General features: G+C 41.1%; 50 protein-coding genes (2 of these 50 running past the window's edge). 24 read left to right on the top strand and 26 right to left on the bottom strand.

The window, feature by feature from the left end; genetic code table 11:
• Nucleotides 1-439: the 3' end of a PAS domain S-box protein gene (locus D0S24_RS11965; protein ID WP_258922835.1), read on the top strand. 581 nt of this gene lie to the left of the window's left edge; 439 of the gene's 1,020 nt are visible here — the last part of the coding sequence; its start codon lies beyond the left edge, outside the window; its stop codon occupies nt 437-439.
• A 168-nt stretch (nt 440-607) separates the two neighbouring features.
• Here D0S24_RS11965 and D0S24_RS21105 read toward each other — a convergent pair whose 3' ends face one another.
• Nucleotides 608-757: a hypothetical protein gene (locus tag D0S24_RS21105; RefSeq protein WP_181938079.1), complete on the bottom strand. Its 150-nt coding sequence runs from the start codon at nt 755-757 to the stop codon at nt 608-610.
• A gap of 392 nt (nt 758-1,149) precedes the next feature.
• Here D0S24_RS21105 and D0S24_RS11960 point away from each other — a divergent pair, with 392 nt between their 5' ends.
• The 5 genes from D0S24_RS11960 (at nt 1,150) to D0S24_RS11940 (ending at nt 6,746) form a co-directional block, all read left to right on the top strand.
• Nucleotides 1,150-2,313, top strand: coding sequence for a dipeptidase (locus tag D0S24_RS11960; protein WP_117020092.1), 1,164 nt, complete (start codon nt 1,150-1,152; stop codon nt 2,311-2,313).
• Nucleotides 2,314-2,474: 161 nt separating this feature from the next.
• A complete protein-coding gene (gene fabV, locus D0S24_RS11955; RefSeq protein WP_117020091.1) occupies nt 2,475-3,662 on the top strand; it encodes an enoyl-ACP reductase FabV in 1,188 nt (395 codons plus the stop codon).
• A 149-nt stretch (nt 3,663-3,811) separates the two neighbouring features.
• Nucleotides 3,812-4,672, top strand: a complete 861-nt coding sequence (locus D0S24_RS11950) for an esterase family protein (RefSeq protein WP_251795783.1) — start codon at nt 3,812-3,814, stop codon at nt 4,670-4,672.
• 38 nt (nt 4,673-4,710) lie between these two features.
• Nucleotides 4,711-5,682, top strand: coding sequence for an aldo/keto reductase (locus D0S24_RS11945; protein ID WP_117020090.1), 972 nt, complete (start codon nt 4,711-4,713; stop codon nt 5,680-5,682).
• Between the two features lie 227 nt (nt 5,683-5,909).
• Nucleotides 5,910-6,746, top strand: a complete 837-nt coding sequence (locus D0S24_RS11940) for a sugar phosphate isomerase/epimerase (protein WP_117020089.1) — start codon at nt 5,910-5,912, stop codon at nt 6,744-6,746.
• 38 nt (nt 6,747-6,784) lie between these two features.
• On the opposite strand, the gene D0S24_RS11935 is transcribed toward D0S24_RS11940, so the two are convergent.
• The 4 genes from D0S24_RS11935 to D0S24_RS11920 all read right to left on the bottom strand — a co-directional run bounded on the left by D0S24_RS11935 (nt 6,785) and on the right by D0S24_RS11920 (nt 10,607).
• Complete coding sequence (locus tag D0S24_RS11935) at nt 6,785-7,210, bottom strand: VOC family protein (RefSeq protein WP_117020088.1); 426 nt, start codon at nt 7,208-7,210, stop codon at nt 6,785-6,787.
• Between the two features lie 102 nt (nt 7,211-7,312).
• The gene (locus D0S24_RS11930; RefSeq protein WP_251795782.1) at nt 7,313-8,167 is read right to left on the bottom strand and encodes an alpha/beta fold hydrolase; all 855 of its coding nucleotides are present in this window, start codon (nt 8,165-8,167) and stop codon (nt 7,313-7,315) included.
• A 308-nt stretch (nt 8,168-8,475) separates the two neighbouring features.
• Nucleotides 8,476-9,024: a hypothetical protein gene (locus D0S24_RS11925; protein ID WP_117020087.1), complete on the bottom strand. Its 549-nt coding sequence runs from the start codon at nt 9,022-9,024 to the stop codon at nt 8,476-8,478.
• A 65-nt stretch (nt 9,025-9,089) separates the two neighbouring features.
• Nucleotides 9,090-10,607, bottom strand: a complete 1,518-nt coding sequence (locus D0S24_RS11920) for a helicase HerA-like domain-containing protein (protein ID WP_117020086.1) — start codon at nt 10,605-10,607, stop codon at nt 9,090-9,092.
• Nucleotides 10,608-10,839: 232 nt separating this feature from the next.
• Between D0S24_RS11920 and D0S24_RS11915 the strand changes: the two genes are divergently transcribed.
• The 5 genes from D0S24_RS11915 to D0S24_RS11890 all read left to right on the top strand — a co-directional run bounded on the left by D0S24_RS11915 (nt 10,840) and on the right by D0S24_RS11890 (nt 22,818).
• On the top strand, nt 10,840-15,021 hold the full coding sequence (locus tag D0S24_RS11915) for a hybrid sensor histidine kinase/response regulator transcription factor (protein WP_117020085.1): 4,182 nt from the start codon (nt 10,840-10,842) through the stop codon (nt 15,019-15,021).
• A gap of 762 nt (nt 15,022-15,783) precedes the next feature.
• Nucleotides 15,784-18,996 carry a TonB-dependent receptor gene (locus tag D0S24_RS11905; RefSeq protein WP_117020083.1) on the top strand — a complete coding sequence of 1,071 codons (3,213 nt, stop codon included), beginning with the start codon at nt 15,784-15,786 and terminating at the stop codon, nt 18,994-18,996.
• A gap of 15 nt (nt 18,997-19,011) precedes the next feature.
• Nucleotides 19,012-20,736: a RagB/SusD family nutrient uptake outer membrane protein gene (locus D0S24_RS11900; protein ID WP_251795781.1), complete on the top strand. Its 1,725-nt coding sequence runs from the start codon at nt 19,012-19,014 to the stop codon at nt 20,734-20,736.
• A gap of 29 nt (nt 20,737-20,765) precedes the next feature.
• Nucleotides 20,766-21,563 carry a hypothetical protein gene (locus D0S24_RS11895; protein ID WP_117020250.1) on the top strand — a complete coding sequence of 266 codons (798 nt, stop codon included), beginning with the start codon at nt 20,766-20,768 and terminating at the stop codon, nt 21,561-21,563.
• Between the two features lie 145 nt (nt 21,564-21,708).
• Nucleotides 21,709-22,818 (top strand): family 16 glycosylhydrolase, encoded by a 1,110-nt coding sequence (locus tag D0S24_RS11890; RefSeq protein ID WP_117020081.1) that lies wholly within the window; start codon nt 21,709-21,711, stop codon nt 22,816-22,818.
• A 405-nt stretch (nt 22,819-23,223) separates the two neighbouring features.
• Here D0S24_RS11890 and D0S24_RS11885 read toward each other — a convergent pair whose 3' ends face one another.
• The 5 genes from D0S24_RS11885 to D0S24_RS11865 form a co-directional block, all read right to left on the bottom strand.
• On the bottom strand, nt 23,224-23,706 hold the full coding sequence (locus tag D0S24_RS11885) for a GNAT family N-acetyltransferase (RefSeq protein WP_117020080.1): 483 nt from the start codon (nt 23,704-23,706) through the stop codon (nt 23,224-23,226).
• A gap of 127 nt (nt 23,707-23,833) precedes the next feature.
• Nucleotides 23,834-24,508, bottom strand: a complete 675-nt coding sequence (locus D0S24_RS11880; RefSeq protein ID WP_117020079.1) for an STING domain-containing protein — start codon at nt 24,506-24,508, stop codon at nt 23,834-23,836.
• Nucleotides 24,509-24,597: 89 nt separating this feature from the next.
• Nucleotides 24,598-25,752 carry a PepSY domain-containing protein gene (locus D0S24_RS11875; RefSeq protein ID WP_117020078.1) on the bottom strand — a complete coding sequence of 385 codons (1,155 nt, stop codon included), beginning with the start codon at nt 25,750-25,752 and terminating at the stop codon, nt 24,598-24,600.
• A 36-nt stretch (nt 25,753-25,788) separates the two neighbouring features.
• Nucleotides 25,789-28,212 (bottom strand): TonB-dependent receptor, encoded by a 2,424-nt coding sequence (locus D0S24_RS11870; protein WP_117020077.1) that lies wholly within the window; start codon nt 28,210-28,212, stop codon nt 25,789-25,791.
• A gap of 160 nt (nt 28,213-28,372) precedes the next feature.
• Entirely contained in the window at nt 28,373-28,801 is a 429-nt protein-coding gene (locus D0S24_RS11865) for a DUF1801 domain-containing protein (protein ID WP_117020249.1), read from the bottom strand.
• A 367-nt stretch (nt 28,802-29,168) separates the two neighbouring features.
• Here D0S24_RS11865 and D0S24_RS11860 point away from each other — a divergent pair, with 367 nt between their 5' ends.
• A complete protein-coding gene (locus D0S24_RS11860; RefSeq protein WP_117020076.1) occupies nt 29,169-30,506 on the top strand; it encodes a Gfo/Idh/MocA family protein in 1,338 nt (445 codons plus the stop codon).
• A gap of 322 nt (nt 30,507-30,828) precedes the next feature.
• Here D0S24_RS11860 and D0S24_RS11850 read toward each other — a convergent pair whose 3' ends face one another.
• From D0S24_RS11850 to D0S24_RS11825, 4 genes are all read right to left on the bottom strand, one after another.
• Nucleotides 30,829-31,413 (bottom strand): YdeI family protein, encoded by a 585-nt coding sequence (locus D0S24_RS11850; protein WP_117020248.1) that lies wholly within the window; start codon nt 31,411-31,413, stop codon nt 30,829-30,831.
• Nucleotides 31,414-31,697: 284 nt separating this feature from the next.
• Nucleotides 31,698-32,291, bottom strand: coding sequence for a DUF502 domain-containing protein (locus tag D0S24_RS11845; RefSeq protein WP_117020074.1), 594 nt, complete (start codon nt 32,289-32,291; stop codon nt 31,698-31,700).
• A 747-nt stretch (nt 32,292-33,038) separates the two neighbouring features.
• Entirely contained in the window at nt 33,039-36,179 is a 3,141-nt protein-coding gene (locus D0S24_RS11830) for a DUF3427 domain-containing protein (protein ID WP_117020071.1), read from the bottom strand.
• A 123-nt stretch (nt 36,180-36,302) separates the two neighbouring features.
• Nucleotides 36,303-36,563 (bottom strand): NUDIX domain-containing protein, encoded by a 261-nt coding sequence (locus tag D0S24_RS11825; protein WP_251795780.1) that lies wholly within the window; start codon nt 36,561-36,563, stop codon nt 36,303-36,305.
• Nucleotides 36,564-36,979: 416 nt separating this feature from the next.
• Between D0S24_RS11825 and D0S24_RS11820 the strand changes: the two genes are divergently transcribed.
• A complete protein-coding gene (locus D0S24_RS11820; protein WP_117020070.1) occupies nt 36,980-37,612 on the top strand; it encodes a 7-carboxy-7-deazaguanine synthase QueE in 633 nt (210 codons plus the stop codon).
• 588 nt (nt 37,613-38,200) lie between these two features.
• Here the strand turns inward: D0S24_RS11820 and D0S24_RS11815 are convergent.
• The 4 genes from D0S24_RS11815 to D0S24_RS11805 all read right to left on the bottom strand — a co-directional run bounded on the left by D0S24_RS11815 (nt 38,201) and on the right by D0S24_RS11805 (nt 41,894).
• Nucleotides 38,201-39,415 carry a DNA polymerase IV gene (locus D0S24_RS11815; RefSeq protein WP_117020069.1) on the bottom strand — a complete coding sequence of 405 codons (1,215 nt, stop codon included), beginning with the start codon at nt 39,413-39,415 and terminating at the stop codon, nt 38,201-38,203.
• Nucleotides 39,416-40,187: 772 nt separating this feature from the next.
• Complete coding sequence (locus D0S24_RS21100; protein ID WP_181938078.1) at nt 40,188-40,334, bottom strand: hypothetical protein; 147 nt, start codon at nt 40,332-40,334, stop codon at nt 40,188-40,190.
• A gap of 170 nt (nt 40,335-40,504) precedes the next feature.
• Complete coding sequence (locus D0S24_RS21095) at nt 40,505-40,675, bottom strand: DUF6747 family protein (RefSeq protein WP_181938077.1); 171 nt, start codon at nt 40,673-40,675, stop codon at nt 40,505-40,507.
• Nucleotides 40,676-41,033: 358 nt separating this feature from the next.
• Nucleotides 41,034-41,894: an acyl-CoA thioesterase II gene (locus D0S24_RS11805; protein ID WP_117020067.1), complete on the bottom strand. Its 861-nt coding sequence runs from the start codon at nt 41,892-41,894 to the stop codon at nt 41,034-41,036.
• 526 nt (nt 41,895-42,420) lie between these two features.
• On the opposite strand from D0S24_RS11805, the gene D0S24_RS11800 reads away from it, so the two are divergent.
• The 9 genes from D0S24_RS11800 (at nt 42,421) to D0S24_RS11760 (ending at nt 50,895) form a co-directional block, all read left to right on the top strand.
• Nucleotides 42,421-42,927: a cytochrome c gene (locus D0S24_RS11800; protein ID WP_117020247.1), complete on the top strand. Its 507-nt coding sequence runs from the start codon at nt 42,421-42,423 to the stop codon at nt 42,925-42,927.
• 18 nt (nt 42,928-42,945) lie between these two features.
• Nucleotides 42,946-43,527 carry a fasciclin domain-containing protein gene (locus D0S24_RS11795; protein WP_117020066.1) on the top strand — a complete coding sequence of 194 codons (582 nt, stop codon included), beginning with the start codon at nt 42,946-42,948 and terminating at the stop codon, nt 43,525-43,527.
• Nucleotides 43,528-43,561: 34 nt separating this feature from the next.
• Nucleotides 43,562-45,523 carry a Sec-dependent nitrous-oxide reductase gene (gene nosZ / locus D0S24_RS11790; RefSeq protein ID WP_117020065.1) on the top strand — a complete coding sequence of 654 codons (1,962 nt, stop codon included), beginning with the start codon at nt 43,562-43,564 and terminating at the stop codon, nt 45,521-45,523.
• Nucleotides 45,524-45,820: 297 nt separating this feature from the next.
• On the top strand, nt 45,821-46,465 hold the full coding sequence (locus tag D0S24_RS11785) for a hypothetical protein (RefSeq protein ID WP_117020064.1): 645 nt from the start codon (nt 45,821-45,823) through the stop codon (nt 46,463-46,465).
• Nucleotides 46,466-46,474: 9 nt separating this feature from the next.
• Nucleotides 46,475-46,909: a nitrous oxide reductase accessory protein NosL gene (locus D0S24_RS11780; protein WP_117020063.1), complete on the top strand. Its 435-nt coding sequence runs from the start codon at nt 46,475-46,477 to the stop codon at nt 46,907-46,909.
• A 16-nt stretch (nt 46,910-46,925) separates the two neighbouring features.
• A complete protein-coding gene (locus D0S24_RS11775; protein WP_117020062.1) occupies nt 46,926-48,164 on the top strand; it encodes a nitrous oxide reductase family maturation protein NosD in 1,239 nt (412 codons plus the stop codon).
• Complete coding sequence (locus D0S24_RS11770; RefSeq protein WP_117020061.1) at nt 48,161-48,871, top strand: ABC transporter ATP-binding protein; 711 nt, start codon at nt 48,161-48,163, stop codon at nt 48,869-48,871. The genes D0S24_RS11775 and D0S24_RS11770 overlap by 4 nt, the downstream gene beginning before the upstream one ends.
• Nucleotides 48,864-49,646 carry an ABC transporter permease gene (locus D0S24_RS11765; protein WP_117020060.1) on the top strand — a complete coding sequence of 261 codons (783 nt, stop codon included), beginning with the start codon at nt 48,864-48,866 and terminating at the stop codon, nt 49,644-49,646. Before D0S24_RS11770 ends, D0S24_RS11765 begins: the two co-directional genes overlap by 8 nt.
• A 31-nt stretch (nt 49,647-49,677) precedes the next feature.
• Nucleotides 49,678-50,895 (top strand): hypothetical protein, encoded by a 1,218-nt coding sequence (locus tag D0S24_RS11760; protein ID WP_117020059.1) that lies wholly within the window; start codon nt 49,678-49,680, stop codon nt 50,893-50,895.
• On the opposite strand, the gene D0S24_RS11755 is transcribed toward D0S24_RS11760, so the two are convergent.
• The 8 genes from D0S24_RS11755 to D0S24_RS11720 all read right to left on the bottom strand — a co-directional run bounded on the left by D0S24_RS11755 (nt 50,892) and on the right by D0S24_RS11720 (nt 55,444).
• A complete protein-coding gene (locus D0S24_RS11755) occupies nt 50,892-51,290 on the bottom strand; it encodes a group III truncated hemoglobin (protein WP_117020058.1) in 399 nt (132 codons plus the stop codon). The genes D0S24_RS11760 and D0S24_RS11755 overlap by 4 nt on opposite strands.
• Nucleotides 51,291-51,660: 370 nt before the next feature.
• Nucleotides 51,661-52,002, bottom strand: a complete 342-nt coding sequence (locus D0S24_RS11750; RefSeq protein WP_117020057.1) for a 2Fe-2S iron-sulfur cluster-binding protein — start codon at nt 52,000-52,002, stop codon at nt 51,661-51,663.
• 6 nt (nt 52,003-52,008) lie between these two features.
• On the bottom strand, nt 52,009-52,293 hold the full coding sequence (locus tag D0S24_RS11745) for a hypothetical protein (RefSeq protein WP_117020056.1): 285 nt from the start codon (nt 52,291-52,293) through the stop codon (nt 52,009-52,011).
• Nucleotides 52,294-52,311: 18 nt separating this feature from the next.
• Nucleotides 52,312-52,773, bottom strand: a complete 462-nt coding sequence (locus D0S24_RS11740) for a hemerythrin domain-containing protein (RefSeq protein ID WP_117020246.1) — start codon at nt 52,771-52,773, stop codon at nt 52,312-52,314.
• A gap of 191 nt (nt 52,774-52,964) precedes the next feature.
• On the bottom strand, nt 52,965-53,690 hold the full coding sequence (gene ric, locus D0S24_RS11735) for an iron-sulfur cluster repair di-iron protein (protein WP_117020055.1): 726 nt from the start codon (nt 53,688-53,690) through the stop codon (nt 52,965-52,967).
• A 5-nt stretch (nt 53,691-53,695) separates the two neighbouring features.
• Nucleotides 53,696-53,992, bottom strand: coding sequence for a cupin domain-containing protein (locus D0S24_RS11730; protein ID WP_117020054.1), 297 nt, complete (start codon nt 53,990-53,992; stop codon nt 53,696-53,698).
• On the bottom strand, nt 53,946-54,908 hold the full coding sequence (locus D0S24_RS11725; protein WP_117020053.1) for a tryptophan 2,3-dioxygenase family protein: 963 nt from the start codon (nt 54,906-54,908) through the stop codon (nt 53,946-53,948). The genes D0S24_RS11730 and D0S24_RS11725 overlap by 47 nt, the downstream gene beginning before the upstream one ends.
• Before the next feature lie 101 nt (nt 54,909-55,009).
• Nucleotides 55,010-55,444: an Rrf2 family transcriptional regulator gene (locus tag D0S24_RS11720; protein WP_117020052.1), complete on the bottom strand. Its 435-nt coding sequence runs from the start codon at nt 55,442-55,444 to the stop codon at nt 55,010-55,012.
• A gap of 195 nt (nt 55,445-55,639) precedes the next feature.
• On the opposite strand from D0S24_RS11720, the gene D0S24_RS11715 reads away from it, so the two are divergent.
• Complete coding sequence (locus D0S24_RS11715; protein ID WP_117020051.1) at nt 55,640-56,017, top strand: hypothetical protein; 378 nt, start codon at nt 55,640-55,642, stop codon at nt 56,015-56,017.
• 82 nt (nt 56,018-56,099) lie between these two features.
• Nucleotides 56,100-57,671, top strand: the 5' portion of a protein-coding gene (locus D0S24_RS11710; RefSeq protein ID WP_251795779.1) for a TonB-dependent receptor. Its footprint extends 492 nt past the window's final position; 1,572 of the gene's 2,064 nt are visible here — the first part of the coding sequence; the start codon lies at nt 56,100-56,102; its stop codon lies beyond the right edge, outside the window.

Genomic DNA, 57,671 nt, shown 5'->3' with positions numbered 1-57,671 from the left:
GGTAGATTTTGAATGGGTCCTAAATCATGTAAAATCGTCCATCGGTTCCCTATTGATCAATGCCAATGTAACCTTTAAGGTCGATTTTTCCACCTTAAAGGGCGTAAGGCATAATGTGAACTATATGGAAAGTATTTTTCTTAACCTGATAACCAATTCCATAAAATATGGAATGCCAAATACACCACCTGTTATTTTCATAACATCAAGAATTTTAAAAGGTAGGAAACAGTTGATATATACGGACAACGGATTAGGTTTTGATATGGAAAAAGTAGGGGACAAAATCTTTGGATTAAATAAAAAATTCCACAATAACGGTGATAGTAAAGGGGTTGGGCTATATTTGGTGTACAATCATATTACAAGCCTAGGGGGTAAAATTTCTGTGGATAGTGAGGTGGATAAGGGTACTACCTTTACCATTAGCTTTGCATAATAAGCTATAAGCCATAGGCAATGGGCAAATCCGTTTTTTGGCCAACTGCTTACAACATATAGCCTATTGCATACTGCCAACATGTCATCCAGTCCTTGTCAAGGAATTCAATGCCTTTCCAAAACTCCTGCTTACCGGCAAGTGTGTAATTTTATTGCATAGTTTGGTCTAAACAACCGGTTCTTGTAACATTTGCTCGGTTTTGGCAGTGTCCGCTGGGGTAAGGACATCAATTTTTTCCTCATCTTCGTCGTTGGTGCAGCTGCCGATGCTAAGGAGGCAAAACAGAAATGTGGCCAATAGGATTATTTTTTTCATATGTAGTTATTTATTGTCCGCCCGTGCCGTTACGGATGGGTTTTTTAGCGGTCATACCTGCCCGACTACATCGTTCCCGTCCGTACCGGAACGGGCGGACAGGCGGGTGTAATTCGCATATCTTCATTTGAGTTTGCCCGCCAGAATGAATCTTTCGGGCTGGCGACCAAATTTTGGTCACGCTCATTTCATGAGTTTAGATTTTAGTAGGTGTGTCCAAATTCAATATAGTTCTATAACGTATAATTTTAATTTTTGTTTTATGGTTTATAATGCTTGTAGCGAACACCAAAAAAGTTAGGGTCTGTAATATATAAATCGATACACTTTATATTGTAACTGTTTTTAATTTATTTTGATTAATTTTTGGCTCACAAAACCAATTGGATTGGATGAAAAAATTTCTTAGGTACATATTGGCCATAGTGCTACTTCTATATTTCTTGGCAACTTTTATGGTATCTCCAATTTTGGACAGGCAACTGAACCTTGTTGAATATAGTGATCCAAGACAATTGGGGGCCGAAGCACAAGAATTGTACAATTCACTGGAGTTCATTGCAGACCTGCATTGTGATGCCCTGCTATGGGATCGCGACTTGACCCAAAAACTGGATTATGCGCATTTGGATTTTCCCCGAATGCAAAAGGCAAATATGAGCTTACAGGCATTTACCATTGTCACGAAATCTCCCAAAGGGCAGAACTTTAAGCAGAATAGCGCAGGAGCATTCGATAATATTACAATGTTGAATTTTGTTCAGGGCCAACTACCGGATAAGTGGTTTAGTCTATACAAACGGGCCGAGTACCAGGCAAGGGCTTTACAGAAGTACCAAGGGAAGTTAGACGTTAAATTTTTTTTGGTGAAATCGCGCCAAGATTTAAAAAAATTGATAGAATCAAAGCAAGCAGATCCAGAGGTTATTGGAGGTTTTTTGGGAATTGAGGGGGCTCATTGTCTGGAGGGAAATTTGGAGAATGTGCAGAATCTATATTACGAAGGGGTAAGAATGATGGCTCCTACACATTTCTTCGATAATGAACTGGGGGGATCGGCACATGGTCTTTCCGGGGCAGGGCTTACGGATTTTGGTCAGGAGGTTATTCAGGAGATGAACCGTTTGGGCATTATTATAGATTTGGCACATGTCTCCCCGAAAATGATGGATGAAATTCTCGACCAAACTACCCGACCGGTCCTGGTATCGCATACAGGTGTTAAGGGGACCAAGGATAGCCCCAGGAACCTATCTGATCACCATATCAATAGAATTGCGGCATCGGGCGGGCTCATAGGTATCGGGTTCTTTAGGGGTGCCATAAAAGGGGAGATTAAACATATTGTGGAGGCCATAAAGTATGTCCGCGATTTGGTAGGTATTGAGCATGTGGCCCTGGGTTCCGATTTTGACGGTGCGGCCACAACACCTATAGATGTAACCGGCCTTCCCTTTATAGTCCAGGAATTAATGGACCAAGGGTTTTCGGATTTGGAGATCAGAGCTATTATGGGCGGTAACGTTAAGCGGTTTTTAATGGAACAATTGCCCTAGTGTGGGAATAGTTCTATTTAAAACGGGATTGTAGGATGCAATTTTCCCTACTTCAACTTTATCTTTTGAATCTTTTATATATCTTCGATAATTGGAAAATTATAAATAATAGGCACTGTTAAAACTTCCATATTGGGAAAGTGCAGAAAATAAATTAATAAATGATTATAGAGCCAAGAACACGTGGATTTATTTGTCTTACCGCCCATCCCAAGGGGTGTGAACAAAATGTTATTGATCAAATTGAGTATGTGAAGTCTAAAGGAGCCATTGATGGGGCAAAAAAAGTACTGGTAATCGGAGCTTCCACAGGATTTGGTCTGGCTTCCAGGATTACCAGTGCCTTTGGGGCCGGAGCAGCTACTATAGGGGTATTTTTTGAAAAGCCGCCCGCGGAGGGCAGGCCGGCCTCTCCAGGTTGGTACAACAGTGCGGCCTTTGAAAAGGAAGCGCATAAGGCAGGATTGTATGCCAAAAGTATAAACGGGGACGCCTTCTCCAATGAAATAAAAAAACAGACCTTGGATCTGATCAAAGCGGACCTTGGCCAAATAGATATGGTTATTTATAGTTTGGCTTCACCGGTACGGACACATCCGGATACCGGCCTAAAATATAAATCGGTCTTAAAACCAATAGGGGCCAAATTTCAAAACAAAACCGTGGATTTTCATACCGGGGTAGTATCCGAAGTATCCATAGAACCGGCCCAAGGGGACGATATAGAAAATACGGTGGCCGTTATGGGCGGTGAAGATTGGAAAATGTGGATCGATGATCTGAAAGGTGAAGGCTTGCTTTCCGAAGGATTTACTACTGTAGCCTACTCCTATATTGGCCCTTCACTTACGGAGGCGGTATATAGAAAAGGAACTATTGGCCGTGCCAAGGATGATCTGGAGGCTACTGCATTTACCATATCGGACAGTTTAAAACCTTTGAACGGAAAGGCCTATGTTTCCGTAAACAAGGCCTTGGTAACCCAGGCAAGTTCTGCCATTCCGGTAATACCGTTATACATATCACTATTGTACAAGATAATGAAGGAGGAAGGAATACACGAAGGCTGTATAGAACAAATTCAACGCCTGTTCCAAGATCGATTGTATGCCGGAAAAATACCTCTGGATGACAAAGGAAGAATACGGATAGATGATTGGGAAATGCGCGAAGATGTACAGGCCCGGGTAGCAGCACTTTGGAAGAAGGCCACTACCGAAACCTTGCCGGAAATAGGCGACCTTAAGGGCTATGGGAAAGATTTCTTCAATTTGTTCGGGTTTATGGTAGAGGGGGTGGACTACAATGAGGACGTTGACGAAATAGTGGATATTCCAGGGCTTCAGTAATTATTTGTATTCCCAATCCAATCATAAATGTATGCCATGTTTGGTAGAAATTAGATACATATGAAATGAGCCATAACAAATCTTGATACCAACAGATATGTTCAATGGCGAATTCCATCTGACCTTTAAAAAACAATAAATTTGAACAGATGAAAAACTATCTATTGTTGTTATGTACGCTGGTATGCTTGGCAAGTGCCAATGCCCAATCTGGAAAAGTATTTGACGCCCTTACCATGAAGAGTGAAATCCTCAAGAGCGAAAGGAAGTTTGCCGTATACCTGCCTCCGGATTACGAAACTTCCAATAGGAGCTACCCAGTGCTGTATTTACTACATGGAGCTGGGGACGACCAAACGGGATGGGTACAATTTGGGGAGGTGCTACGTATTACCGATAACGCCATTAAGGAGGGCAAGGCCACTCCTATGGTTATTGTTATGCCGGATGCAAATACGGGAACCAGAGGCTATTTTAATTCCATAAAAGGGGATTGGAGGTATGAGGATTTCTTTTTTGAGGAATTAATGCCCTATGTAGAGAAGAAGTATCGCATTAAGGGAGAGAAGCGTTTTAGGGCCATAGCCGGTCTTTCCATGGGTGGCGGTGGATCGTTCATGTATGCCTTGCGCCATCCAGAATTGTTTTCTTCGGCCTGTCCGTTAAGTGCCTATATTGGGCCCTTAAGTTTGGACGATTTTAAACAAAGACTTAAAAATGGCAATGAGAGCTACGAAGATAACCTTGTCAGTGCCTATTATGAAAGGCACAATGCCCTGTCCCTTATACAGGCGTCCTCATTGGAGGATCTGAAGTCGGTTAGATGGTTTATAGACTGTGGGGACGATGATTTTCTTTACGAAGGAAATAGTTTGGTCCATATTGCTATGAAAAAGAAGGAGGTGCCCCATGAATACAGGGTAAGGGAAGGGCGTCATAGTTGGACCTACTGGCGGGAATCCCTGCCCGTGGTATTGGAATTTGTGTCCGATGCCTTCCATCAGTATTGAATAATAAATAGATTCGGGAATTCTTTGGAGATAGAAGTATGGTTATAAGAAAATTTGGTAGGACCCAGTGGGATGTTGGTGAAATAGGATATGGAATGTGGGGCATGGGCGGATGGACGGAGTCCGACGACCTATTGTCCGCCAAGTCATTGGATCTGGCCGTGGAAAACGGAGTTAATTTTTTTGATACGGCTTGGGCATATGGCCATGGGCACAGTGAGAAATTGCTAGGCGATCTGTTGCGAAGGTTTCCCCATAAAAAGCTTTATACCGCCAGTAAGATTCCGGCAAAAAATTTTAAATGGCCGGCAAAGGCGGAATATAGTCTGGAGGAATCCTATCCAAGGTCCCATATCGTGGATTATACCGAAAAAACCCTTAAAAATTTAGGTGCGGAGCAATTGGATTTAATGCAGTTCCATACCTGGGACGATGGTTGGTCCGACCGTGAAGAATGGCAAAGAGCGGTGGAGGATTTAAAAAAATCGGGAAAGGTAGCGGCCATGGGCATCAGCGTAAATAGATGGGAGCCCGAAAATGGTATCAAGGCCCTCAAAACAGGAATACTGGATGCGGTACAGGTAATTTACAATATTTTTGATCAGGCTCCGGAAGATGTTCTCTTTCCCTTATGTGAGGAGTTGGATATTGCTGTTATTGCTAGGGTACCTTTTGATGAAGGTACCTTGACCGGTAATATAACCAAAGAGACCAAGTTTCCGGAAGGGGATTGGAGGGGGACCTATTTTGTTCCCGAAAATTTAATGGCAAGTGCGGAAAGGGCAGATCTGTTGAGACCGGTTGTCCCGCAAGGGATGACCATGGCGGAAATGGCTTTGCGATTTATAACGATGAACAAAACGGTAAATACCATAATTCCCGGAATGCGCAAGGAAAGGAACGTTTTAATGAATACGGCCTTAAGTGATGGTAAAGGTTTGCCCATTGGGTTGTATCAAGAATTAAAAGGCCATAGATGGGACAGGAAACCAACCACATGGTCCCAATAACATAAATAATCAGTAGTGTCCGATTAAAGACAAAAGACCACTTCGTTGCAAGACTTAAGACAAATGACCCTATCACAATCAGCTGATTTAAAGCGTCCCTTTTTATTAAGATGTATCGAATCAAAAAGCAAGGTACAAAAGACGTCAATGACTCTAAATAATTGTTTTTAATGGACTTATGATGATTCATAAATATTTTATCGGACAACAATAATAAATAATAGATAATGACAACTAGAAAAGAATTTTTAATGCAGTCAGGAATGTTGGCGGCAGGAGTAGTTTTAATGCCCTCCTTTGCATTACCGTATAAGGACCCAAAAAAGAATTTAGGGGTTCAATTGTATACTTTTCGTAAGGAAATGTTGGAAGATGCTGTTGGTACCTTAAAACGGATAGCGGCATTGGGAATTAAACAAATTGAATCGGCCAGGAGTGTCAAAGGGCTTTATTACGGCTTGGCACCTAAGGAAATGAAAAGCGTTTGTGAAGATCTTGGGATGACCCTTAGGAGCGGCCATGTAGCCTTGGACGAACATTGGAACGAGACTATGGACCAAGCGGCCGAGGCCGGTCAGGAATATCTGATCTGTTCCTCCCTGCCCACCGCAGGACAAACTGCGGATAATTATAAGAAAGTGGCCGAGGCCTTTAATAAGGCAGGGGAGGAATGTAGCCGTCGAAATATTAAATTCGGATACCACAATCACGAATATGAATTTGAATCCGAAAACGGGGAGGTGCTCTATGACATCTTGTTAAAAAATACGCAAGCGGACTTGGTATATATGGAACTTGATCTGGGTTGGGTAGTGGTTGCCGGAAAGGAACCTTTGGATTATTTTAGAAAATATGAAGGAAGGTTTCCATTATGGCACTTGAAGGATATGGACATGGTGAAAAAGGAAAGTACCGAGTTTGGAAAGGGAGGATTGGATATAGCCCAAATGCTAAAAAATGGAAAGGAATCCGGACTGAAATATATATTTATCGAACAAGAGGAGTATGCCAGTACCCCTTTTGAAAGTATGTCCCATAATATGGTGTATATGAAAAACCTTTAAAAGCTAAAGTATCCCTATGCTGCATGTTTAGGGAAGCCCTATTTGGCAAATAATTGCCCTAAATCCTTAAAGGCTTTGAATTCCAGCGCATTTCCCGCGGGATCCAAAAAGAACATAGTGGCCTGCTCACCTAAGTCGCCCTTAAACCGGATATAGGGCTCAATAACAAATTTGACCCCTTTAGCCATAAGTTCGTCGGAAAAGGATCTAAAAATATCCCAGGGGAGGACCACGCCGTAATGCGGTACGGGTACATCCTTGCCATCTACAGGGTTATGGTGCAGTTCTTCGGATTTGGCCTTAGGCTTATAGTGGATTACCAATTGGTGTCCAAAAAGATTAAAGTCTACCCAATTATCACTGCTTCTTCCTTCTTCACAATTTAATATCTCTCCGTAAAACTTACGGCATTCGGCCAAATTATGGACTGGAATGGCAATATGGAAGGGAGTAATGTTATTCATATTTCAAGTGCTTTATTTTAATGAAAACGAGTTGTATAATTTCCTAAAAATAATCATATTTTAAAATAGAAATAAAAACAAAGGATAAAACTTGGACCGTCTCTAAGACAATAAAAAATCCACTATCTGTAAGTTGACCTCCTCTTGGTGCAGGGAGTGGCCAAGTCCGGTGGTTTTTAATAAGCGGCTGTTCTTCCAGTTTTGATGAAGGCGTTCGGAGGCGTTGTAGGGGGTTATCGTATCCCGTTCATCATGGATGATCAGCCCTTTTTGTTCGATGGATTTAGCAAACTTTGGGGTGGATATATCGTGGATCCTATAGTTGAAATGTTCATAAATGTGCTTGTCCAAAGCCCTTAGGACCTTCTTGTTGAACCTGACCAGTTTTTGGTAGTGCACCATTAATTCGGACAGTTCTGCAGGGGCACCTAAAGTAACTATTTTTTCAATGTATGGGTTTGGGTTTTGATATTGATTATGAAGGGTGGCAAGTCCCCCCATAGAATGCCCAATAATATGTTTGGGCCGGTAAAGGTCTATAAGTTGCCGTGCACTGTCCGCATAGGTGACCACATTTAAACTGTTTCCTTCGGAATACCCATGGCCCGGTGCATCAAAGGCAATGATGTGGAATTCCCTTTCCTGTAATTTTTCAATGAGATATCGCCACCTATAGGCGTTGCTTTCCCAACCGTGCATAAGAAGAACGGTTTCTCCGGCTCCTGGCCATTCATAGGTCTGCAGCCTAGAATTGTTAACTGTAATTTTTTTGCCCAGGAACTCTTGTAGATATTCTTGCTGTACCGGTAATATGCTGCCCTTTCTTGGGGTTGTAAACGTTTTGAAGGCTTTTTTTCCAGCCTCTTTTTCAGAGAAAAGGGCCGTTAAATTGAAAAAGGCACCGTAGGATAGGGCCAATGCACGGTAAAGGGTTTTGTTCATGGATTTTATCTTCATATTCCCCATCAACTTTTGGGATATTCCTGTATAATATTTTTGAGCTTTAAGCCGTAGGCCATAATCAATACTTAATTTTCATTTGCTTACCGCTTACCGCTTACCGCTTTGGGTTATATGCTCCACTTTGTGGACTACGTTTGTAACTTTGAACCTTAAACCTTAAACTTTTTCCCTGCCCACTGAAAACAGTCACTGCCCACTCCACTTAATTAGGTCTCGATCCCCGCCCGAACAGACCGTTCGGTACGGGCGGGCGCTCGACCTGACAACTTTCCAACTTTAAACCTTGAACCATGAACCAGTTTTCACTCCCAGCCCACCATCATATATTTGATCTTTGCCCTGTCCGGTATCTGAACGGCTTCAATAGTGGTGTTGTTGCCATACTGCAGGTTAGCGGGAAGTTCGGACTTTGCAATGGTGAAATAGGCATCGGAGTCTTTTAGGAAAATCACTACATTGTTCAGCACGGCAACAATTTTTTTAATGGTATGCTTGTCTTTGATATCCTTAAAGGTACTATTGAGTCCAACCCCCTTTTCGGTAACATATCGTGGATCGTAAATACGGATAATGTCTATTTTTGGAATACTGTCCATATTGGGGGTGAGGGCCATTAAATGTTTGCCCCCCTTTTCATAAATGTTGATCTTCTTTACAGCAGTACCAATCTGGGTCATTGCCGTGTCCCTAACTATGGAATCGCCGGCAAATACAGTTTCAAGTTCATCAATGGAATTGGATTTTAACAGTTTGCCTACTTGATCTTTGGCAATTACAAAATCTGAATTGGAATTGCATTGAATAAAGAGCAGTGCGCTAAGGCATGCGGCAAAAATGGATTGTTTTATCATTTTAAGGGTGACGGTTAGATTTAAAGTTAAATATACTATGGTTTGTTGTTCAAAAAACCCGACAACTATCGCATTACTTTTTTTAATACGCCCAGTACTCCCCTTATAAAAGTAGCACTGGTCAATACTTTTATCACAGGGTTTTGGCGTGTACTCGCCCTTCCCGTGGTAGATCGGGTAGATCTGTTGTTGGAAGATTCCTTTTCCTCTTCGGCCAGTTTTTCCGCTCGTTCAATCTTAACGTTAAGGAGTTCATAGGCACTTTCCCTGTCTATGGCCTCGTTGTATTTGTTGATCAGTTTGGAAGTGTCTATTACTTCTTTAAGCTCACGGTTGGTAAGTATGTCCATCCTGCTCATGGGTGCCCTTAACATTGTGGCCGCCAGGGGGGTTGGCCTTCCCTTTTCATCGAGGGCACTGATCAATGCCTCCCCTATTCCCAAGGAAGTTAAAACCTCCTTGGTGTCATAAAATTCTGAAATAGGATAATTTTCTGCGGTTAGCTTTATGGCCTTCCTATCTTTTGCAGTAAATGCCCGAAGCGCGTGCTGTACCTTTAACCCCAATTGGGAAAGGACTGCTTCCGGGACGTCTGTAGGGTTTTGGGTTACAAAATACACCCCAATGCCTTTGGATCGTATCAATTTTACGATACTCTCTATCTGATTTAATAAAGCTTTTGAGGCCTCGTTGAAAATGAGGTGGGCCTCGTCTATAAAAAGCACCAATTCCGGTCTGTCCGTATCCCCCTGTTCTGGAAAGGTGTCATAAATTTCCGCCAACAGGCTCAACATAAAGGTCGAAAATAATTTAGGACGGTCCTGTATATCGGTTAAACGTATAATGTTGATATAACCCCTGCCGTTTTCATCGATTCGGGTCAGGTCTTCCACATCAAAAGATTTTTCTCCAAAAAATAGTTCGGCACCCTGCTGTTCCAGTTCTATAATTTTTCTTAGTATGGTACCGGTAGAACTGGTAGAGATTCGCCCATAGGAATCTGAAAATTCCTTTTTACCCTCCTCTGTGGCGTATTGCAACACCTTTTTAAAATCCTTTAGGTCCAACAAAGGAAGCTTATGGTCGTCACAATATTTAAAGACTACCGCTACAATACCTTCCTGTGTATCGGAAAGGTCCAAAATTCGGCTTAATAGCACCGGTCCAAATTCTGAAACGGTGGCACGTAATTTTACACCGTCCTGTTCGGAGAGCGATAGTATTTCCACCGGAAAGGCCTTAGGGGTAAAAGGTAATCCACCAATTTTGGCGTGACGCTCATCAATTTTTGGGTTTACGGGACCGGGCTGGGCCAGACCACTAAGATCCCCCTTTAGGTCCATGAGCAATACTGGAATTCCTTTATCCGAAAGGTTTTCAGCAATTACCTGAAGGGTTTTGGTCTTTCCGGTACCGGTTGCCCCGGCAATGAGACCATGCCTGTTAAGTGTTTTTAATGGAATTTTTACGTGGGCATTGGTTATGGTCCCGCCATTCAACATGGCAGAGCCCATAGTAATAAAGTCTCCTTTTGTGGTATATCCTTCCCGTATATGTTCAAAGAATTTGTCCTGGATGTCCATTGGGCTAATTTTTGATAAAAATAGGCTAATTTTAGTCAAAAGAAAAGAGGTTGGTTTTTTAGTTGCACCTATGTTTTATTACCTATTGGTTCTCTCATTGTCAAAGAAGAATATGTTGCAGCTCCATGGTTTGTATTCCGTGTATTTCTTTACACTCTGATTTCTAATAGTGTAATATGTAATGAGTTTATCTTTTTATTACTATTTTACCGCTACTTTAAACATCAGCTAGATGACGTTAGATTATAGAAGGACCTGTCTTTTCTTTATGCTTCTAAGTGTTTTTATTCCGGATTTGCGGGCACAAGGGGAGGTTTCAAAATTTAATTTTGTAAATATCAAGGAGGGAATATCCAAGGTGGGGGTATATTCCATTTTGCAGGACGACTATGGTTTTATATGGATCGGGACCAACGGATCTGGCTTGTACCGCTATGACGGGATAGATTATAAATCATACAAGCATATTATTAACGACTCTACCTCTATAAGCAGTAGCCAAATTAATTGCTCGTATTTGGATAGTAGAAATAGATTATGGGTAGGTACGGAGGTAGGGCTAAACCTATATGACCGGGAAAAAGATCAGTTTAGGCGAATTCCAGTGCTGTCTGCCAACGATCCGAACGGTCCAACAATGCCCATTAGCGCTTTAGAGGAAGATAATGAGGGCAATTTGCTTATTGGCTCTTTCCGTTTGGGGTTGTTCAAAATGGGCCTGGATAATTTTGAGGTGGAAAAATTTGCTATTAAAGAATCGGATATGGCAGATCCCTTGGTAGTGAGATCGGTACAGCCAGATTCTAGCGGGCAAATTTTTGTCGGGACCAATATGGGCCTGTATACCGTTGATGGAAAAACGGGGATACTTCAACGTTTAGGTATCTGGAAGCAGGGACAATTGGAGTTTATAGAGGAGTCGATTAGGTCAATGATGATAGATGATGCGGATAATATTTGGATAGGGACATTAAATGATGGGCTGTATAAGGTGACAATGGCCAATACGGAAATAGGGCAACCATCGGTTATGGAAAGCTACTCTTTTTCAACTCATCCCTTCTTTACCTTAATGGCACTTCCGGACGGTACCATCATGTGCGGTACCGAAAACAACGGCCTATTCCATATAAATGGAAATGGGGAGGTATTAAATCATTATCTCACCAATAAAAAAGACGAAAAGAGTCTTTTGTCAAATTCTATTTGGACCTTGTATTTGGATAATGACGAAAAAATTTGGCTCGGATATTATAACAAAGGTGTAGCGGTATACGACAGGCTATACGATAAGTTCAAGGATATAGAAAGCCTCTACAATAACCCGCGTTCCTTGCAGATAAGTTCGGTGACCTCCATCGCAAATAATGCCTCGGGTAAGTTGTGGATAGCAATGGATGGCGGAGGGATAGATATTCTGGATTTGAAGAATAACGATTACACCCATATCAACAAGGCCAATAGCAGTGCATTTTCCGGATTGGGCAGTGATTACATACAGACTATTTTTTTTGATAGCAAAGACAATGTTTGGGCAGGAAGTTGGGATGGTGGAATCTATTTTTTGAAAAAAGGATCCAATGTATTTATTAATTATAATACTGGTAACACCCAAGGGGGATTAACGTCCAATACCGTAATGAGTTTCGATGAGGATAGGGACGGTACCATTTGGATCGGGACCTATCACAATGGGCTGCATTCCTATGACCCAGATACGGGGCTTTTTAAACATTATGATTCCAAGCCCTTTAATGACCTCGGAATCAGTGGCAGTAATGCTTATAACGTTTTGGTGGATTTTGAGGACAACCTATGGTTGGGAACTACCCAAGGGCTGTACAAAATAACGAAGCTGGCAGACCAAAAGTTTTCAGTGGTGTCCATGATAGATAGAATGTCCCAGGAATCTACTAACAATTTTGCATCAAACTATATTCTTTCTCTCTATGAAAGTACCGACCATAGTATATGGATCGGAACCAAGGGAGCTGGTCTCTGCAACTACCTACCCAAAACCGACACATTTATTTGGTACGATAAATTTAATGGCCTTGAAGAGGAAAATGTATGTGGAATTATTGAAGGCTTGGATGGCAACATTTGGATGTCCGGTCATACGGGTATTTCAAAATTTGATGTTAAGACCGAGGAATTTAGTAACTATACCATAGATGACGGACTCCTGGCCAACGATTTTAATATCAATTCGGTCTTTAGGGATGATCAGGGAAATATATACTTTGGAAGTTACGAGGGGATCAATTATTTTAATCCTTCGGAGATAATTACGAATAGGAATAAGACTTCATTGTATCTATCCAGCTTTAAGTTGTTCAATGAAAATGTATTGCCCACTCAAAAGGATTCACCCTTAAGGAAAGTTATTTCCGAGACGGATAGTATTGTATTGAATCATACCCAATCTGTTTTTACCATAGAATATTCGGGCATAAACTTTACCCGACCGGAAAAAAATGAATATGCCTATTATTTGGAAGGTTATGAGGAATCATGGAATTATGTCGGAAAAAAAAGGAGTGCTACCTATACCAACTTAGATCCGGGGAACTATACCTTTAAATTAAAGGCGGCCAACAATGATGGTATATGGAACGAATCCCCCTTAACATTGGACATCACCGTTTTATCGCCTTGGTGGAAAACCAACTGGGCCTTGTTATCCTATATCACTTTGTTCGTTTTTGGGATTTATATCCTGAATAGTATGACGCAGTCCAGGATAAGGGAAAAGCAACTAATACATTCCGAGCGGGAAAAAAGATTACAGGAAAAAAATCTGGATGAAAAGAAATTCCAGTTTTTTACCAATATATCCCATGAATTTAGAACTCCGCTCACCTTAATTATCAACCCGCTAAAGGATATTCTAAATGACAATAGTATAAGCTTATCCCCAAGAATAAAGGAAAAGCACAATGTAATCTATAAGAATACAGATCGGTTATATAGATTGGTGAACGAGCTGTTGGACTTTAGAAAACTGGAATTGAATAAAATTGGTGTAAGGGCCAAGGAAATCAACTTGATTAATTTAACCCGGGAAGTGGTCGGCCATTTTAAGGAAGAGGCCTTGGATAAAAACATACACCTTGGTTTGGATGCGGATTCCGAGGATATGACCCTTTGGGCGGACGAGAGTATGATGGAGAAAATAATCTTTAATTTGCTTTCCAATGCCTTTAAGGCCACCCCGGAAGGTGGGGCCATAAATATCCAACTGCTTTCCAAGGATGAATTGTACAACCTGCCACTGGTAGATACTCAAAAACCTACCGAAGGACTGGAATTGATAATTACCGATACTGGGCCCGGTCTTAAACAAGAGGAAACGGAGCGGATCTTTGAACGTTTTTATCAAGTAGAAAACCTTAATAAGGCCTATTATGGGGGTACGGGTATTGGTTTGGAAGTAGTGCAAAGTTTCGTGAAACTGCACAAAGGTAAAATTGAAGTGAAGAGCGAGGTGGGAAGCGGAACAAGCTTCAGAATAATTTTGCCCAAGGGACCAGGACATTTTGAAAGGAACGAAATATTTACGGATTTTAAGGAACCTGATACCCAAAAAGAGCGGGTCAACCTGGTAAATTCCAAAACTGAGGCCATATCCGTTATAAGTCAGGAGGAGGCACCCATCAACTATACCTTACTGATTGTTGAGGATAACGGGGAATTAAGGACTTACCTGCGCAATGAACTTAAAAACCAATACAGGATACTTTTGGCCAAAAATGGAAAGGAAGGTTTGGAGATGGCCAAGTCGGCCTTGCCGGATATTATAATAACTGATGTAATTATGCCAGAAATGGATGGGTTCGAATTTTGCCAAAAAATTAAAGGGGATATGCGGACCAGCCATATTCCATTGTTGATGCTTACGGCCAAAGCGCGTATAGACGACAGAATGCAGGGGATAGAAACCGGTGCCGATGCCTATATGGTAAAGCCTTTTGATCTAAGACTGCTCAGATTGCGGTTGTCCCAACTTATAACCAGCAGGCAACTAATATTCAATAAATATTTTAGTGTTATCAGCGATGTTCCTATGAACAGGAATACCACATCCCTGGACAAGGATTTTATTGAAAAGGTAATGAACTACATCAATAAAAATATAGGAGATCCAGATTTAAGTGTGGAAGTATTGGCCTCAAACTTAAATTTGAGCAGAAGTCAGTTTTATAGAAAAATCAAGGCGCTGACCAATCAGACGGCCAACGAATTCCTTAGGAATATAAGAATAGAAAGGGCTAAACAGATAATAGAAATGGGAAATACCAATATCAGTGATGTTTGTTATCAGGTCGGGTTCTCTTCACCATCCTATTTTACCAAGTGTTTTAAGGCCTATTTTGGAATATTGCCAACAGAGGTAGATCCTATTAAAACATAGACCGGCTACCATTTGCTTATTGCCGTTCAAAATAATTTCAATATTACTTCAATCTGAAGATTTTTCCGCCCTTGGTTCGGGTCCGCCGTTCGGACGGGCCTGCCTGTTCGTTGGAAAGGGTTTCCAATCCGCCCGGCACGGACGGGCCCGCCCGAACGGCACGGGCGGGTTTACCTCTCCTTGGGAGACCCTGCCTTTGCCGGTAGGCAGGGTCGGGACTGCTTTTTCAGTAGTTCCGGGTGAGGTAAAATAAAAATATTCTAGAAATTTCTATTCTATACTTCCCCGTTCTTCGAATCATTGGATTTGAACCGTATGCTCTCCGTATTTCGGTATTTGTATCACACTTTTTAACGGTATCCCTGTTACCCATATTTTAAATTTTCTTTAATATAATTTACAATATCCATTGTATCGGATGGTCATTGGACCGCCTTTCCTATAAAAATTGTTGCAGGCCATGCAACACATGAAGCATATAAGTTTATTGTAGGAAAAATGCAGCAAAATTGTTACTTGATGCAGAATAAATGCTACATAAGATTTAATAATTATTTAACATTTGAAGTAATGGAAAACAAGGATTCAAAATTCAAATGGAAACAGTTGATCGAGGTAATGTTGATAATGGCAATCGTTGCATTGTTGGTTTTTGTTATCCTTTATATTCTTTAATAACACACCTGTTGGCCTTTTGGTTTACAGAGGATACATAAATTTTATACTAACAAAAACTCTATTAATTAACCTAAACTATTTTGTATGATGCTAAAGTTAAAATTCTTGATTATTACTTTGGTAATGGTCTGCGCACAGAACGTCTTTTCGCAGGCCAAGACCATAACAGGTCTGGTAACGGACAATTCGGGCCTACCGTTGCCCGGGGTTAGTGTGGTGGCGAAGGGAACGGTTAATGGTACTACTACCGATTTTGACGGTAATTATTCCATTCAAAATGTGGAGCCGTCCGATCGGCTTGTCTTTGCCTATCTAGGGATGGTCACCCAAACTGTACAGGTGGGTGAAAAAACCATAATAAACATTTTGCTCGAAGAATCCTTTGAATCACTGGATGAGGTGGTCGTGGTCGGGTACGGGGTACAAAAGAAGGCCTTGACCACAGGGGCCAACCTCAATGTAAAAGGAGAGGATATTGCCGCCCTAAATACCGGTACGGCAATGGAAGCCTTGCAAGGTGTTGCTCCAGGTGTCAATATCACAAGAAATAACGGTCAGCCCGGTGCCGGGACCAAAGTAACCATTCGGGGTTTGGGGACCATCGGGAATTCCAGTCCACTTTATATTGTTGATGGGGTGGCCGTTGGGAATATAGATTATTTGAACGGTTCGGATATTGAAACCATAGATGTTCTGAAAGATGCGGCTTCTGCGGCCATTTATGGATCCAGAGCTGCCAATGGAGTGGTTTTGGTTACTACCTATAAAGGAAAAAAAGGCCGACAGGCCCAAGTGAATTACGATACGTACTACGGGTTTCAAAATATTTATAAAAATGTATCTCCCTTAAATGCCCAAGAGTATATGTTTATTATGGACGAGGGCCGGGTCAATGATGGTTTGCCGGAAAACAATTGGGAAATGCTCCTTCAGAACAATGTGTGGTTAAATGACAATTATCCAGAAAATTTGGGTACCCAATTGGGAACAGAAGTATGGCAAATGCTTCAAAATGGTTGGGAAGGTACCAATTGGATTGATGAAATGTCTACTAAAAATGCACCAATTTCAAGTCATGCCATAAATATTGCGGGTGGTGGCGAGGACAATACCTATGCCTTGGGCATCTCTTACCTGGACCAAACGGGGATCCTTGGAGGCAACCTTACCGATGCAGGGTACAAAAGGTTAACGGCCCGTATGAATACCGAATTCGTGTTGTTCAAAAACGAAGAGCACAGCATTGTAACCGTGGGCGAAAACCTAACCTACACCAATACTGAAAATAGAAGTGTGGCCACAGGAAATATTTATTGGAACGATTTGCACAATGCCTTGGTACAACATCCGTTACTGCCCGCCTATTGGGACAAATCTCCAGATCCCAACGGTTTTACGCCCACCTTGGACGGATGGGCCAGAGGACAGACCAATCCCTTGGCAGTGATGTTCTACCGTCATAATTACAGCAATCTGGGAAATAAGAACAATACCCTTGTAGGAAATGTGTATTTGGAAATAGAACCTTTTAAGGATCTTAAATTTCGATCTTCTTACGGATTTGATTCCTGGTTTGGCCATGGGCGTTCCTGGACACCCACCTATGGTTTAGGGGTGCTTTACAGCAATTCTGTGGACGCAGCTGCCCAAAGTCAGTATATGGGTGCCAATACCACATGGACGAATACCTTATCATACGACCATTCCTTTGGAGAACATAAATTGAATGTACTGATCGGTAATGAGGTATATAATAATGTACTGAACAATGAAGTGGGGGGTAGTATGGCCAATACCCGCTTCGGATTGCCCCAATATGCCTTCTTGAACAATGTGGACAAGACCGATATAAATGCCATAAGTACCTATGGTGCCAATTGGGCAGCAGGTGGTGGAGGGTTGTTGTCCTACATGGCCAGGGCACAATATGATTATAAGGAAAAGTACTTGCTTTCCGCGACCATGAGGGCAGATGGGTCATCTAATTTTGCCAAGGGAAATCGTTGGGGGTATTTTCCATCAGTTTCCGCCGGTTGGGTACTTACCAATGAGGATTTTATAGGAAATGTAGGGGTATTAAATTTTGCCAAATTAAGAGGGAGTTGGGGCCAGAACGGTAACCAATCCATAGATAATTTTATCTATAGTTCCACTATTGCCAACCTTAATCCCGGTTATTATTTTGGGGATACCAAACCTATCTCCGGACCTACTGCCGTGCCTGCCCGGGTTACCAATCCTGATGTAAAATGGGAAACTTCCGAGCAGTTGAATTTTGGTTTGGATGCCCGTTTCTTTAATTCCAGGTTGGCCCTTACTGCCGATTGGTATAAGAAGACCACCAAAGATTGGTTGGTAGTGGCGCCCATTTTAGGAACTTCCGGTGCTGGAGCCCCTTTTATTAATGGAGGGGACATAGAGAATTCTGGTTATGAACTTATGCTGTCCTGGAACGATAGTGCGGGCGATTTTAAGTACGGTGCCACAGTGAGCGGTGCGTTCAATAAAAATGAAGTAACCAGAATTGCCAATGCGGAGGGAATCATTCAAGGGCCACAGCATGTTTTGTCGCAAGGAACTGCTGCGGTATCCAGGGTAGAAGTGGGGAAACCTATCGGATTCTTTTATGGGTATCAAACCGATGGTATATTACAAAATCAGGATGAGGTAGATAATTATGTAAAACCCACGGACGGCACACCTTATTTTAGCGATCAACGTCCGGGCGATGTTCGGTTTGTAGATCAGAACAATGATGGTGCCATTGATGAAGCGGACAAAATTATGTTGGGCAATCCAAACCCCGATTTTGAATTGGGAATTCAGCTTAATGCCGAATATAAAGGGTTTTATGCCAATACCACCCTATCCGGGAAATTTGGTATGCAGGTAATGCAGTCCTACCGTTCTTTTGCCGATAATTTTACACAAAATTATACCACTGAAATTTTTGGACGCTGGCATGGGGAAGGAACTTCGGATAGATTGCCCCGCTTAAGTTCGGTATCGAACAGAAACACGAATTGGATTTCCGACATCTATATGCAGGATGCCGATTATTTACGGATCAACAACTTGACCGTGGGTGTTAAATTAGGGGAATATTTATCCAATATCAACTACATAAAAGAAGTGAAGTTATATTGTGCGGTAAACAATCTATACACCTTCACAAACTTCCAGGGTATGGATCCGGAAGTATCGTTTGGTCATGATGCCGGTTGGGCCTCAGGTATCGACCTGGGCCTATATCCACTACCGCGTACCGTGATGTTTGGTTTAAATGTCCAATTTTAATTTTAAAAATACCAGATGATGAAAAAAATAATAAATAATATATGTATCGCAGCCTTGGTTATTGCCACCGGTTGCAGTGAAGATCTTTTGGATACGGAGAACCTTTTTGAAAAAAGTTTGGAAAGTTTTTATCGGACTCCGGCCGACATCAACGAGGCCATGTCCGGAGTGTATAATGCTTTATATGTAGGGGGTATCCATAGCCATGAAGGCATCGCGGCCAATCTTATGTCCGATATGATGCTGGGCGGGGGAGGTCCGGATGACAGATCCGCTAAAAATGTGGATAATTTTGTTGATCCGGAAGAAGATACCTACCATGATTTATGGAAAGAAACCTATAATGGGGTTACCCGTGCCAATGCCATTATAGAGAAAGTAGAGGATACCGATTTTAGTGCTTTCTTTGATATAGAAGCAGATGCAGTTGCCTTTAAGAAGCAGGCCATAGGAGAAGCCTATTTTATGCGGGCCTTCTATTATTTCAGGGCGGCCAAGTTTTTTGGAGGGGTACCACTTATTCTTGCCATAGATGATCCAAGGGACGTTCCAAGGGCTTCCTTCTCGGAAACTTTTGCACAAATTGCGTCCGATTTTAAAATGGCGATAGAAACCATGCCATCAACACCGTTTTCAAGTATTCCTACCTCCAGTTATGGGCATGCGAACAAGTGGACGGCCCAAGCGTATATGGCCAGGGCCTTTTTGTTCTATACAGGGTATATGACGAATATGGAAGGGCAATCTACAAGTGATATGCCCTTGGCCGATGGTGGATCCTTGACCAAAACTGATATCCTTGGTTATTTGGATGATTGTATCGCCAATAGCGGATATGATTTGGCAGGGGATTTTAGAAATTTATGGCCCTATTCCTACGTAAACGAAAGCGCTAATGATAATACCGTGTTGCCTTGGGCAGAAGCGGCAGGATTGGAATGGGTAGGTCAGGATGGCCATACCCCTACTTTTGGGACGGGTAACTATGAAACCATGTTCGCAATCAGATATTCTACTACGACATGGGATGCAGGTCAAAAATACAATAACAGACTTCCCTTGTTCCTAGGGATCCGTGATAATTCCATGGTGCCTTTCGGAACAGGTTGGGGCTGGGGGACCGTTAATCCTAAACTTTGGAGCCAATGGGACGATGCCGACCCCAGAAAGGAAGGCTCTATTTTGGAATTGGGGAATGCCGATCAGGGAACCGCAGGATATGAGCCCAATAAAGGAGACCATGAGACCGGTTTTTTTAATAAAAAATATACGACCATTCAACATCAGGACCCCGATCCCGAAGGAGAGGATGGGATTAAAGGAATGTTCTTTTTTCTTTATAACATGGTTAATGGTGATCCCATGCAATTATGGGCGGCCCAGGATTATATTTTGATGAGGTATGCGGATGTTTTGCTTATGCATTCGGAGATTTCGGAAACGGCCACCGGGATGAACCTGGTTCGGGAAAGAGCAGGTTTGGGAAGCGTGGGGTATTCTTTGGACGCCTTAAAGCAAGAACGCTTACATGAATTTGCCTTTGAAGGTCTGCGATGGTTCGATTTGGTGAGATGGGGAGATGTAGATACCGCATTTGATGAAAGTGTCAATGTTAGGAACTCAGGTATCGATGCCGTTTATAATGTTACCTATAGGCCGGAAACAAAAGGCTTGGTGCCTATTCCGGAGTCTGAGGTAAGATTGTCTTCCGGGGTATATGAACAAAATCCGGGTTGGTAGAAGTATTCTTAATCATAAAACAAAAAAAGATGAAAAATAACAATATAATGTATATCGGACTCTTCCTGACCAGCGTTCTTATGTTCGTTACTGGGTGTGAACCTATCGAAGACAGGGACTATTTGGAAAATTCAACCGATGTATCCGGAGTAGAACTGGTTGCCACACAAAGTACCCCCGGGGGAAATCTGATAGAGTTGAGCATGGTAACCCCAGGAGTTACCGGGTATTGGGATTACAATTTGGGCAAGGCCTTTACGGATAAGGTGTCGTTTATATATCCTATTCCGGGTTCCTCTACCTTTACTTTTACCGGTACCTTGGGAGCAGAGTTTTTTACCAAGACCATTGATGTTCAAGTAGATCAGTTGGACAATGCCTTAGATCAAGATTGGTACGATCTGGTTAGCAATGAAACGGGAATCGGGAAAACATGGGTGTTTGCCGGTGGCCCTGATCCTGATGGCCAGAGATGGTGGTATATGTCGCCTCCGGATGATGCTGGTGCATGGGAAACAGCATGGTGGAATGCGGCAGGGGACTGTTGTCCGCCAGTAGATGCTGCGGGCAGGATGCAGTTCGATTTGGATGGTGCTGCCAATTTTACCTACTATTCCGGTCCGGATGCCAGCCCACAGGTGAGTAGTTTTGTACTGGATGTTGCCAATCAGACCTTACAGATCAATGATGGGGATATTTTGGGGTCGGAACAGGGTAATCAGGACGGACTTTATACCATTGTTTCATTAACAGAAGATGAGATGATCCTTTACGTGCCCAACAATGCAGGGGGAACCGGTTGGACATGGATTTTTAGACCGGAATAATTTTGGTCAGGGCTGATATATTGGGAACTCAAGATGAGTTCATATACTAAAGTTGGTTAGTTTGGTTTTTTTTGGAAGCCTTGTCGGTCGGTGGTTATGATCGACAAGGTTTTTCTTTTCATTTGTGAAGTTGAAAACACATAATATGTATACAGTCTTATTTTTTTTGATGGGTTTGTTTTTGTCGTGCGGAGTTCATGAATACGATAGGGATTCTTTTCTGGATAAAGAACTGGAGACGGAGGCCAATATCCCTAAGGGACTGAGTCTGTCCGTTGGGATTGTTGGATTGGACGCCAATAATCCACATGGCGATGGTTCGGGAAAAGTAAGGCTATCGGCAGTAGCCAATAATGCCGTCCAATATAGGTATAGGTTCAGTGACGGATCGGAGGAAGTAAGTAATGAGGGCACCTTCACCCATACTTTTAAGGAGAAGGGTACGCATGGGCATAAGATAACGGTCTTCGCCTATTCCAGTACGGGCAATGCCATAGAAGTTTCGGAAACAATTACGGTTTTTGTGGAGGAGCAGGAAGCGGAGCTGGTTTGGGCCGATGAATTTGAGAAAGATGGGGCACTTTCTGCGCAAAACTGGAAGCTGGAAACGATTGCTCCCGTCAACGGTAGTTGGCATAATGGGGAATTGCAGCACTATACGAACCGATCGGATAATGTCTATGTATCGGACGGAACATTGAAGATCGTTGCAAAAAAAGAGCGGTACACGGCCCAGGGGACTACCAAGGAATATACTTCGGCCAGATTAAATTCCCTTTTTTCCTTTACTTATGGGAGGGTAGAGGTAAGGGCAAAATTGCCAAAGGGAGAAGGGACTTGGCCGGCTATTTGGATGTTGGGGTCCAATATTGAAAATGTAGGTTGGCCTACATGTGGTGAAATAGACATTATGGAGCATTGGGGCCATGAACCAGGGAAAGTTTCCTGTGCTACCCATACTACTTCCTGCCATGGCGGATGCCCCGATGTAACTGTGGGCACCACGGCTATTACGGATTACAACACGGAATTTCATGTTTATGCCGTTGAATGGACCAAGAATTCCCTGAGGTTTTTTATAGATGATAAATATGTCTATGCCTATGATCCCAGTGTCAAAAACAAGGATACATGGCCTTTTACAGCGGATCAGTTTATTATTTTGAATGTGGCCATGGGGGGCAGTTGGTTCAGCGTTGATCCGGATTTTGTGTCTTCAACGATGGAGGTAGATTATGTGAGGGTATTTCAATAGGCAAATGCAGGTTTTCATCGATCATACCGTGTAAGATCAACTGGTTTCCTTTTAAGCCTTCCGAAAAATAAATAGGGGAGCTTGTACGGCAGGCCAGGCTATCGGTAACCGGAGTTTTCCATTGTATTTACTCGATAATCGAGATTTAAACCTGCCTGCCGCAGGCAGGTGCTCCGACGCTTGCTCGCCCGTTCCGTTCAGGCGGGCGTCGAAATCAAACTTGAATTTCCTTTCAATGCCTCGTGGGCCTGCCTTTGTCGGCAGACAGGCTTGACCCGAGGTAGTATACTTTGGGTACAGGGATATTTTGAGATAAATGAATTTTTATGGAGCTAAATTGCTATAGTTCATGCCCTGTTCTGTAAAAATAATAAGACCATCCAAAGTCAGGAATCATTTATCCTCTTATTCCGTAATCAATTTTAGTTCAAAATACCGTGCCGATTCATGGGGATTGTGGCGGTATGCCCCTATTTCAACAAAACCGTTGTCCGTATACAGTTTAATAGCCGATTTCATAAAATCTGCAGTATCCAGTTTTATACTCTTGTAATTTAGCTTTTTTGCCGTTTCCATGCATGCACTTAACAGCAATTGCCCTATACCCAAACCTCTACTTTCGGGCCGTACATACATTCTTTTTAGCTCGGCATCCTGTCCGTTGAATTTTCGTAGTCCGGCTATCCCAACAGCTTCTCCGTTCCTAAAGGCAATAAATAGCCCACCTTCGTTGGGGCCATACATTTTTGGAAGGGTTTCCATTTCCTTGTCAAAATTTTGAAAGGACAGATCAATGCCCAACCAGGCAACATATTCCAAGATTAATTTTTTTGCTTGTGCGAAGTCGCTTGCGGTTTGGGCCAATTTCAATTGGATATTGAATATCATTTTGCTGAATATTTAGATCATTGGAAGGGGTTTGTTCGGGGGCCGCTTTAATTGTCTAGGGACTCAACAGAGTATTACTTTGGGCTGTTCCTGCAGTTCATATAATCTTTACTTCATTGTCCAGGACTTAGATGGGTCTAAAAATTAAACGGTCATTGGAAATTTCACTGGAATATTCAATTCGCAACTGTTCTATTTTATGTTGAAAAAAAGAATAGATTTTTTTCGAGTTCTTTTCGGCCATGTGCTGATCCAAAAAATCGTCCTTTAAATACCTAGAGAGGGAGAACAAAGTTCTGGGAAATTCATGGATAATTAGTCTATCGTCCCCAACTATTTGCGCCCGTAGCCAAAATGGCTCACTATAGGTAGCTTCGCGAACATAAACAATATCAAATTTGTTTTCTACCATTTCGGCATATTCCGTCAGGGATTTCAGGCTGGAGGGCATACCCACTTCAACGGTTATTTTATCGGCGGTAAAGGTTCTTATAGTATCGTCCGGAAATGAAAAATGAATAGGTGTCCTGGTCTTGAGAAGTTTCCCAAAACGTCCTGTAAAATTCATAAAATATCCGGTGGCCAATATCTCGGCCAACGACTTTTTAAACGCTTTTACATTTTCCTTATAAAATATGACGGCCAGGATTACCGAGATGACCAGCCCAATCCCAACAGCGATCCATAAGTTTGGAAAAAATGATGGGGCCACCCCCTGTATATATCCGCCGTAGGTCCCAACAGTTGGGAAAATGGAATAGAACAGATCCTTTAGAGGTAAAAACTTAAAACTAAACTTCATATTCGCTCTTGCGTATTTAGATCAACTGCTGTATAGTCGATATTATTAAATATCCAAGTGTAAATGCAAGGTATGAATTTGGGGTTCAGTTAATTATTAGGGCTTAAAATACGATTATTTTTTATAGGTTTATTTTTTTTATAGGTTCTACCATACCATAATAGTATTCCGGTAACCGGCAAACTTGCTGCCAGTAGGCTGACCAAAAAAGCAATAATCTTTCCAACAATACCACCAATGGCCCCAATGTGGATGTCGTAATTCATACGCATAATTTTATCCGCAACCTTGGCATTCTTATATTTCCCGTAAATGCCATCGGTCTCTATTTCTTCCAAGGTATGTTGATCAAAATAGCGGAAGTCGGCATCGTAAAAGAGCCCTTTGCTATTGGAAATTTCCACATAGATACTTTCATCATCAGAATGGGGATAATGTAGTTCAAAATCTTCGGCCAAGGGAGATTCCTTTTGTAGCTTCGGAAGTAAGAGGTCTATTGGTTTTGTATCTTTGTCAAGGCCTTCGGATGCCTTGTTTTCAGGGATATAAAAGGAGATTTCCTTTTCCCCGCCAATCGATTTGTAGAAGGCGGACTGCAGCCATTCGTAAGACATTATGGAGCCTGTAAAGGCAAGGATCAGGGCTAGGGAGCAAATATAAAATCCGATTATCGCATGTAGGTCAAAATTTTTACGCTTCCATCGCGTACTATCTTTCCACTTGAATTTTATACGCTGATCCAAGTTCTTTCGTTTTTTTGGCACCCACAAAACAAGCCCGGAAATAAGGATAAATATAAAGACAAGGATAGATACGCCTACCACCTGCTCACCAATTTCTGTGGGTAGCCATAACCGCATATGCCCTTTCAAAACAAAGGCAAAAAAGCCCGAAAGATGGTCTTCTACCTGAATCACCTTTCCCGAATATGGATTTAGAAAAACACTTTGGTAAAATTCCGGTTCCAGTTCATAAAATATTACCTCAATGGCATCGTCCGCCTTTTGGTACAGGGAACCATGAATGCTTTTATCGGGAAATACTTCCTGGGCAAACATTTTGGCCTCCGATACCGTAAGCACGGGTTTGTCCTGCGGAACCACTTTTTTATAGTCGTCGTTCAGGCCTTGCAACTCCTCCTTAAAAACCCAACAACAGCCCGTAATGGCCACAATGAACACCACTACACCACTAATAAGGCCTAGGATCTTATGAAGTTCAAAAATGATTTTTCTAAATTTCATATTATATAGAGGGTTTCAAGGTTTTCATGGTCGTTTTTAAAATTTGTAAGTAAAATTGGCCAATAACACCCTAGGCGTCTGGGGGTTGATGGTAGACCAACCTTTGTAATATTCCTTGTTAAAGGCATTGTTCAGCTTTAGGCCAATTCGGTACCTATTGGCTTGGTAATAAAGGGAGGCATTGGCAATGGTATAGCTTGGCAGGATAAATTCTCCAGTGGAAGCATAGTTTATGGCAAAACGCTCACTTGCCCCGTTAAATCCCAATCCTATTCCAAAACCGTCCAATTGGCCCTCTTGCAATTCATAATTGGCCCAAAAATTATACTGTGTTTCCGGACCAGCTTCCAAGGGTCTTCTATTCAATATCTCGGTATTGTCGGATTTTGTAGTCTCGCTGTCGTTATTGCTGAAGCCGGCCCTAAGGTTCAAACCTTTAAAGGGATTGGCATTGATTTCAATTTCAAATCCTTTGCTTTCCACTTCTCCGCCCTGGATCTTGTTAAAGGGAGAGGAGGGGTCGGTTATTACACGGTCCTTTACGGTAATGTCATAGTAACTAAGCGTGGCGTTCAATCTATTGTTAAAGAGGTTGGTCTTCACACCAAATTCCAACTGATTGGCCTGCTCCGGGTCAAATGTTTTCAATGTCTGTGGTCCAGCGCCCGCATCCCCTACCAATTGGGGGGCCACATTGGTAAAACCATTTTGATAATTGGCGAAAATAGAAAGCTGATCCAAGAGGGGTTGGTACAGCAGTCCAAACTTGGGGGACAGGGTGGTCTGGTCGTAATCGTCATCCACATTGGCCATATCGCCTTCGTTATCAAAATAATCCAGGCGCAGCCCAAGCATTGCCGATAGCGTATTGGTAATATTTATAACATCGGAGGCATAAAGACTATAAATATGATATTTGGACTTATTGTTCCCTACGGCCTGGGAGGCCAAAACCGCATCTACACCGGCCGTGGACAGCGGGTATGGATCTGTTTCCACCTCTGTGGTAAAGGGATCGTCTCCATTGGCACCGCCTTCGGGGGTAACGTTGCCATAAAAGGCATAGCCGGTACTATTGTCCGTTGCAGTGGCATTAAAATAGTCCAGGCCTATAACTATACGATTTCTCAATGTGGCAATTTTAAAATCGCCAATAAAATTTTGTTGGATATCCGTGGTTTGGGTATTGGCATTCTGTTTGTTGATAAATCGGGAAAAGGTATCGTTCCCTAGGATACCGTAATCGAACAGATAGGAATAGTACCCTTTGGTAGATGTGGAACTCTTAGATAGGAGCGTTTGGGATTGCCAGGTGTCGGACAATTTATAGTCCATTTCTACCCTGTAATTCTGGGTAGGATTTTCTAAGGTCAGGTCGTTACTGGTAAACGATAGTTTATTGTTGTAGCCCAGTTCGTCAAGATTTTCTGCCTCTGTTGGCCCACTTCTGTTCAAGAACAAAAACATGGGATTGGTCTGTTCCGCCTGTGTAATTTCACCGTAGAACGAGAAGGATAATCGGTTGTTTACCTTGTAGGATAGGGAAGGGGCAACAAAAAAGGACTTTCTAAAGCCGGCATCCTGAAAACTTTGTTCTGTGGAGTAAGAGGTGTTGAGCCTAAAATAAAGGTTTTCACTTTTGTTGAGTGCGGTATTGAAATCGCCCGTAATCTGATTTAGCCCATAAGTGCCAGAGGTAAAGGAAAGTTCGCCCCCGTTACCGGCATAGGGTTTTTTGGTGACCACATTTATTAGTCCGCCATAGGAGCTTACCGCATTGCCGAACAAAGTGGCGGATGGACCTTTTAAAACTTCTATCCGTTCAATATTTGCCGGGTTTATGGTGCCGTTGGTCAGACCGGGCAGGCCATTTACCAGTTGTGGTTGCACCGAGAATCCGCGCATGGAATAGTATCCGGCCCCATCACCGCCCCTACCGGTGGAGGTCCATAAGTTTTCTACCCCGGCGGCATTTTTAAGGGCATCGTCAAAGTTGGTCACTATTTGCGATTCCAATAGATCCGTGGTAATCGTATTGTACACCTGGGTGTTCTCTATATCCTTCAATGGGAGTTTGGATACATAGGCCGTTTTCTTTCTTGAAAATTTATTGATCCGTTCTCCTTCAACGACCACTTCGGTAAGTATTTCGTTTCCTTCATATAATATCAAGTCCCCCAGATCAACTGCTTTTCCGTTGCTGATGGAAAATGGGATGTCCCTGGTCCTGAATCCAAGATAGGAAATGGATAGGATGTGCCCACCTTCATCAAGGTTGGCGATCTCAAAACGCCCATTTTCATCGCTCTCTGTCCCGATCTGCGAATTTTTTAATGCGATATTCACTCCAAGTAAGGGGGTATCGGTGTTGTCCTTTATAGTTCCACTAACTGTTGTGTTCTGTGAAAAAGCTAAGGAACTTAAGCCAAGGAGAAGTAGTAATGTGAGTTGGTGCTTCATTTATGCTTATTTAGACCAAAAATAAATAATTACTGGGCGACAAAAATATCTTGAAGATTTGAATAGACCAAATTATTTGTAATAAATCTAAATAATAAATTGCTCAGGGCTTTTACACAATGTACTAAGGGGTATAAGGAAACTTTTTGGGGATTGTAATTTACATGCCCAATATAGGTAGGTGTTTTACCTTGTGATAGGTGAGGGCAGTGGTAATGCATAATTTTAATGCCTCTTCCGGAATGGGATCTGCAATATGGAATATGATTGCTCTATTGCCGTTGAACCTGAACATATTGTTGAACATCATTTTAAAGGTGGGTACCAACTTACTGGTGCATTGGAAGTACATGGCGTACTGATTAGGGTTTTTAGCTTTCCAATCTATTCTAAGGGTACTTCCAATTTTGGTCAGATAACTGGGCTCGCCCCATTTCAAAGTTTCTTCCAACAGGCCAAGACCCTCTATTTTTTCGGCAGTGGTCAGGATCAGTGTTCTCAGGTATTCCATCTTTGGTCGAATATCCGGGGGGTAGTTATCAAAAACCAATGCCACCTTTGCATCTGTCCTTATCTCAAGTCTTTTCATAGTCTTATCAGAATTTAGCATTGGTCCCGATCAACAAACAGCGTATAAAGCAAATTTACCCAAATTATAGGCAAAATAGAGGTTACCATACCTCGTTTGCTTTGCATTAAGTAAAAAAATACAAAAAACTATTGCTGTTAACGTTAACGAATAAGAAAATAATACTTATTTTCATAGCACAATTAAATAGCTTTTGTTTTAGAGGTCAAGGACTTAAAACTCTGTTCCCTTTAAAACGCCTTTTTTTGAGAAAGAAAATGTGCCTTGGCTTATCAAAAAAATAGGTATTTCCCTACATAGCTTAAAGGTTTAAACTGGAATAGTATTAATATAAGTGTAACCATACCAATTATAAATATAGAGTCAGATGAAATCAACGAGAAGATCCTTTATTAAAAGAACGGCTGTAGCAAGTTCCGCTGTAATTGCGGCCCCTACCATAATCTCATCCACTGTTTTTGGGGCCAACGACCGTATCAACGCGGCGGTTTTGGGCGTTAACGGACGTGGAAAAAGCCATATTGAAGGCCTAATGGGACAGAAAAATGTTCAGGTCACCACATTGTGCGATCCCGATATGAATCTTTTAGGTGAGCGACAAAAGAGCTTTAAGGAAACCTACAACAAAGAGGTTGCGTTGGAGCAGGATCTGCGAAGGGTTATGGACAATAAGGATATTGATGTAGTTAGTATTGCATCTCCCAACCACTGGCATGCACTTTCCGTAATTTGGGCCTGTCAGGCCGGAAAGGATGCCTATGTGGAAAAACCTGGGTCGCACAACATTTGGGAAGGCCGTAAAATGGTAGAGGCGGCCACAAAATACGATAGGATCGTACAGCACGGGGTTCAGTTAAGGAGTTCGCCCGCCGTTAACGAAGCCATTAATTTAATGCGGGACGGATATATAGGACGGGTATATATGGCCAGAGGTATTGTTTTTCGTTGGAGAGGGGATATCGGGGACCAAGGATTCTCTCCCGTTCCTCCAGGAATAGATTATGACCTGTGGACGGGACCGGCCCCAAAACGGCCCTTTACCAGGAATTTGGTACACTACAATTGGCACTGGCACTGGGATTATGGCAATGGGGATGTAGGAAACCAGGGAATTCATGAAACCGATCTATGTATGTGGGGCTTGGATGTAGGGCTTCCTACCAAGATCACCTCCATGGGCGGCAAGTTCCTTTGGGACGATTGCAAGGAGGTGCCGGAAGTGCTTACCTCGGTATATAATTACCCTGAAGAAAGAAAGATCATACAGTTCGAAGTACGCCCATGGTGCACCAATACGGAAGAGGGTGCCACCGTTGGCAACATTTTTTATGGGGATAAGGGGATATTGGTGGTAGATGGTTATGACAAGTATAAAACCTATTTAGGAAAGGATAGGACCCCGGGCAAATCTGGCGAGGATGGGGGAGAGTCGGGAACCGGAATGGACCGTGGAGCCGGTGGAACGGACGGACATTTTGCCAATTTTATCGAAGCCGTGCGCAAGCGCGATAAAACTATCCTGAACGGCCCTGTGGAAACGGCACACCTATCCTCCGGTCTGGCACATTTGGGCAATATTGCCTATAGATTGGATCGTGTGCTTACATTCAATCCAAAATCCGAGTCGTTCGTAAACGACCCTGAGGCGGATAAAATGTTAAGACGGGATTATAGGGAAGGATTTGAAGTTCCCGAAAACGTTTAATAACTTGAGTTGGATTTATATTTAATTGTTAATGAGTTGTTTATGGTAATTTTTTCGGATCGAGCGCAGTAAGAGTTTTCAGTTGGCAGTGACAGTTGGCAGGGAAAAAGTTTAAGGTTGGAAAGTTGAAGGTTTGAATTGTTGAAAGTCTCAATTCTAGAATCTCATATCCCATATCTCTGGAATATAGTTTGCCATGGAATTCCGTTCCAAAACCCCTGTCTGCCTTTGCTGGCATGAAATTTCTTTGCGGTTGCTCCAGTTTCCATAAGCTTTGGTAGTCCACGGTAAAATCTGTTTTTTTGCCTATTGCCAACCCCAATTACTGGTCGTTCAATCCCTTGCCCTGTAGGATTTTAGGGATAAGTTTTTCCACTCTGTTGGCTCTTGTGGCGGACTGTTTGGCCTGTGAGAAATACAGCAAATACCCTCTTTGTCGTCCCGGGGTCAGACTTTGGAACGCCGTTTTTAAATCCGGGTCCTTATCCAGGGCCTCTTTAAATTCATCCGGTATTTTAAACTCGGAGGTTTTTTTCATCGGCACTTCCAACCCCGCCTTTTCTACTTCTACAGCTTCAAAAATATAGGCTTTAATGGTAGATTTTAGATCCATGATTTCCTGGAGGCCTGTAAAGCGGATTTGACGGGCCGATTGTACGTTCTGGGTTTGTTGTATTAAAATCTTATCCGTGTCCTTTAACAGGGCTCCCTTATGAAAAAGGAGTGCACAATATTCCTTAAAACCATGGATTAAAACAATATTTTTTCCTTGGTAGGTATAACAGGGGTGCATCCACTTAAATTCCTCTGTGAGGCCACAATCCTGGCAGATTTCCCTCAACAATGTCATTTCCGGTTTCCATTTTTTGGCCCTGTCTAAAAATCTATCGACAACTTTTGGATTCATACTATATGATTTCTTTAGGTATTGATCTTCAATTAAGGTAAGTTCGATATATATTTTATTTAAAATCAGTTGTTTATATGACATCTGTCCGGTCGAGCGGAGTCGAGACCTCATTTTAAATACATTACAGTCAAATAACCTCTCGACTCCCCGCCCGAACGGCCGCTTGGTACGGGCCGGCGCTCGAGGGGACCGTAGCATTAATTTTAATTTACGCTAAAACAATGTGTTGATAATATTTTTATGTCGAACTCACGTTCAATTAAGGTAAGTTCTATTTATTTTTAATCACTTGTGCTTTCCTTGTCTTCATAGATACCCGAAACCCCACCTGAGATAATAAATTTCATAACCACGGAAGGACTTATATCTATTGGCCTAACCTGATTTTTAGGTACAATGAACAATTCCCCTGAAAAGTTATAGGAATGCGGGAAATAAACGGCTACCTTTTCCTTTTCATCAAGGGTGCTTAAGTCTTCTTCGGTGAGGAAACCCAACTTTTCCAAATTCGATATAGGGTTTACCAAAACAATAACAGGCTTATTGAATTTCTTTTCCTTGCCCACAAAAGCGGAAAAAAGGTCGTTCAAGGCTGAAAATATCAGCTTGAGCAAAGGCGTTTTTTCAATAATCCGTTTAAATAGGTCTTTAAAGGGTCTCGCCAAGATGCTTTGACCGATTATCCCGACCAAAACCAGAAATAAAAAGATTACTGCCAATCCCAATCCTGGGATATCAATATTAAAAATTTCCTCCAGTTTATCCTTCAAAAGATTATCTATAAAATGGAACACTACATAAATAATGTAGGCTGTGATTCCCAAGGGCGCAATGTATAACAGGCCTTGTAGAAAGTAATTGACTATTCTTTTCATGTGTTTATATTTATTGTTTCACAATGGTCACACCAGCCCGACAAAGTCATTCTGGCGGGTGTAACCTTTGATGTTTAAAATAATCATTTCGCAGTGTGTTTAATGATTATTTTAAACATGTCGGTTTCATCTATTTATATTTTATTTTGAATATGAGAGTAATAATTTTTTTGCATACATCAATCGCTGTGTTCCCGCCGGGTATGCAAAAAAAACTAATTCTGTTTATGCCCATTTCATAAACAAAAATAATTGAAAAATAATAAGAGTAATTTTTTAGTACATGACAAAATTCCATTTCGCAAGATTTTCCTCAATTTTTGACCCCGACCCTAAAGGGAGAAATCAAGGAAAATCAGGCTCCCCTGCCTACCGGACAGGCAAGCTTTAGGGTTTGGGGTAAAACGGATTTTCCGATAAACCTTGTTAAGACGATTTTTGTCATGTACTTAGGTGTATTTTATAATTTCAGTCCTATCCTTTTTAGGAGAGCATTATATTCAACATTTTTTCTTTAATAACGCAAGATACTTTTTGTTTTTAAGGAAAATTGGTTGTGGCACGAGCGTGGAAAAGGTGTTGAGGCACGAGCCTGCCTAACGGACAGGTAGGCGCACAAGGTTACGAATCCCTTGTTTATTTTACCTGTGAATTGCAGAAATGAACGAACATTTTGTTCTAAAATCCTAGCCCCATATTGTTCATAAATATCTGCTAGTGCAAGACCTGGAATAATTGTAAAAGATGCTACCCAACTCTCAATTTCGCAGCATCTTTCCATAAATAGTGTGGCATAGGTTCATTCAATCCCCATTTAATACTCATGGGTTTAGCGCCATAGTGATCTTTTAATATTCCTTCACCTACAAATACATACCCCATTGTGTTTCCGTATTCATCTTTATTCTTCTCACGAACGAATAGTAAAATTTTCTTTTTCTCACTCTTGTGTTTAATATATGAAAGACCTTTTGGTGTATCAGGTCCAGCTGAATTTTGACTTTGCCAATGAAATAATGTTTCATTGATCGCATAATCATCATACATGGTGGTTGGCGAAAAGTTTTCTTCAGACTTAATAAGATTTATAAATAGTAGCTCAGTGTTTAATTCTGAATTTTCTGCTACTCCTTCTCGACTTGGTGACTTTCGCTGGAAAGTACTTAAACGAAATGCTGCCAAGATTTGGTCTCTTGTATAGCGAGCGTGAACTTTTAATGGCTGCTGGTATGGTAAAGTGATTTCTATTTCCTTAAAATCTATTTTATCTATAAGAATTTCAAGTACTTCAATTATCTCTTCGACTAGTATTATATTTTTCCCAACTTCTTTAATGCTTCGTTCGAGAGATTCAAACCCACCAGCCGTTTGCCATATGTCATAGTGTAACATTAAAAGCATTTGTCGCTCCAGTTCAGTGAAATCTGAAAGGTTAACATTAAAGTTCTTTTTTGCAAGATTCAATACAAACTGAAAATAGCTATTTGAACTGCATGACAACCATTTACTAGAAATAGCCCTAACAATTTCTTTTTCATAGTTCGAGGTAAATTCATTCAACTTCCCTGCGTCATGGCATAATCTTTTCCATCCGCCACGTTTATAAATCGTTTGCAGGGGTATATTATATAAGCTTACAAAGTTTTTCAAATTCAACGCTAAGGTTGATTGATGCTGAAAATTTTGAATTTTCTGAATTAATTGATTTCTGTTGACTGATGTTGCCGTACTAATATTTTCTAAAATAGTTTGCTTGGCCTTTTTTTCTAAGATAATCGAACATCCGAGTGGTAAATGAGGAAAATTATCTTCTATTTCTTTTTTTACCGTTCTAGCTGTTTTACCAATTAAAGCACGAAACTTATTTTCAAAATTGTATTCTGGTCTTGAATTTCCGACAAAATCTAGAACAGTAAGGCAGTCTTTATTTTCAGCTAATCGCAATCCTCTACCAAGCTGTTGCAAAAAGATGGTCAAACTTTCGGTAGGTCTTAAAAAAAGTACTGTGTCTATTTCAGGTATGTCAATTCCTTCATTAAAAATATCTACAACAAAAAGATAATTAATATCCTTACTAAGTAATTGGTTTCTGATCTTATCTCTATTTTGATTGTTTGCACTAGTAAGGTAGTCGGCTTTAAGACCAGGTAAGCAAAATTTTTCTGCCATATACCTGGCGTGTTCCATTGATACACAAAAACCAATAGCACGAACATCATTCAAGTCTTTAGTGTACTTCTCTAGGGTATCTATAATTTCTCTGACTCTTCTATCATTTGCAGTGTAGATAGATGATAATTCACTAGCAATATAGCGTCCTCTTTCCCAGCCAACATTAGTAAGATCTATACTATCTGTTATACCAAAATATTGAAAGGGACACAAAAGCTTTCTATTTAAAGCTTCGGGCAATCGAATTTCTGCCGCGATTCTATTTTGAAAATCTTCTTGAATATCGCCTCCGTCCATTCTTTCCGGAGTTGCAGTTAGGCCAAGCAATATTTTGGGTTGGAAATAATCGAGTATACCGCGATAGCTATTGGCAGTCATGTGATGACATTCATCAATAACGATAAAATCGAAAAATTCGGGTGATAAATGAAAGTCTTTTAATCGATTATTGATAGTTTGGACAGATGCGAATATAAATTCATAATTATCCGGCACCAATCCATCTACCCATAATTCTCCAAAATTATTATCTCTCAAAATACCTCTAAAAGTTGTTAAGGATTGCAACAGTATTTCTTTTCTATGGGCGAGAAATAATAGTTTGGCTGATTTGTTTGAAGCCCTAAAGTTCTTATAATCAAAAGCCGAAATTACTGTTTTTCCCGTTCCTGTGGCAGCTACAATTAGATTTTTATTCCTGTCATGAACAGTTCGTTCTACCTCTAATTTTTCTAAAATCTCGGATTGAAATGGGAATGGTTTTATATCAAAAAATGATAGATTTAAATCCGATATTTTTCCTGATTTGCCCTGATTTAAAGATTGGATTAGTTTTTCTTTATGTATGGAATCATCAAATAATTCAAAATCATCACTTTGCCAATAAGAATCAAAAGTCTTTTGAAATTTGTCAATAATGTGTCTAACCTCTTTTGTTGTTATCTTAAGATTCCATTCTAAACCATCTGTTAAGGCTGAGCGAGAAAAATTTGATGACCCAATATAACCTGTATCAAATCCCGAGTTTCTTTTAAACAAGTATGCTTTGGCATGAAGTCTTTCATTTCCAGAGTTGTAAGAAATTTTGACTTGAGTGTTTTCCAGTTTCGAGAGTAACTGAATTGCTTTATAATCTGACGCACCCATGTATGTAGTAGTGATTACTCTTAGCTGACCTCCTTTTCTCGTAAATTCTTCAAATTCTCTTTCAAGAATTATTATTCCTTTAAATTTTATGAATGAAACCAAAAGGTCTATTTTGTCCGATGATAAAATTTCTTTTTTCAACTCACTTTCAAGAGATATTCCAACATTACCACCCGTAAACAATTCGCTGTGCGTTAAACGAGTATATGGCGTTATTTCTTTTAAATGCAAATTGATATCAGAAAAATATGCATCTACTTTAGAAAATACTGCTTTTAAAACTTCGCCTTCAATGGCAATCAAATCATCATCAAATTCTTCTTTTTTGAGTTCATCTTTCAAAAAGGAAATTATTTTGTTGGCAATTTCAATTTGTAATTCAATTTGATTTTCACCCCTAACAATGTTCAATGCGTTTTTAATAGTTTGAGCCAAGTGCTTTGATAGTATTGAAGATGCTTCCTCTTTATCTATTTGAGATTTGTTGATGTAAAAAACATTTTTATCAATATCCCCAAGTTTTTGAGAAACCAATTGCGTAACTAATTCTTCGTAAATTCCTTCCTTCATAATGCTAAATACTCTATTGCAATAGGAACATCAGCTTCAGCCCAATCTAAGTTTAATAATTTACTTTTATCAAGATATTTGAAATCGGCATGTTCTTTTAATTTTAATCTACCTCCAACTTGTTTAGCAATGAATGGAATCAATTCGATAAATATGTTCGGATAAAAAAAGGGGTGAAGGAGTTAACCTTTTCATTAGTTCAATTTCAATATTTAATTCTTCCCTAATTTCTCGTATTAAACAATCTTGTTCAGATTCTCCTTTTTCGATTTTCCCACCTGGAAATTCCCATTTTAAGGGCAATTTCATGTTTTCACTTCTTTGAACCACAAGCACTTGATTTTCACTTTCAATAATTGCACAGGTTACAATGATTTTATTCATACATAAAAGTGTAACAAATTGTTAGTTTTTAAGTAAACTAAAATAGCCCAAAAATTTCGTTTATCTTATTTTTCAATTTACATTATGTTGGTTTCCTTAATTGGTCCGTTTTTGTTTAGATAGTAAAAAGAGGTCCGTATGGTTTATCATAATCAGCTTTTCTTGTAGTAAAAGGTTATTAATCCCCTTCTACCAGTAGTTATAAAAGTTGGGCCTAAATGTTTCCCGACCCCTAAGTCCAAGGCTTCCCATCCGCCCATGCCGGTAGTCAGGGTCGGGACTGCCTTTTCGGCGGTCCCGGGTGAGGCAAAATATTTTTTTTACAATTTTATTTAAAAAATCATGGTTTAGGGCCTCCCAAAATATCTTTTCCTTAATTAGTAGTGCTGGAGCGGGGTATTTTCTATCTTTGCGGCATGGTAAAAGAAGATGTTTTAGCCTTGGTAGATCAGGGCCAGATGCTGCCTCTAATGGAGGAGTTTTACACCATTCAGGGCGAAGGTTTCCACAAGGGGACCGCGGCTTATTTTATTCGTGTGGGCGGTTGCGACGTGGGCTGCCATTGGTGCGATGTGAAGGAAAGTTGGAATGCAGAAACCCACCCACCAACAGGGATAGCCCATATTGTGACCAATGCGGCCAAATATTCCGATACCATTGTCATTACAGGGGGAGAACCCCTTACCTGGGATATGGGCCCCTTAACGGAAGCCCTAAAGGCCAAAAACCTGAAGACCCATATAGAGACTTCCGGAGCCTATCCGCTTTCCGGAACCTGGGATTGGATCTGCCTTTCCCCCAAAAAGAACAAGTTGCCCGAGGGCATTATCTATGACAGGGCGCACGAACTAAAGATGATAGTGTACAATAAGCACGACTTTATCTTTGCCGAGGAACAGGCGGCCAAGACCAATAAGGATTGTATTTTGTACCTGCAGCCGGAATGGAGCGTTAGGGACAAGGTGGTCCCAATGATCGTGGAGTATGTGATGCAAAATCCCAAATGGAAAGTCTCGCTCCAGACCCATAAGTATTTGAATATACCGTAGGCTATTAAAGAGCCAAGAGCCAAGAGCCAAGATTCAAGAGCCAAGAGCCAGTAGCCAGTAGCTTGTATTCATTAGGCAATTGATTAGAACTTCTAGGTTGTTAACGGTTCATTGCTAATTTACTGTAATCTCTTCTATCTTGGTTCTAGATTCTAGGTTCTCTTTTCCCACTGCTCATTCCCACTACTGAAAACAGACTGCCCACAAGGATGTTAACACTCCAATTGGCAGATTGCCGTGTTTCGCCTACCTGTCGGCAGCGAAACTCGCAATGACGGAACTACTTTGAACATCTAGTTTCTAGGCTCTAGATTCCAGATTCTCTTTTCCCACTGCTCATTCCCACTACTCAAAACTGCCCACCCACTACTGATTACTGTAATCTCTTCTAATCTCTAGTATCCAGATTCCAGATTCTAGGTTCTTTTTCTCTCACTACTCAATTCTCACTTCTCAATACTGATTACTGCCCACTGCTCACTGCTAATTGTTCATTGGAATCTCTTCCAGTCTCCAGTCTCCAGATTCTTGGTTCTTTTTTTAAAACCTGAACTTTGAACTTTCCAACTTTGAACTTTGGATACAGCCTCACTGTTTCCGATGTGCCAATACAATAGGGGGCTGCCCGTTGAACGGATTGTGCATTCTGCCAATGGTCTTGGCATCCATGCCGGAGGCCCTTATAACGCTTTTGTCCCCATAGCGTTCCCTAATCCTGTCCAGGGCGTTGTACAGGTTTAGTATTTCTTCGGTATCATCAAATAGATCTATCTGGTAATTGCCATGTACCAGATGGCTGAAACGAATACCGATAAGCCTGATCAACAACCTTTTGTTGTACAATGTATTGAAAAGGTCCAAAATTTGGGGAATCAGGATATGGTCCGCACTGGTGTACGGAATCTTCAATTGTTTGGAATAGGTGTTAAAATCCGAATAGCGGATCTTAACGGCAATGCAGGCCGTAAGTTTTTTTCCCCTTCGCAACTGATAGGCCAGATTCTCGGTCATAGCTATAAGGATTCCCCTTAATTTAACCACATCTATGGTGTCCCTATCAAAAGTACGTTCGGTGGAAATGGATTTGCGTTCGGAAAAAGGAATAACAGGGGTGTTGTCTATACCATTGGCCCGTTTCCATATTACGCCCCCATTGGCGCCCAATACCCGTTGCATCATTTCCATGGGCATTTCTTGGATGGTCTTTATTTGACGCAATCCCAAATTGCGGAGGGTCTGATAGGTCTTGTCACCTACCATTGGTATTTTTTTAATGGATAAGGGCGCCAAAAAAGATTTTTCCTGGCCTATTTCTATTTTTAGTTGATTGTTGGGTTTGGCCTCATTGGTAGCTACTTTGGATACTACCTTGTTTACCGATAGGCCAAAGGAAAGGGGAAGTCCGGTTTCCTTGATAATTTTATGGCGCAGTTCGGTGGAGAATTGATGGCAACCATAAAAACGGTCCATTCCCGTAAGATCTGCATAAAATTCATCTATGCTCGATTTTTCGAAGACCGGTACCTGCTCCTTGATAATATCGGCCACTATATCCGAATGTTTGCTGTAGGTTCCCGCATTCCCTTTTATGACAAAGGCCTCCGGACAGAGTTCTTTGGCCATTTTCATGGGCATGCCGGAATGTACCCCAAAACCTCTGGTCTCGTAGCTACATGCGGCTACCACCCCTCTGTTGCCAACCCCGCCAACAAGTATGGGCCTATGCTCCAATTTACGGTCCTGAAGTCGCTCTACGGATACAAAAAAGGTATCCAAATCCAAATGAAGTATTGTTTTGTTCATGGCATACCTAAAAAAAAGGTATGCTAAATTATGGAATATTTCCAATATATTGGATAAAATCCATAATTTATTTTAAGATCAATTTTATTCTTGGACCAATAAAAAAAATCTGTCAGGCTTAGATTGTTCAAGTGGGAAAATAATAAAAGAATAATGTCTATTCGTTGTGTTCAGGCAAAAATTGTAATTACAATAAATTGCCTTCATTTTAATTCATGGAAAGAATCGATTGAAATTTATATTTAAATCATTTTTCATTTTCTTTGCTTGTCCAAAGAAACCGACGCAGGAGGTTCATGAATACCTTTTTCCAAAATAGAGGGGCAATGAATAAAACGAAACAAACCCGCCTTGCCGTCGGGCAGGAGAAAAGACCCTTCTTCACTATGTGGTCCCTAAAATCTCTGGATTTTAAGGACCGATGCCATGGCCTAAATTATTTCCAAGGCTTCAATAATTCTCTACGGCCATGCCATCTCCACTACGGAAGAAGATGAACCCAGCATCGGGCCTTGCAGACAATTTTCAAAAGGAATATAAAATCAGCCTAGCCCAGGCCATAGCTGGCTCCTCTAACCAAGGTACACTGTACCTTGGTTCTTCGGCCCTGGTCGTTTTTTTGGCGATGCAAAAAATGAACAGAGCATGTATTTGGATAGCAAATTCTATCTTTTTGTACACACAGCTTTAGGGATTGATCCCTACAAACCATCAAAAAAAACAGTACAGTATTCAGGGTTGCGGAATCCCATGATTCTGCAACAATGCCATGTTATTCAAAAGTGTATAACAAAATGGAGAACAAGGCCAGGAAAAAGCATAGGAAGACCAAGATCAATAATAATTTTAGTGTCATTGGAACCTCGATCCCATCACTTTTCCCCACCAATAATTCCCTTAAATATTCCATACCTTTCATCTGATTAGTTTTATTGTTTTTAACCCCGATAATTATCGGGAGTCAGATGCAATTCGCCAATACACTTTACCCACAATCCCTTTGGTCGGATTCCGATTTTCTTGAATCTTCAATTTTGTTTATGTCCCAAAAAAATCATGGTCCGTTTCATGCTATTGCACTTTTGCTTATTAATCCCAAACGAATCCAGTGGTCAATCTAAATATGAAAGCGTACAACACTACGGCAAACATAGCCACGCTGAACCACATGAACGCTTTGAAATAATTTTTAACAATAATGTTCCCTAGGTTTTTGAATCCTTCGGCATAAATTTCTTTTACGAGTAAAATTGTTTTCATACTTTTTGTTTAAAATTATAGGACAAAGTTCGACCGGTCTTGCCCCAAACAGAAATTTAGTGGTCAAAAAGGAGAAAAAAATGGTTGAAAAACGAGAGGAATATTTTTGTGCGGACAAACGGTAATTTACCAAGGATAAACCGCAGATGCCTGCAATGGCGCAAATGTTATCTTAAAGGTGATATTGGTAATTGGTCGATGGGAAGCTCATCTGTCTAACCCTATTTATAGAATGTTTGAGTAAGTTTGGCCTAAAAGAATACCTTTCAAAAAGAATGGTTTTGGGTTTGTCCATAAATAATTGGGCCAAAAAATAGGGATTGGTCCATTTTCAGATAATATGGTGGTGTTATGAAGTTTACCCTGTGCTGCGCATTAACCCCTCCTGTGCCACAGAGGCCACTAGAGCCCCATTTCTGTCAAAAATACTGCCCCTGGAAAAACCTCTGGAATTGCTGGCACTGGGACTGTCCATAGTGTACAACAGCCATTCGTCTATCTTAAAACTGCGGTGGAACCATAGGGCATGGTCTATACTGGCATAAAATGTCTTTCCTTTTCTGAGGGCTTCACGATGGGGAAGGGAAGCGGTCGTTAGGATGTTGTAGTCGGAGACATAGGCCAACAATTGCTGCTGCAGGGGCAAATTGCCCCTTACCTTTTCCGTAGCGCGCATCCACATATGGTTAAATGGAGGGCCATCTTTAGAAAGCAGGGAGGTTAACCGTTCCACGGGCTTAAACTCGAATACTTTGGGATGGGTGAGCTTTATAAGGTTATAGGAGTCCGGATCCGTTTTTTTCAACTCTTCTATCTGCTCCAAACTGTTCATCAACTTTTTAGGGGTTATCAGGTTGGGCATGGTTATTTGGTGCTCTACACCATCCTCCCTGACCTGAAAGGAGGCTGCCATGTTAAAAATGGCCTTTCCCTTCTGCTTGGCAACCACCCTGCGGGTGGTAAAACTACGGCCGTTCCTTAAAAAATCTACTTCATAGGTAATGGGAATGCTCAGGTCGCCCCCCAAAAGGAAATACCCGTGCATGGAGTGTGCAGTCCGATCATCGGTAACCGTTTGGTAGGCGGCATGCAAAGACTGTCCCAATACCTGCCCTCCAAAGACCCTGCCCCAGGGTGCCTGATAGTTTTGTCCCACAAAGGTATTATCGTTTATGCGTTCTAAACTTAGTAATTGTATAAGTTCTTCTAAATTGCCCATATGCTGTTATCGATTCAAAATTAGGCTAAGTGGTCGGCAATGGACCCTTCAATATTATTGCAAATCTAACCCTATCCCACTCTTGGACCTTCAATTTTAAGATCGAAGTAATTTAAAACGGGCCACAAAATTATCAAGTCCCATAGCGCCATTGTTTCCGTTGAAGTGTTTTTACTAAGATATGTAAAAGATTTAAAAGGCAAAGGAGTCGGGACTTTTTCCTGTTGATCGGCAATCATAGGGTTTAAAGAATGAATCATGCAGCATAATGATAATCAATATTTTATCTGTTTTTAACGGATTATTTGGTGTAAAAGGGCAAGGTATTTTATCTTATTGTAAAAAAAATAAGGATAAAAAGATGTTTTTATCCTTTAATATGATTTTTATCATATTTTTTGTTTCTATCCAAGGCTAATTTTGTCCCAATAAATTGTTAAAAATTACAAGCTATGCAGAAAATCATACTTATGACCAAGGTTCAAAACCAATAAAAACGACCATTAAAAACAATAAATATTTATATATGAAAATAATTTTAAAAAGTAGCGCAGTTCTTTTTTCTGTTTTGATGATGGGCTGTGGTGGTAAGGAAGAAAAGAAAAAAGAAGGTTTTAGTGTGGACAGGGCAAAAACCACAACGGAACAAGCATCACCGGCACCTACCACCTCGGATACAAAACCCTCTGAAACCATCGATTTGACCAACAAGGGAGTGGGGCCCATTACCTCAGTAAGTTTGACCGCCGAGGTGGACCAGGAAATGGCCAAAAAGGGAGAGGAAGTGTATAATCAAATGTGTTTGGCCTGCCATAGGGTAGATAAAAAATTTATAGGGCCAGCCCCAAAAGGCATATTGGAAAGACGTAGTCCGGAATGGGTCATGAATATGATATTGAACCCTGAGGTCATGGTAAAGGAGGATCCTTTGGCCAAAGCTCTATTAGCGGAATTTAACGGCGCACCCATGGCCAATCAAAGTCTGACCGAAGAAGAGGCCCGGGCAGTATTGGAATTCTTTAGAACCTTATAACCAAAAATACATAGCATTATGTTCCCGACAACCAATTTAAAAACATTGATAGTATCGTTTCTGATGCTGGGCGTTTTGTTCAGTTGTAAAAACGAACCAAAGACGGCAACGGCCCCTACTAATGGTAAAGCCGTAACAAAGGAAGTTGAGCAGCAGGGCCAGGCCTTTATCGCCGATGATGGTTCCACCCCCAATGTTCTGCAGATTGCTATGGGTTCCCCAGACCATTCCACCTTGGTGGCAGCGGTGCAGGCCGCGGAATTGGAAAACGCCCTGGTAAATGCAGGTCCCTTGATGGTATTTGCGCCCACCAATGAAGCGTTTGCGGCCTTGCCTGCAGGCACAGTGGAAGATCTTTTAAAACCGGAGAACAAAGATGCTTTGGCCAATATTCTAAAATATCATGTTACCGCCGGCAATTACAGCAAGGAATTTTTAATGAAGTTTAAAAAATTGGGGCAGGCCAATGATCAGAACGTTGCCGTTGAGGTAGTTGGGGACGATGTTTTTGTAGGGGGCGCCAAAATTTTAGCCAGTGTACCTGCGGGCAATGGAATAGTACATGTGGTAGACAAGGTAATATTGCCCCCAACAGAATAATTATAGAACTCAATAATCAATTAAATCAAAAACAATGAAAAAGCATACCTATTTAGTATTGGGACTCTTGGGCTTTGCCGCCTTATTGACCGGTTGCGGTAACGGGAATCAGGGCAAAAGTTCTTCAGGAGCATTAAATTCGAGCAATGCCGAAAAAGTTTATGTGGCCCCTGGGGAACATGACGAGTTTTACGCCTTTTTTTCCGGGGGATATAGTGGCAACCTAACCGTCTACGGCTTGCCTTCCGGACGTATGTTCAAGGAAATTCCCGTATTCTCACAATTTGCCACCTCGGGCTACGGCTATTCTGAAGAAACAAAGCCTATGTTAAATACCTCTCACGGGTTTGTGCCATGGGATGACGCCCATCACCCTGATATTAGTCAGACCAATGGTGAATTGGATGGAAGATGGATCTTTATAAATGGGAATAACACACCGAGGATTGCAAGGATAAGCCTCACTACCTTTGAAACAGAAGAAATCATTGAGGTACCCAATAGTGCCGGTAACCACAGTTCATCCTTTGTTACTGAGAATTCTGAGTATGTGGTGGCCGGAACGCGTTTTTCAGTGCCTATTCCACAGCGTGATATCCCCATAAACGAATATAAAGGAAACTTTCAAGGAGCTTTGTCTTTCATTAGTGTTGAGCCGGAACACGGTAGTATGGATATTAAATTCCAGATCATAATGCCCGGGTTTAATTATGATCTTTCGCATCCTGGACGTGGTAAATCCCATGGTTGGTTCTTCTTTACTACGTATAATACCGAAGAGGCCAGTACCTTGCAAGAAGTGAATTCTTCCCAGAACGATAAGGATTTTATTGCCGCCATAAACTGGAAAAAAATTGAAGCGTATGTTAACAACGGTGGAGGAACAAAAATGCCCGCCAACTATGCACATAATGTATATGATGAGTCTACGCATACCGCAACAAGTACCATGAAAAAGGAAGTTCTTACCGTAAACCCCTTAGATGTACCCGGTGCCGTATTCTTTTTGCCAACTCCAAAATCGCCCCACGGTTGTGACGTAGATCCTTCTGGACAATATATCATTGGTAATGGTAAATTATCTGCGGACCTAACGGTACATTCCTTTGATAATATGATTGCTGCCATTGAGGATAAAAAGTTTGATGGGGAGGCCTATGGCATTCCCATCCTTAAATTTGAGGATGTGCTGGCCGGAACCGTAAAAAGTGGGGGTCTTGGACCATTGCATACCGAGTTTGATGCTGAAGGGAATGCATATACCACATTCTTTATTTCTTCCGAAGTTGTAAAATGGAAACTAGGGACATGGGAGGTGATCGATAGAAAACCTACCTATTACTCTGTAGGTCACTTGATGATTCCAGGTGGAAATTCAAGAAAGCCTTTTGGTAAGTACGTAGTGGCGCTTAATAAGATTACCAAGGATAGATATTTGCCAGTTGGGCCGGAGATGGAACACTCGGCTCAGATTTATGATATCTCTGGCGAAAAAATGGAACTTCTTTATGATTTCCCCACCCATGGCGAGCCACATTACGCGGCAGGAATCCCAGCTGAACTTTTAGCTCCCAAATCTAAAAAGTTTTATAAACTGGCAGATAACAAGCACCCTTACGCCACCTTAGGGGCGGCCGATTCCAAAGTAGTGCGTGAAGGTAAGGATGTACACGTTTATATGTCAACCATCCGAAGCCATTTTACACCGGATAATATTGAAGGAGTCAAGGTGGGAGACAAAGTATATTTTCATATAACGAACCAAGAGCAGGATTTTGATGTACCGCACGGTTTTGCCATAATAGGAGCCAACACTTCGGAATTGTTGGTAATGCCGGGTCAGACCAAGACCATTGTTTGGGAGCCCAAGCAAGTTGGGGTATGGCCGTTCTATTGTACCGATTTCTGTTCCGCGCTTCACCAAGAGATGCAGGGCTATGTTAGGGTATCACCGGCAAATTCCAATTTGGAACTTTCCTGGTCCCTAGGCGATTAAGGCTACTTATTATTGGTTTTTAGCATAAAAAGCGGGTCTGGTTTAAGAAACTGCCCGCTTTTTTAACAAGTTGAAGAAAGGGACGACCATCCAGAACATTGTTCGATTTGTAAATGAACTCATCTTGACTTTTTGTTTTCAACCAAAAAGTTATGCCTTTGTATCCTAATGAAGCCTTTTTGGAGCAGCATAGCAGCGCTACGGTGAGAGAAAAAGACAAAATTAGGATGCAAAATGATGATTTTACAGGTAATAGAAAAAGTTAAGATGAGTTCAATAATAAAATGACAATAGGAAATGAAAAACGCAAGTATACTAATGATCGTTGGTCCATTACTTCTTTTGGGACTGTTTGCCTTTCCCCTATGGAACATTATGCTGGGAGCACCTCAATATCCAGAACCATTGGGCATGAATATCCATATTTCTGGAATAGAGGGAGTCTCGGAATTTGATCTTCAGAATATAGACGGATTAAATCACTATATTGGTATGAAGACCATACCCAAATCTGGGGAAATGTGGGAATTTGATGTTTTTCCCAAAGTTATTATAGGAATGGTGGTACTTGGAGTACTTATAGGACTATTGGGATTCTTGGGAAAAGTAGATTTTAAATGGTTCTTGGGCTGGTTTGTTCTCATGTCCGTTTTAGGAATTTTGGGCATGTACGACTTTAATGAATGGCTTACCGATTATGGTTCCAACCTAGATCCACATGCCATTATCAAGGTTGTCAATGAGGATGGAACCCCTATGACCTATAAACCACCCCTGTTGGGATACCAAAAAATGTTGAATTTTGATGTAACCTCCCTTCCCAGTACCGGTGCCTACATGATGTTTATTGGAATGTCACTTACATTGGTAGCATTCTCTATGGGATGGAAGAGCACGGGATTAAGCGCAAACCGGCCATCCAAAAAACCGGCCACTACATAATTTTAAGATATGGCGAACTATAGAATAGTAGTGTTTTTGTTTTTATTGTTGGCAACGTCCTGCAGTGTTGGCCCTAAACCTATTGCCTATGGGTCCGATGGATGTCATTTTTGTAGTATGACCATTGTGGATCGGCAACATGCCGCTGAAATTGTTACGGATAAAGGCAAGGTCTTTAAGTTTGATTCCAGTGAATGCATGATGAATCATCTTAAGGAGATAGACCGGAATCAGATTGCCCTTTATTTGGTGAACGACTACAATCAACCAGGGAAATTGATAGATGCCAAAGAGGCAATCTATATGATCAGCGAGCGTATTCCCAGTCCCATGGGGGAATTTTTAACGGCCTTTAAGACGGAGCAGGAAGCAGTGGATGCCTTAATGACGAATGGGGGGGATCTCTTTACCTGGGAGCAATTGAAACTAAGGTTTAAACAATAGAAATCCCCTTAAGAAAATGGGCAGGATAAAAATAATTTTCTGGTTTTTAATATGTCTTTTTGGGAATCATTTATGGGCAGGGACCATCACGGTCTGTAATTCCTGTGAGGTGAAATCCATCAAGAAGGGGATAGCCGTGGCAGCCGATTTTGACACAATCTTGATCAAAAAAGGAACCTATAGGGAATTTAATATTCAAGTAACCAAACCCTTGACCATTATTGGGGAGAACTATCCCGTGATCGATGGCGAAGATAAGGGGGAGATCATGACCATAGTTTCGAACAATGTTACTATAGACGGTCTTTTCATCATAAACGTGGGCACTAGTTATACGGCCGATTATGCCGCTATCAGGGTGGTGCAGAGCGAAAACTTTTTAATACAGAACGTAGTGCTGGAAAAGCTGTTTTTTGGAATCTATTTGGAGAAAAGCAAGAACGGAAAGGTCTACCACAATAAAATCATAGGCGATGCCGTGGATGAATACAATTCGGGGAACGGCATTCAATTATGGTACTCACAGAATATAGTTGTGGAGCGCAATATTGTTCAACATGTAAGGGATGGTATCTACTTGGAATTCTCGGACAATATTACCATAGAGAACAATATTAGTTCGGACAACCTTCGCTACGGGCTGCACTTTATGTTCTCCAATGATGACATTTATAAGGACAATACCTTTGAGAATAATGGGGCAGGGGTAGCGGTCATGTTTTCCAAAAGGATAAAAATGCTGGGCAATACCTTTAAAAAAAATTGGGGCACCACTTCCTTTGGGGTGTTGTTGAAAGAGATCAATGATGCGGAGCTTACGGGCAATACCTTTGAAGATAATACTGTGGGTATCAGTATTGAAGGCTCCAATCGGATAATTTATTCAAAAAATAATTTTATTAGAAATGGATGGGCCATAAAGGTTCGTGGAGCCTGTTATACCAATACTTTTATCCATAATAATTTTATGTACAATTCCTTTGATCTGGCCTACAACAGCAATTTGAACGACAATATTTTTGAGGAAAATTATTGGAGTGGCTATACAGGTTACGATCTGGATAGGAACGGCACTGGCGATATCCCCTACAGACCGGTAAAATTATTTTCCTATATCGTAAACAGAACCCCCGAAACTATTATTCTGTTACGCAGTCTATTTATGGACATTATCGATTTTTCAGAAAAAGTGTCCCCAGTTTTTACCCTGGACGAATTAGTTGATGCAAAACCCTTAATGAAAAAAATTAAATGATACAGGTTGAAAACCTACATAAGAAGTTTGGTAAAAATGTGGTATTGGCCGAGTTGGAACTCCATATTGACCAAGGCGGAATTTTTGCTGTCCTGGGACCCAATGGTTCCGGTAAAACAACTTTGATAAAAACAGTGCTGGGGATGGTACTTCCCAATAAAGGAACCATATCCGTAATGGATTCATCTGTTCGAGATAAATGGAAGTATCGCCAAGACATAAATTACCTTCCCCAAATTGCCAATTTCCCGGGAAACCTCAAGGTCAAGGAATTAATAGCCATGATAAAGGATATTAGGCAAAAACCGAGCGACGAACTTAAGTTGATAGGCCTATTTGGATTGGAGTCTTTTTTAGATAAAAAATTGAGCAACCTTTCCGGGGGAACCAAGCAAAAGGTAAATATTGTACTGGCCTTTATGTTCAACAGTCCCTTGATAATTTTGGACGAACCCACCAATGGTCTGGATCCCTTGGCGCTGATCCGTCTAAAGGAACTTATTTTTGAAGAAAAGGCAAAAGGGAAGACCTTTTTGATAACCTCCCATATTATGCAGTTTGTAGAAGAGGTTTCCGACCAGATCGTCTACCTACTTGAAGGTAAAATTTACTTTAAGGGCAGTATTGAGGAATTAAAGACCAAAACCGGACAAAGCAATTTTGAACATGCCATTGCGGCTATATCAACCCACAACAATCATGATTAAGATATTAAAGTATAGTTTCTACGATCTAATGCGTAGCCGTTGGAGTTACGTTTATTTTCTGTTCTATCTGTTGTTGGGCTTTGTATTGTTGTTTTTGAACAATGAGCTCTCCAAGGCCGTTATTACCTTAATGAACGTTATTATTGTTCTGGTACCCTTGATCGGGATTATTTTTGGTGTAATGTATTACTACAATTCCAAGGAATTTACAGAACTACTTTTGGCACAGCCCATTAAAAGATCGTCCATTTTTTTGGGCCAATATTTCGGAGTTGCCGGTTCGTTGACGGTTAGCTTGGTATTGGGCCTGGGCATTCCCTTTATCTTATATGGATTGTTCCAAAGTAATGCCATATGGGATTTTTCACTATTATTGATAACGGGAGCATTTTTAACGCTGATCTTTACTGCTGTTGCCTTTAATATAGCCTTGGCCAACGAGAATAAGATAAAAGGTTTTGGATATGCCGTCCTGGCCTGGTTGTTTTTGGCAGTAATTTATGACGGATTATTTCTAATGTCATTGATCGTTTTTGAGGATTACCCCTTGGATAACCTTTCCTTGATCGCCACGATGTTTAATCCCATAGACCTTTCCAGGACCTTAATTTTGTTAAAACTGGATATTTCGGCTCTTTTGGGGTATACAGGCGCTATTTTTAAGCAGTTTTTTGGGACTAATTTGGGACTGTTTATGTCCATTTTTATGCTGTTCCTTTGGACCATCATCCCCATTTGGCGTTTAGGCTATGTTTCCAAAAGAAAGGATTTTTAATAGTACCTTTAGCTGAATTACATATCATTGCGTGATAGTTACCAAATCCCATATTAAAGTATCCTTGGGCTATTTTTTATTGGCCGCCCTGCTTGGTGTTGTATTGCGGACTTTTGTAATTGCCCCAATACCCATCAATTACCGGTTTTTTGTGCATACCCATTCCCATATAGCCCTTTTGGGCTGGGTGTACATTGCGTTGACCACTTTGTTGTACCATCTTTTTTTGGACAAGCAGGCGGTGGAGAGGAAGTATCGTCAAATTTTTTGGTTTACCCAAATCTGTTTAATAGGCATGTTGTTATCCTTTCCCTTTCAGGGGTATGCCTTGTTTTCCATTCTATTTTCCACTCTTTTCCTGTTGGCCTCCTATTGGTTTTCCGCTTTTTTTTTAAAATACGCGCCGCAATCCTTCAAAGGTACAAAGGCCTATAGCTGTTTAAAATATGCCCTCTGGTTCATGATAGGCTCCAGTATAGGTCCTTGGGCTTTAGGGGCCATAATGACGGTTTTGGGACCTGAATCCATATGGTACCGGTTGGCAATCTATTTCTATTTGCATTTTCAGTATAACGGTTGGATGATTTTGGCACTGTTGGGACTCTTTTTTTACCTGTTGGAACAACTTGGAGCCAATGTTTCCGACAAGATATTTAGTTATTTTTTTCGGACTACGGTCCTGGGAATTATTCTGAGTTTTTTTCTGTCGACCCTGTGGACGGCTCCAGAACCCATATACTATTTTTTGGGAGGCCTGGGGGCTTTATTGCAATTGATGGGCTTTGGGATTCTGATAAGGATATTCCTGGAAAATAAGGCTGCATTGAAATCTGGACTGTCCCGGCCTCAGTTCAATATTTTGAAATTGGTGGCTTTACTTTTACTAATTAAAATGATTTTGCAATGGCTCACCGCCTGGCCCTTCTTTGCAAACTTGGCAGCTACGGTTTTGGATTTTACTATTGGCTATTTACATTGGACCTTTTTGGGGGTCATTAGCCTAGGGTTATTTTTCTTTCTCCAATTTTTTGGATTGATGAAACTGTCCAAAATGGCCATAACCCTGTATTTGATCGGTTTTCTGCTCACGGAAGCCCTTATTTTCTTTAGAGGGATGGCCGCATGGTTGGGATGGCCCTTGTTCGAAGATTATTCCAAATACCTGGCCCTTGGCAGTATTTTGATTCCTATCGCTATACTAGTGATGCTTAGACAATCCATGGGCAAAAGTGCAAAGCGAAGGGTCTAATGGCCTTTTTGCCTGTGTTGGTAAATGTTCATATATAACATAGTGGACATTTTCTGGGCCCTATTTTTTGCAATCCAGGCCACTTCCCCTTCAAAAAGCTCATCTATTGTGGCAAACCATTCGTTTAGCCAAAGTCCAAAATGTTCCGGGGTAATACTATGGTTCATTTTCTTGTCCACCTCCTGGTGAACGGTAATGGGGTTGCCTATATATTTTCGTTTTAAGAGTAATTGACTCTCCCAAAAATCGGTCAATAGCTCCAAGTGACTGTCCCAGTCTTTTATTATGCCATTAAAAATGGGCCCCAATATTTGGTGCTCCCTGATCTTGGCATAAAAACGAATCACCAATAGGTTCACATCCTTTCTTTCCTTAATTTCCGATTTTATCAACATAAGTTTAATCCGTTTGCTCAGGGAATACCGGAAAGGTAGTCCGTTGAATTTAATTTTATACTAATTGGCCATGCAATAAGGGTATTGGCAATCGTGCAAACCCACACATGCAGGTTATAATTTATTTCAACTTTGTTGTTTACGGTTTATTAGAACCCTGCTCCCTATGCTCATCGGGATTAGTTTCCAAAAACTTTGGCAGTCCACAGTTGGCAAAAGGCAGTGGGCATAGAAATCCGTTTTTTGCTTACTGATTACTGCTTACTGCTTACTGCCCAGTTATTGCTCAGTCCCCGCCAAGGAATTCCATTCCGTTTCAAAAGCCCCTGCCTTTGCCGTCCCTAACATTTTTTGCTTTCCTGTAACCGGCCTATTTTAATCCAAAATCATTTTCGTTTATTATTTTGAAAACTAAATTATGTAGTTCGGCATTGATGGGAATTTGGCATGCCAATCTGCTTTGGGGGGAGGCATCGTCCAGTTGGGACAAGGTATGTTTTTCATCGCGCTGCATTTTTGACCCTAAAGAGCCTTCAAGAATTTGTATATGACATGTTCCACACCAGGCCCTACCCTTACAATCTCCCCATTCCTGCGAGTATTTGTCAAAAAGAAGCTCCATGAGGTTATGGTATTCGTTTTGCGTACAAATGGCGGAATTGGTATCCCCAAATTCGTCTATATAAGTAAAAGTGTAGGGTTCCGGCTTCATTTATTTCTAAATAAGAATCCCTACAATGGTCAAGATACTGAAAAGGACGCTTAAAACTAATAGGTTAAAAGTAGTTTTGGCAGTTAATCTGGCCAAAACGGCGCCGTTGTAGGCCATGCATAAAATAGTCACCAGAAAAAGCAAGGTCAACTTGATTGCTGTAGGCATATGGTTCATTAGGACCAGCATGGCGGCAATAGATCCAATACAACTTTGGCCAATAATGGCAATGGTGGAATATCCTGTTTGTTCCCTTTTAAATTCGTTCAATAGCTGATCGTAAAGTCTCATAGTCATCGTATTTTAGTATTACTCCCAAAACCAATCCGTAGTACTTTCCAAAAATTTGGTTTCCTTGTGATGTTCCAAAATGGATTGCAATTGTTGTTCGTTGGCCACTTTTTGAATTTCATTGAACAGTATCCTTTCCTCAAATCGGATATGTTGTTCCAATTCTTCCTCTATATGGTTTAGGGATTTTTCCAATTCGGAAGTGCTCTTAAAAAGGCGTTCTAGTCTCCGGTGTTGTGCAATGGCCTTTTTTACCAAGACGTTATCGTTTCCGAGAATGGGAAAGAGGTGTTTTTCCTCCTCTTCGAAATGTGGGGTCAAATAAGTTCTGTAAAACCAATCTGCGTAGGTCTTTATCCGATCTGTAGATACTCCTTTGGAGAGACCGGTCCTAATTTTCCATGATAGCAATAAACCTTGATGGTGTTCCCGGCTCAAAGGTTGTATGGCCTTATGTCTTTTTATAGGTGTCACTGTCATTTTAACTTGTTTTTGTATGGTTAAATCCAATTTTAAATGGTCATTCCATTTGTGTTTTAAAATTTTATAGTTAAGTGCTTCGTAATCCAATGAGGCACGGCGGGGGGAGACTTTTTAAAGTATTGTGCCGCACCTTATTGCTTACAAAATTGGTCGTTTGGAAAAAGGTTTATAGGTTGTTCAGGTAACCATCATGCACTTAATTCCTTCTCCAGAGCTATTGCTTTTGGAAAGAGAATGTTATTCTCCAAATGAATATGCCTATGTAGATCCTCTTCAAACTCTTGTAGTAGGGAAAACGTAACCTTGTAGGTATTGCAGGCATCGGCAGGTGGATTATAGTTATTGCTCAACTCCTCTATCAGTCTAAATCGGTCCCCTTCGTTCTCATGTTCCTGCATCATCATTTGGATGGGGTTTTGAATAGTGCCAAAATGTTGTCTTTCCATGGTTTTACCGTATTGTTTGCTCTGAATCATTTTACGTACGGCGGGGAAGACGATGAGTTCCTCTTTTTTCATGTGCATGGCCAGTTCACCTGCGCATTTATTGAAATGCTCCATAATTTCATAAAGCTCGGGGTGCCGGTCGCCATGGACCCGGCATAGTTTGGCCAGATACTGATTTAGAACAGGTATTTGTGCCTCAACATACCTATGATGCTTTTTCTCTATATAATCTGCCAATAGGTCCAAGGGCCATGTTTTAAAATCAATGTTGTCATCATTGGTTTGATGCTGTACCGTTTCAATTTCTTTTAAAAGGAGATTGGCATCCAGCTGACTTTTTTCGGCTACTTCTACAATACTCCGGTTTCCCTTACAACAAAAATCTATTTTATGATTTTTGAATACTTGTGCCGTACGATAGTTTTCTGCCACTATTTCGCCAATATTCTTGGTCATTAAATTTTCCATGGGTATTAATTTTTAAAATTTATAATTGAATCCGTTGCCATGATGGCAACGGCTTTAAAATCCTTTATTGCGCTAAGGCTATGCTTCAAGCCCGCCGGGACCACCATAGTGGTGCCTTTCTTTAAAACATATGTAACATCCTTGGTTTTGAGTATGGCTTCACCTTCTTGGACAACAATTACCGCTTCATGGGAACTGTTGTGTTCTGGCATCCCCTTATTGGCCAAGGCCTCAATTTGTAATATTTTTAGGTTTTCACCTACTTGTAGGTGTGTCAATTGTGGTCTGTTCAATACTTCCATAATGTTCGTTTTTATGATTGTTTCCCCAATTTTGTTTTTCGCTTTCCGTCCATAAACTTGGAAAGAATTTGCGTTGCTGATATTTTGGATGGAGGTATTTTTTCCAATCCGAACCCCCAGTGGCCTGTTTATTTTCCCCTTTTTTGTCCAAATAGTGTTCGGCAGTGCTTAAATGGACCATGGGCCATTCAATGTTGTATAGCCTGTCGAAGGTGCGAAGTCGGTTCCTAAGTGCATCCGGGATATAGGGCAGTAGGCCTAACTTGTCTTCCAGGGTACGGCCCATTACATTTTTGGCTGTTTCCATCAAGGCAGAGAGGTATTTTTCCTCAAAAAGTTGAAGGGTCAAAGTTTTTCTGCCGGTTTTGGGTTCCGTTCCGGCATCTTTCCAATATATATGTTCAAAGCATTCCCTTAAATCCGGATCGTTGGAGCGTTCTTCTTTAAATCTATGGCTAAATAAGTTTAGCAGGGAGGTACAATGTAATTCTATAAAACGGAATTGAGCGGATTGAAAGCCGCTGGCAGGGGTTAAGGTTTTTCGAAAGGTATTGTAATCCTCATAGTCCATTCCTACCTTCATAATATCAAATGAACTGATCAGCATGGAGGTGTAATGTACAAGTCGGTCCACTTTATTAATAAGAAAACTGGTGGTAGGTATTTTTTCATCCACTATCTGCCCTAATTCATGCAGCATCATTTTCAGGTACAGTTCGGTTACCTGGTGGTACATGATAAAAATGGACTCATCCTTAAAATTGGTCCGAGGTCTTTGCAGGGAAAGCAAGGTCTCTACTTCAATATAATCCCAATAAGTGATGGGCTTTGCGTGAAGTAGGCCCTCCAAGTAGGTGTCGGGATTTTCCCCAAGGGCTTGGTATTTTTCTGTTAACTTGTTGATGACGTTTAACATGGATTGCTATGGATTTGATGATATTATGGATAACATGGTTTGTTCGAGATCCATCTTATTTAATAGTTTAATACCTTTTTATCTTTTATTAATTTAAAATTTTATCTTTTTAAGTGGGTCAGACCAATATCAAGTCCTGTGGCCAATTCATAAAGGCTTGTGTTTTGCAACATTACCTTTAGATTGTTCCTGATACCCACAAATTTATCATGAACGGGACAGGGTTGATTGGCATCACATTGTTCCAGGCCCAGACCACAGCCCACGAATATTTTATCACCGTCTATGGCGTGCACTATATCGTGCAATTTAATAGTGTCTATTTTAGCTTCTTCGATCTGGAATCCACCTGTTGGGCCCTTATGGGAATCTATAATTCCGCTTTTGGCCAGGGACTGCAATATTTTTGCGGTAAATGCCACAGGGGAATTTACCTCTTCCGCTATCTCTTTAAGGCTTACGCGCTCTTGTCTCATAGATTTTACGGCTATATATATGGTAGCTTTAATTCCGTACTCGCAGGCCTTTGAAAACATATTGATTCATTATTAAAATCTTTACAAAGATAATACATATTTTTATTTCGGACAAAATTATCCTAAATAAAATGATCCTAACCGTTAAAAATATTTTTTAGAGTTTAGCTATAGCCATAACAATTTAACGTTCATGACAAATATCATCTTTTTATATTTTGATTCGGTATTATATTTGTTCCCAATAAGAAATAAATGATGAAACATGTAGTTCTATTTGTTGCAATAATCATGCTGATAAAGCCACTTTGGCCTATAGCTGAATATGCTATAAATTATGACTATATCGTAGAGAACCTTTGCGAAAATAGGGATACTCCTTCCCTCCATTGCGATGGGAAATGTTATTTGGCCAAACAATTGGCCAAAGAATCGGAGGGAAGCGACAAAAATCCTTTTGAGGGTAAACGTTCCAATTTGGAAATTCAGTACATTTCTTCATTCTACCTATTACCAGTTCTTGGGTCGACCAATGAATACGATGGTACCGTTCAAAATAATTATAAGGGAATCCAAACTTTGATCCCCGGTCTTTATACCACAGATATTGCACAGCCACCAGAACTGGGATAATTCAGTTATCGTCAATGGAAAGCCAAGTCCTTTTTGCTAAGCCATGACGTCTTAAAGGAATTGTATTATCTAAATATATCAAATGAACATTATTAAGTGTGTCCAAAAGGTATGCGCAATACTTATGGCAGCTAGTAGACCTATAAACTGGTGGATGTTTATATTGGGAATATTTATTTTTCCCATCGGCAGTAATGCACAGGAACTGGTCTTGCCAAAGGATTCGATCATAACCATAAACTTGGACGAAGTAATTCTTATTTCGGCCCGGAAGACTTTGGATTACCACCACCAGCCTAAGCCCCTTTCTACTTTGGACGAGTATCTGGAATCCTCCAAAAAGGTGGATATGGTGAAACGGGGCGCCTATGCCTGGGAACCTACTTTGAACAATATGTTTTCGGAACGACTTTCGGTAACTATAGATGGAATGAGGATTTTTGGTGCCTGTACGGACAAGATGGACCCTGTAACTTCCTATGTGGATGTGTCCAATTTATCACAGGCGCATATTGCTTCGGGCCAGCAGGGCACCGAACACGGAAACACCATTGGTGGGGCCATTAATTTGGAGCTGGACAGGGGTAATTTTAAGGAAACGGGACTATATGGGGGAGTGGAAACGGGTTTTGAGAGCAACAACCAAATGAGTGTTGTTGGGGCCGAACTTAATTATTCCAATTCCAATTTCTACGTGGATACGGATATTATTTATCGCAAGGCAGAGAATTATTTTGCTGGGGGCGATGAAGAAGTTGAGTTCTCCCAATTTGAGAAATATAATTTCTCCGCCAATGGGGGCTATAAAATTGCTGAAGATCAAGCACTGACAGCAAGTCTTATTTACGATGAGGCAAGGGATGTAGGTTATCCTGCATTGACTATGGACGTTTCCTTGGCAAGGGCCATCATTGCATCGGTGGGTTTTGAGCAGGATGCTCTATGTGGCAGTTTAAGCAATTGGAAATCCAAGCTATATTTTAATAAGGTAACCCATGTCATGGACGATACTAAACGGCCAGATGTACCTATCCATATGGATATGCCCGGTTGGAGCAATACCTATGGCTTTTATTCACAAGCAGTATTACAGGCCAAAAAACATCAATTTTTATTTAAGGTAGACGGGTATTACAATATATCCTTGGCAGAAATGACCATGTATCCCAATGACCCGGACGAGTTGCCCATGTTTATGCTTACTTGGCCCGATGTTCGCACCGCCAATGGCGGGGTCTATGCGGAAGATGAGCTGGATCTAAATGGCAGTTTTCTTAAAATCGCGACCAGGATGACCGTTCAGAATCAAAATGTGGCGGACGAGTTTGGATTGAACAGTCTAAGGATTTTTTACCCGGAGATGGAGAAATCCAAAACAAGGTTCCTAAAAAGTATTTCTGGGCAATGGCACAAAATGTGGATGCCATGGCATTTTAATGCTGGACTTTCCTACGGGGATAGGGCACCTTCCGTTACCGAAGGCTATGGGTTTTATTTGTTCAACAGTTTTGATAACCATGACTATATTGGAGATCCAGGCCTTGCCACCGAAAAATCTATGGAGGCCAATACCAAGATCTCTTGGGAAAAATCCAAGCTAAAACTAAGTGCCGAGGCCAATTTTTTCCATATCGCCGATTATATCATTGGGGAA

It is taken from the genome of Arenibacter sp. P308M17 (assembly GCF_003426735.1).
Classification (GTDB): Bacteria; Bacteroidota; Bacteroidia; order Flavobacteriales; family Flavobacteriaceae; genus Arenibacter.
Note: the sequence above shows the minus strand (reverse complement) of the source record. Positions and strands in the feature narration are given on the sequence as shown.

What these genes read in the sequence shown, in the direction of transcription:
- D0S24_RS21105 (WP_181938079.1), bottom strand. Translation starts at nt 757, where the DNA reads ATGAAAAAAATAATCCTATTGGCCACATTTCTGTTTTGCCTCCTTAGC.
- D0S24_RS11960 (WP_117020092.1), top strand. Translation starts at nt 1,150, where the DNA reads ATGAAAAAATTTCTTAGGTACATATTGGCCATAGTGCTACTTCTATAT.
- fabV (WP_117020091.1), top strand. Translation starts at nt 2,475, where the DNA reads ATGATTATAGAGCCAAGAACACGTGGATTTATTTGTCTTACCGCCCAT.
- D0S24_RS11950 (WP_251795783.1), top strand. Translation starts at nt 3,812, where the DNA reads ATGAAAAACTATCTATTGTTGTTATGTACGCTGGTATGCTTGGCAAGT.
- D0S24_RS11945 (WP_117020090.1), top strand. Translation starts at nt 4,711, where the DNA reads ATGGTTATAAGAAAATTTGGTAGGACCCAGTGGGATGTTGGTGAAATA.
- D0S24_RS11940 (WP_117020089.1), top strand. Translation starts at nt 5,910, where the DNA reads ATGACAACTAGAAAAGAATTTTTAATGCAGTCAGGAATGTTGGCGGCA.
- D0S24_RS11935 (WP_117020088.1), bottom strand. Translation starts at nt 7,210, where the DNA reads ATGAATAACATTACTCCCTTCCATATTGCCATTCCAGTCCATAATTTG.
- D0S24_RS11930 (WP_251795782.1), bottom strand. Translation starts at nt 8,167, where the DNA reads ATGAAGATAAAATCCATGAACAAAACCCTTTACCGTGCATTGGCCCTA.
- D0S24_RS11925 (WP_117020087.1), bottom strand. Translation starts at nt 9,024, where the DNA reads ATGATAAAACAATCCATTTTTGCCGCATGCCTTAGCGCACTGCTCTTT.
- D0S24_RS11920 (WP_117020086.1), bottom strand. Translation starts at nt 10,607, where the DNA reads ATGGACATCCAGGACAAATTCTTTGAACATATACGGGAAGGATATACC.
- D0S24_RS11915 (WP_117020085.1), top strand. Translation starts at nt 10,840, where the DNA reads ATGACGTTAGATTATAGAAGGACCTGTCTTTTCTTTATGCTTCTAAGT.
- D0S24_RS11905 (WP_117020083.1), top strand. Translation starts at nt 15,784, where the DNA reads ATGATGCTAAAGTTAAAATTCTTGATTATTACTTTGGTAATGGTCTGC.
- D0S24_RS11900 (WP_251795781.1), top strand. Translation starts at nt 19,012, where the DNA reads ATGATGAAAAAAATAATAAATAATATATGTATCGCAGCCTTGGTTATT.
- D0S24_RS11895 (WP_117020250.1), top strand. Translation starts at nt 20,766, where the DNA reads ATGAAAAATAACAATATAATGTATATCGGACTCTTCCTGACCAGCGTT.
- D0S24_RS11890 (WP_117020081.1), top strand. Translation starts at nt 21,709, where the DNA reads ATGTATACAGTCTTATTTTTTTTGATGGGTTTGTTTTTGTCGTGCGGA.
- D0S24_RS11885 (WP_117020080.1), bottom strand. Translation starts at nt 23,706, where the DNA reads ATGATATTCAATATCCAATTGAAATTGGCCCAAACCGCAAGCGACTTC.
- D0S24_RS11880 (WP_117020079.1), bottom strand. Translation starts at nt 24,508, where the DNA reads ATGAAGTTTAGTTTTAAGTTTTTACCTCTAAAGGATCTGTTCTATTCC.
- D0S24_RS11875 (WP_117020078.1), bottom strand. Translation starts at nt 25,752, where the DNA reads ATGAAATTTAGAAAAATCATTTTTGAACTTCATAAGATCCTAGGCCTT.
- D0S24_RS11870 (WP_117020077.1), bottom strand. Translation starts at nt 28,212, where the DNA reads ATGAAGCACCAACTCACATTACTACTTCTCCTTGGCTTAAGTTCCTTA.
- D0S24_RS11865 (WP_117020249.1), bottom strand. Translation starts at nt 28,801, where the DNA reads ATGAAAAGACTTGAGATAAGGACAGATGCAAAGGTGGCATTGGTTTTT.
- D0S24_RS11860 (WP_117020076.1), top strand. Translation starts at nt 29,169, where the DNA reads ATGAAATCAACGAGAAGATCCTTTATTAAAAGAACGGCTGTAGCAAGT.
- D0S24_RS11850 (WP_117020248.1), bottom strand. Translation starts at nt 31,413, where the DNA reads ATGAATCCAAAAGTTGTCGATAGATTTTTAGACAGGGCCAAAAAATGG.
- D0S24_RS11845 (WP_117020074.1), bottom strand. Translation starts at nt 32,291, where the DNA reads ATGAAAAGAATAGTCAATTACTTTCTACAAGGCCTGTTATACATTGCG.
- D0S24_RS11830 (WP_117020071.1), bottom strand. Translation starts at nt 36,179, where the DNA reads ATGAAGGAAGGAATTTACGAAGAATTAGTTACGCAATTGGTTTCTCAA.
- D0S24_RS11825 (WP_251795780.1), bottom strand. Translation starts at nt 36,563, where the DNA reads ATGAATAAAATCATTGTAACCTGTGCAATTATTGAAAGTGAAAATCAA.
- D0S24_RS11820 (WP_117020070.1), top strand. Translation starts at nt 36,980, where the DNA reads ATGGTAAAAGAAGATGTTTTAGCCTTGGTAGATCAGGGCCAGATGCTG.
- D0S24_RS11815 (WP_117020069.1), bottom strand. Translation starts at nt 39,415, where the DNA reads ATGAACAAAACAATACTTCATTTGGATTTGGATACCTTTTTTGTATCC.
- D0S24_RS21100 (WP_181938078.1), bottom strand. Translation starts at nt 40,334, where the DNA reads ATGAAAGGTATGGAATATTTAAGGGAATTATTGGTGGGGAAAAGTGAT.
- D0S24_RS21095 (WP_181938077.1), bottom strand. Translation starts at nt 40,675, where the DNA reads ATGAAAACAATTTTACTCGTAAAAGAAATTTATGCCGAAGGATTCAAA.
- D0S24_RS11805 (WP_117020067.1), bottom strand. Translation starts at nt 41,894, where the DNA reads ATGGGCAATTTAGAAGAACTTATACAATTACTAAGTTTAGAACGCATA.
- D0S24_RS11800 (WP_117020247.1), top strand. Translation starts at nt 42,421, where the DNA reads ATGAAAATAATTTTAAAAAGTAGCGCAGTTCTTTTTTCTGTTTTGATG.
- D0S24_RS11795 (WP_117020066.1), top strand. Translation starts at nt 42,946, where the DNA reads ATGTTCCCGACAACCAATTTAAAAACATTGATAGTATCGTTTCTGATG.
- nosZ (WP_117020065.1), top strand. Translation starts at nt 43,562, where the DNA reads ATGAAAAAGCATACCTATTTAGTATTGGGACTCTTGGGCTTTGCCGCC.
- D0S24_RS11785 (WP_117020064.1), top strand. Translation starts at nt 45,821, where the DNA reads ATGAAAAACGCAAGTATACTAATGATCGTTGGTCCATTACTTCTTTTG.
- D0S24_RS11780 (WP_117020063.1), top strand. Translation starts at nt 46,475, where the DNA reads ATGGCGAACTATAGAATAGTAGTGTTTTTGTTTTTATTGTTGGCAACG.
- D0S24_RS11775 (WP_117020062.1), top strand. Translation starts at nt 46,926, where the DNA reads ATGGGCAGGATAAAAATAATTTTCTGGTTTTTAATATGTCTTTTTGGG.
- D0S24_RS11770 (WP_117020061.1), top strand. Translation starts at nt 48,161, where the DNA reads ATGATACAGGTTGAAAACCTACATAAGAAGTTTGGTAAAAATGTGGTA.
- D0S24_RS11765 (WP_117020060.1), top strand. Translation starts at nt 48,864, where the DNA reads ATGATTAAGATATTAAAGTATAGTTTCTACGATCTAATGCGTAGCCGT.
- D0S24_RS11755 (WP_117020058.1), bottom strand. Translation starts at nt 51,290, where the DNA reads ATGTTGATAAAATCGGAAATTAAGGAAAGAAAGGATGTGAACCTATTG.
- D0S24_RS11750 (WP_117020057.1), bottom strand. Translation starts at nt 52,002, where the DNA reads ATGAAGCCGGAACCCTACACTTTTACTTATATAGACGAATTTGGGGAT.
- D0S24_RS11745 (WP_117020056.1), bottom strand. Translation starts at nt 52,293, where the DNA reads ATGAGACTTTACGATCAGCTATTGAACGAATTTAAAAGGGAACAAACA.
- D0S24_RS11740 (WP_117020246.1), bottom strand. Translation starts at nt 52,773, where the DNA reads ATGACAGTGACACCTATAAAAAGACATAAGGCCATACAACCTTTGAGC.
- ric (WP_117020055.1), bottom strand. Translation starts at nt 53,690, where the DNA reads ATGGAAAATTTAATGACCAAGAATATTGGCGAAATAGTGGCAGAAAAC.
- D0S24_RS11730 (WP_117020054.1), bottom strand. Translation starts at nt 53,992, where the DNA reads ATGGAAGTATTGAACAGACCACAATTGACACACCTACAAGTAGGTGAA.
- D0S24_RS11725 (WP_117020053.1), bottom strand. Translation starts at nt 54,908, where the DNA reads ATGTTAAACGTCATCAACAAGTTAACAGAAAAATACCAAGCCCTTGGG.
- D0S24_RS11720 (WP_117020052.1), bottom strand. Translation starts at nt 55,444, where the DNA reads ATGTTTTCAAAGGCCTGCGAGTACGGAATTAAAGCTACCATATATATA.
- D0S24_RS11715 (WP_117020051.1), top strand. Translation starts at nt 55,640, where the DNA reads ATGATGAAACATGTAGTTCTATTTGTTGCAATAATCATGCTGATAAAG.